Here is a 57671-nt window from a genome sequence, read left to right on the forward strand (position 1 = left end):
CGCTCGAAACCCGTCAGCATTTCCTGATGCCTGAGACTCAAATTCCTGCCCGATCCTCCGGGAACTCTACCCATCTTGTCCGGTTAGGGTGATCTCAAGACCAGAAAAGTGGAGGAAATATCGTGAAAAAATATCTCATTGGAACAGTGTTTGCACTGAGCTTCGCATCTCTTGCCGTTGCACAGGGCACAGGCGGTAGCGGTGGTGGCGCAGCAGGTGGTGCCGGTGGAGCTGCGGGTGGTGCAGGCGCCGCTGATGGCACGAACACCGGCAGTGGCGCCGGGGCTAGTGGCTCAGGTACAAGCGGAACCACGGGCAACACCGGCACGACGAGCGGTGCTGGCGCAGGCCAGACCAATGGTAATACAAATAACAACAACTGCGCCCCGGGCCAGACAGCCCAGGGTACGACGAACAACGGAGCGATGGGCACACCCTGCCCTGCGAATTGAGTGAGCCTTCTGCGATAACTTGTCTTTTCGCCTAAGAGCACGACCGAATGACTGAGATGATGCCGGGGATCCACCCGGCATCGTCTTTTCGTATTGCCGGGTTCACCATGCAGGCTTTGGTACCTACGATAAAAGCGTCGTGGTGCGCTGTCTTAAAAAGATGGTTAATTGCTCATTAACCATGATCGGCTAGGAGTTTATTTTGCCCGGCGATGCAGGCTGGCACTCTCAGCATTGGTCAGCGTATGACACACCGACTGCTTTCGGCCTTGTCCCGCCGCCTAGGCATTTTCACTGCCCTGGCTTCGCTTGCCCTGAACTCTCCGTCTGTCGCCCAGTCCGTCTGGACTGGCAATGCCGACAATGAATTCGGCAACGGCGCAAATTGGACTCCTGACCAGCCGGGTGCAGCCGATAGCGCAGAGGTTACCATCGGCTCACCTCAGGTCACGGACACGCAGGCGATTGATCGCCTGACCATCGACGGCGGAAATCTTACTGTTACCAATATGGGTGTCCTGAACGTAACGAACGGCAGCACGATCACATCGGGCAGTCTCGGCATCAATGCTGATGGCGTTCTCAATTCCAATGTGGAGTTGAACGGTGGCAGTCTCTTTGTTGACGGAACGCTGAATGGCAGGCTTCGGCTTAACAACGGAAACGTATCGGTCAATGGCGCAGCTTCGGGCGCCGAGGTTTCGGCTGGGACAGCGCTGTCCAACAATGGCTCGATCAACGACGTATCCGTGTCCACTGGCGGGACCTTCACGAACAATGGTGGAGGCACGACAGCCACCCTGACCAATGCAGGAACCGCGTCCAACGCGGGGACTATCGGATCTGTTGACAATGCATCCGGCAGTTTCACCAACAATGTGGGCGGAACAGTTACCGGCAAGATCAACGCAACCGGCGGCACGGTAACCAATAATTTTATCGTCACCGATGCCGATGTCGCAGCGGCAGCTTCGTTTTATAACAATAGCGGCGCGACGGCAGGAAATATCCGCAACGGCGGAACCGTGGAAAACGCGGGTACAGTTGCCTCACTCCAAAACGATGCAGGCAACTTCACGAACAATGTGGGGGGCAGAATCACCGGTACGACCACGGTGTCGGGTGGGACCGTAACGAACAATTTCGTGGTTACCGACGCCGATGTCGCCGCGGCGGCCGCTTTAGTCAACAACAGCGGTGCATCGGCAGGCAGTCTGAAAAATTCAGGTACGGTCACCAATGCAGGGACCATCGCCTTACTTCAAAACAACGCCGGAACCTTCACCAACAATGTCGGCGGCAGGATAACCGGCAATACGACGATTGCGGGTGGGACCGTGACGAACAACTTCGTCGTCACCGACGTGGATGTTGCAGCCGCTGCAGCTTTCGTCAACAACAGTGGCGCTGAGGCACGGACGGTCAAGAATTCCGGCACCGCCACCAATTCGGGAAGAGTGGCTTCCCTGGAAAACAGAGGCGGCCTTTTCACGAACAACACGGGTGGTACCGTCGCAGGCACAACGCGGATCACCGGCGGGCAGGTGGTCAACAACGCCTCACTCTCCGATATAGAGATCGAAACAGGCGGCACATTCACCAATAATCGAGGTGCGACTGCCGCGGCTGTCTTGAATTCCGGCACAGCATCGAACGATGGAACCATCGCATCACTGGTCAACGAGAGCGGAACATTCGTCAACACCGGCACGATCAGCGGCACCGCTTCGGTTTCAGGGGGAGAGTTGCAAAACCAGGGTGCCATCAACGGCGCGGTATCCGTCTTTGGTGGTGGACTGCTGAGCGGTAGCGGCGTCGTCCAGGGACTGGCTGTGAACAACGGCGGCGTGCTGGCACCCGGACCGGGTCTCCAGACCCTGACCGTCAACGGAGGCGTGGCGTTCTACGCCGGATCGATCTACCGGGTGGACATTGATGAAGCAGGCGTTTCCGACCGGGTCAACGCATCCGGGGCGATAACCATCAACGGCGGGATCGTCGATATCCGGCGCGCCAGCGACAGCTACGGCCTGTCCACCACATATACCATCCTTACCGGCAGCAACATCTCAGGCGGCTTTGACGAAGTCGTCAGCGATTTCGCCTTTCTGTCGCCTACGCTTGCCTACAACCCCACCACCGTCGACCTTCACCTCGACCGCAACAATGTGCGGTTTCAGGACGTAGCCTTGACGGGAAATGACCGGCGAACTGCCGCGGCTGTGGAAAACCTCGGGACGGCTAGCACCCTTTATCGCGCCATTCTGCCCCTTGATGTCGGCACGGCTGAAAGCGCCTTTGCCCAACTGAATGGAGAGGTGCACGCATCGCTGAAAAGCAGCCTCCTATCGGATAGTAGTCTGGTGCGGGAGGCCATCCTGGACCAAGGCAACGGGCCGATGAGAAAGCAGCCGGAATCTTCGGGCGATGCATCATTCTGGACGACAGGCATGGTGGCGCAAAGTCATTTCAACGGCGACACCAATGCCCGGGGAACCGATGCCACGACAGCGGGAACGCTGGTGGGCGTCGATGTCGCCCTCGGCGACAATTGGCGTGTGGGTGGTGTTGCCGGTTACAGTCACCTTTCGACGCAGCCCGACGCGAGCGTAGATTCCTACCATGCCGGGGTCTATACGGCGGGTGACATTGGGCCGCTCAGCATCCTCGGCGGCGCGGTGCTGACGCGAAACGACGTTTCTACGCACCGCAAGATCGCCTTTGGCACCTTTACCGACGACTTATCCGCCGATTACGCCAGCACGACCACTCAGATTTTCGGTGACCTCGCATTGCGGATGAAAATAGACGATCTCGCCATCCAGCCGTTCGTCAATCTGGCCTATATCAGCCTCGACACAGATGGCTTCACGGAAGATGGAGGAGCGGCAGCTCTATCGATAGCACCGGGCACAAGCGACATGTCGCTTTCAACGGTGGGCATTCGCTGGTCGGCCAATCTGCGGGGTGGCGATATGCCCGTGGTCGCGTCAGGTATGCTGGGCTGGCGTCATGCGGCTGGAGACCTCTCGCCAACCTCTGTCTCGACCTTCGGCGGCGGCTCCCCCTTCGTTCTGGAAGGCGTCACGATGCCGCGCGATGCGATGCTGGTCAAAGCGGGAATAACAGCCGAAATCTCGACATCCGCGCGCCTGAGCCTGACCTACACAGGCGAGTTTGCAAGTGGCTTTCAGTCCAGCGCTGCCTTCGCAAATCTCTCCGTAAATTTCTGACCGAACGTCTCGCTGCGTTGATTGCAGAAAGGTGCTAAGCACTCCTGCGAGTTGACACCGCCCTTTGCCGCGTATCTACACGTGACTGACATGTTTTCCTCATTTGAGGGCAAGGACGACAGACGAGGGCAGCGAGGTGCGAGTTTCCATGAGTTCTGATGACGGCATTCGACTGTTCTCATACGCTGCATTTCATCAGCGACCATCTGCATCGTCGACATGATGTTTTCCTCCAGCATCATTGTCGAACCGCTCGCACACCACCCGCAACATGTCGATGGCTTGGTCAACTTGCTGCATATGGAATGGGGTCATCTCGACAATTGGACGAACCCCTTAAAGCTGCGCCAAACCATCGAGACACGGTTGCAGATCGATGCAGCACCGCTGGCACTTGTCGCGCTTGAAGGAGATCGACTGGCCGGAAGCATAAGCATCAAACGGCACGAACTGCTGCATCATCAGGACAAGGAGTTCTGGATCGGGGATGTGATCGTTGCAGCGGACCAGCGCGGCCGCGGGATCGGTACGCTGATGATACACGCAATGACCTCCAGGGCGGCAGCGCTTTCAATCGCCGATCTTTACCTCTACACGCCCGATCAGGAGGCCTATTACCGGAAGCTTGGCTGGCGCACCATTGGCCAGGATCCCGCAAATGGTGAAGACAATGTCATCATGCACTACGCTGTCTGATTTCGATTACGACGCCACCACGACAATCGTCTTGCTTCCCGGACTTGATGGGACGGGACGCCTTCTGGCGGAATTTTCAAATCTGCTGGCGCGACACGCTCCGGTGTTGACCTTGTCTTACCCAACACAGAACATTTTGGATTATGATGGCCTGCTCGATTTCATTCGCCCCCAGCTTCCACAGGGCGATTATATCGTCGTCGGCGAATCCTTTTCCGGCCCACTCGCGCTGAGACTTGCACAGGAAAATCCTGAAGGCTTGAAGGGCGTGGTTCTGGGAGCGTCTTTCGCTAGGCTGGATATTCCTGCAAAATCTGTTCTAGGCGCTTTTGCGCGCCGCATTTCCCCGCGTCTGCTACCCACGAGCCTGCTCGTACCGTTTTTGATGGGCCGCCACGCCACTGAGGAATGGCGTGACAGGCTCAAGCAGGTTCTCGCTACAGTCTCCGCCGATGTGTTGGGCGCAAGAGCAAAGACTGCACTTGATGTTGATCTTGCAGGACAAGGCACCATAGCCATCGGGCTTCCCGTCCTCTATCTACAAGCGACGGAGGATCGTTTGATACCGAAATCTGCAGCGCAAAGCGTTGCGAAGATTGCGCCTCGCCTCGTCGCGAAAAAAATCGCAGCGCCGCATTTCCTCTTTCAGTTTGCAGCCAGTGACTGTGCAGCCGCCATCCTGAATTTCAAGAAAGCCCTTAGCTCAAGGCAATAGGCAGTGTGTGTTACTGACACGCATCTGCTGCCATAGCCGGTCTCGTGTTTGTCGGGAGAAGGTACAGGGCCGCATATTGCAGCAGCATGATGGTCTTTCCGTCGCGGATGTCACCCGACGTGATCATGGCCAGTGCGTCATCGATAGGTAGTTCCAGCACGGCAATATCTTCGCCTTCGTCCTCGTTACCCCCTCCATTCGATGCGCGGTCACCCGGTTCATATTCTCCGACAAAGAAATGCAACCGCTCGGTCACAGAGCCGGGGCTCATGAACGCATCGAAGATTTGCCTGACATCACGGACACGAAATCCCGTTTCTTCTTCCGTTTCCGCCCGGATGCGCGTCTCCGGGTCGGCATTATCGAGCAGGCCAGCCGGTGCTTCGATCAGCAGATCGTCGTGACCGTTGACGAAAGCCGGGTATCGAAACTGACGCGTCAGAATGACGGTGCGCCTTTTTCGATCATAAAGCAGAATGGTCGCCCCATTTCCGCGATCGTAGGTCTCCCGCGATTGCTGCTGCCAGGTGCCATCGGCACGCTGGAACGAAAAGGCCGTTTTCTTCAGCACATACCAGTCGTTGGAAAGAATTGTGACGTTTTCGACGCGCACCCGCTCGGCAATACTCATGATGAATCCCTGCAAACAACGAGCGCCGCAAAATGACGACGCTCTGGATTTTCGTAAACATTCGTGCAATATCGTGCAGAGTCAAGAATTTTCTTACAAGGGATCAATCCATGCTGACGACAGAACGGAAAGCGCTTATCCAGCAGGTTCTGCGGCGGGACGGTCGCCTGATTGCAAAGACGTTCAGCCATGAACTCGGCGTATCGGAAGACACCATCCGTCGCGATTTGCGAGAGCTTGCAAGCGAAGGCTTGTTACAGCGGGTGCATGGCGGCGCTTTGCCTGCATCACCCGCGACCGCAGATTTCGCGGCACGACAGGTCTCCGGCGTCTCTGCCAAAGCGCGTCTCGGTCGTGTGGCCGCCCGCCTTATCCAGCCGGGCCAGATTGTCTTCATCGATGGCGGAACAACAAATGTCCAGGTTGCGCGTCATCTTCCTCTCGATCTGGAGGCGACTATCGTCACCCATAGTCCCAGCATCGCAGTCGAACTGGCAAATCACCCACTTGTCGATGTTGAACTGATTGGAGGACGTATCCTCAAACATTCGGTTGTGGCAGTTGGAGCTGCAAGTGCCGAAGCGATATCACGCATTCGCGTGGATATGTTCTTCATTGGTGTCACGGGTTTACACCCGGATACGGGGGCAACCACAGGCGACAGCGAGGAGGCTGCAATCAAGCGGCTTGTGGCTGCCCAGTCTGCGGAAACAATCGTGTTGGCAACGGCTGACAAGCTGGGAGCAGCATCGCCTTACAAGATCGTTCCTTTGACGGACATCTCGACACTTGTCACTGAGAACGAAATTTCAGACGACATTCTCAAGCCCTTCACTAGCAACTCGATAACAATCGTCAAAAGCTGAAAGCGCAGCTTCGTACGGCATTCGACGCTCAAAATATTCGACTTCGCTCAGGAACCAACCGAAGATTTTGGCGTTAAAGCGCGGATGAAATAGCCGATAGGGTTTGGCCAGCATTCCATGACAGCACCAAACCTCGCTCTTCATGCCCCTCAAATTCGTTATCGCAGGCTTTATGTGCCGCACGCGCCCTGACTGAAGTCTGGATTGGCTGCGGCTGAACCGCCGAGCCCCACGCAAAAAGGTCAAACGCCACCTTACGGCGAACAGAAAACCCTCCATGGGAATTGCAATGGCTTCAGAAAATACCCCGGTGCCAAATTCAACCGCTCCAGACTCTTCGCTAACCGAAAAAGAAATGGAGGAAGCACGCCGTGCTTATCTCCTGAAACGCTTCTGGCACAGCGCAAGAGGGTATTGGGGCAAAGACGGTGACCGGTTTGCCTGGTTTGTGTCGATCGGACTGCTCGTTCTCATCGGCATCAATGTCTGCTTCCAATATGGGATCAATGTCTGGAATCGTGGTCTTTTCGATGCGATAGAACAGCGACATGCCTCAGATGTCTATTATCTGGCATCCCTGTTTCCGCCTCTGGTTCTGGGCAGCGTCGGGCTCGTTACGGTTCAGGTCTTTGTGCGCATGCTGATCCAGCGGCGCTGGCGCTCCTGGCTGACGAAAGCGTTGATCGGGCGCTGGCTGGCGAACGGTCGCTATTATCAGTTGAACCTCATCGACGGTGACCACAAGAACCCTGAAGCCCGTATTTCCGAAGACATGCGCATCGCGACGGAATCACCAGTCGATTTCACCGCTGGCGTCATATCCGCCTTTGTATCGGCCTCCACTTTCATCGTCGTTCTCTGGACGATTGGTGGCGCTCTGACGTTGCCGATCGCAGGGACTGTCATCACGATCCCGGGCTTCCTTGTCATCGCTGCGGTCATCTACGCTGCGATCACCTCGACTTCGATCGCCGTTATCGGGCGTAACTTCGTGCGGGTATCGGAAGATAAGAACCAAGTTGAAGCGGAGTTCCGCTACACACTGACCCGTGTACGTGAAAATGGTGAAAGTATCGCTCTTTTGGGCGGCGAGGAGGAGGAACGCAGCGACCTCGACAAAACCTTTGCCAATGTCCGGCAACAATGGCGTCTCCTCGCCAATCAGCACATGCGAACCACCCTCGTCTCGCATAGTTCGATGTTGATCGCACCGGTCGTACCGGTTCTGCTCTGTGCTCCGAAATTTCTCGAGGGAAGCATGTCGCTTGGCGAGGTGATGCAGGCAGCGTCGGCCTTCACCATCGTCCAGGGTGCCTTCGGCTGGCTGGTCGACAACTACCCCCGGCTTGCGGACTGGAATGCATGCGCACGCCGCGTCGCGTCCTTGATGACGTCACTTGATGATCTCGAACGCGCCGAGCAAAGCGACGATATCGGGCGGATCAAACGCGGAGACACGCAGGGCTCGACCATGCTCAGCCTCAGCGAACTCTCCGTCTCGCTGGGCGACGGAACAGCGGTGGTGAAAGAGACGCAGGTGGAAATCGAGCCGGGCGAACGGGTTCTCGTCGCCGGCGAATCCGGCTCGGGCAAAAGCACGCTCGTTCGCGCAATCGCAGGACTTTGGCCATGGGGCGAAGGCAGCGTGAATTTTCACCCTGATCACAGGCTGTTCATGTTACCCCAACGACCCTACATTCCGTCGGGCACATTGCGGCGCGCCGTGGCTTACCCCCGCCCCGCCGATAGCTGGTCCGTCGACGATATTAAGATCGCGCTTGAAAAAGTAGGCCTTGGTCAATTGCACGAAAAGATCGAGGACGATGCACCCTGGGACCACACGCTTTCGGGTGGAGAAAAGCAGCGCTTAGCATTTGCGAGACTTCTGCTGCACGATCCGAACATTATCGTACTCGATGAAGCGACGTCGGCGCTGGACGAGAAGACGCAGGATCAGATCATGGAAATGCTGATCGATGAACTTCCCGACGCCACCATCGTCAGCGTGGCGCACCGCGTGGAGCTCGAGGTCTTTCATACACGAAAGATAACACTGGAAAGACGCGACGGCGGCGCGAAACTCGTGAGCGACGTTGGCCTCATTCAGCGCACGCCGAGACGCAAGAAGCTTCTTCGGTTGATCAAAAAATCGCGTTTGCCGCGATAGTCAACGCCCGGCGTCCGCATACGAGGCGTCAAAATGCTCCGAAACGAAAAAGAGGCCCGTTTTACGACGGGCCTCTTTTCAGTTTTAGGATAATCCAGAATTAGAACTGACGGCGGAAACCGGCTGTGATCGCGTGGCTGCTGAAATCAGTGCTCGAGGTCGTGCCATCCGTTGCAGTGAAGTTGAAGTTATCAGCTGCAGTGTAACGATAACCGATATCGAACGTGGTGTTGCTGAACAGGGTGCTGTCACGGAAGAAGGAGATGGTGTCCAGCTTGATACCAACGCCTGCATCGAGGTGGTAGGCGAACTTGGTGTCGTCGTCATCCATGGCGATACCGGACACGCCCTGACGGTGCAGTTCCAGGTTCATCGCGCCAACGCCACCGCCCAAATAAGGCGTAAAGGCAGTGGAGGTGTTGATGTCGAGATAGCCGTTGACGTAGCCCTGGATCGTGCGGGCTTCGCCGAAAGACGACCCGCCGAAACCGAAGCCATTAACAGTATGTTCATCGACGTCTGCGGTACCATAGCCCACTTCCAGTTCCAGACGCGGCGAAACGATGCCGTAGGAGCCGAAGCTGTAACCTGCCCGCAGAGCGCTGTAGAAACCGAGGTCATAGTCGGTGCTGACGCCGTCCGCGCCGGACGCAAAACCTGTGTCGTCAAGAAACGTCAGGCTGCTCAAAGAGCCGAGGTAGAAACCACCTGGATTGGACGCAACGACGGGCTCGCTTGGAGCAACCATGTCGGCAGCCTGTGCAGTGGAGGCCAGTAGCCCTAGCAGGCCAGCAAGCTTGATAACGCGCTTCATCAGAAAACCTTTCAATATCAGCCCCCGCCGATGATTCTGATCTGGCAACATCTTGATGAAACTGTCGAGAGATTTGATCTGGTCACGCCGCTCTGGGCGGAGCGATATGTTTCAGCCGTTGCTAACGCGCAACGTATGACCGCAGTCAGGAGCAATCAAATATTACTTTATAAGATTTTTCTTATTTTCATCCCGGAACACAATCCCCACCCTGCCGTTGACGATGGAGCTTCAACGCATGGAGGAGACATGACATGAGCGTATTCACCAAAATCAAGAATGCGATATTCGGCGGTCCTGCGACGGCGGCACCCGCTTCACCCAGCGCAGCGGAACCGACCCCGGCGCCGGATGATGTGCCCGGGCCTGCGGCAACGACAGCGCCACCGGTTGGCGGCACCGGTCAGGCCGTGCCCAAAACATCAGGTGCTTCGTCTCAGTCGCCGTCCGCACCGTCATCCAGCAACGCGACGCAGCAGGTCGATGTCGCGGCGCAATTGGATGCTGCAGTGAAACGCAGCGGCCAGAAGCTGGACTGGAAGCATTCCATCGTTGACTTGATGAAAGCACTCGGAATGGACGCCAGCCTTGCCGAACGAAAAGAACTCGCACAAGAGCTGGGCTACACAAAAGATCTCAATGGTTCCGCAGAAATGAACACCTGGCTGCACAAGGCCTTGTTGAAAAAGCTGTCCGAGAACGGCGGCAAGGTTCCTACAGAACTTCTGGACTGATTTCTCCAATAGGAAAGGCGGCACTGAGGCCGCCTTTTCAAAGTCTGACTGGTACCTAAAATGAACTGGCGAATCCGCCAGGCACATATTTCCAGTTACTGAGACCGTCTGACCTTGCCTGCGGCATTGGGAAGGCGTGCGAGGTCCGCGACAATCGCTCCCGCTTCGGTCTGGAGAACGTCTTTCGCATTCTTGCGCGCGTTTTCTATAGCGATATTCGCGCTGATGCTCCGCTCATTAGCTTGCAGGCCATCGTCATTCAGGGGCAGGACACCGCTGCCGTCTTCCGCACGTTCCTTGAGCCGTGCTTCGTTCGCCGCCATTTCGTCCCTACGCTCCTTTTCGTTGAGAGAGATGGTGCGCTTTGCGCGCTGTGCCTTCAAATCCTCGACATCCTCGACGAAACGCTGAAAATCACGGTCGTTCTTAACGCGGGCGTCGTGCTCTTTCTGAAGCTGCGGCAATATTTTTGCCATGTCGCCCATCAGCGAATATTTTGCTGGCTTGATCTGCGTCCACGGCAGTGCATTGTCATAGCTGGATTCGCCAAGAAGCTTGGGGTCCAGAATGCCAGGAAGACTGATGTCGGGCGTCACGCCGCGCAGCTGCGTTGTCCCGCCATCAACGCGGAAAAACTGCGCAATCGTCAGCTTTAACTGGCCAAGTCCCGGCGTGTTGCTGCGTGCAACGCGATCCAGATCGACGACAGTCTGTACGGTTCCCTTACCGAAGCTCGGCTCTCCGACAATCACGCCACGGTCGTAATCCTGAATGGCGGCCGCGAAAATCTCCGAAGCCGATGCAGATCCACGATTGATGAGGACACCGAGCGGACCGGTCCAGGCCGGCGCGCTCATATCGTCGCTCTCGACCTTGACGTTGCCTTCCGCGTCCTTCTGCTGAACGACGGGCCCTTTGCCGATGAACAGGCCCGTCAAGTCGATCGCTTCGGACAGGGAGCCACCGCCATTGTCGCGCAGATCGATGAGGACGCCTTCGACGTCATCCTTCTTCAACTCACCCAACAGCTTGGCGACATCACGGCTTGCACTGCGATAATCCTTGTCGCCTTTGCGTCGCCCTTCGAAATCCTCATAGAATGTTGGCAGCGTGATGACGCCGATCTTGGACGTCTTGTCACCATTCTTCACGGACAGAATTGTTTTTTGGGCAGCCTGTTTTTCGAGGCTGACCTTGTCGCGAACCAGGCTGATGATGCGGTGGCTGCCACCGCTTGCGCCGTCCGCAGGCAGGATGTCGAGCCGCACCACTGATCCGGCTTCGCCTCTGATCAGCTGAACGACTTCGTCAAGCCGTGTTCCCACCACTTCCTTGATAGGACCATCCGCGCCCTGCCCCACACCGGTAATGCGATCCCCCACGGCAAGCTTGTTGGAAAGCTGCGCTGGTCCCCCAGCCACAAGTTCACGAATGGTCGTATAACCGTCTCGCTCCTGCAGAACTGCTCCGATACCGACAAGCGAAAGCTTCATCGATATATCGAATTCGGCGGAAGCCTTTGCGCTGAAGTAGTCGGTGTGCGGATCGACCGCCGTCGTGTAGGCGGCCATGAAGGTCTGGAACACGTCGTCGCTCTTGTAAGGATAAACGCGATCCATGATGTTCTTGTAGCGCTTATCCAGCGTTTCGCGGATAGCGGCATCGGCCTGACCTGCCAGCTTGAGGCGAAGCCAGTCGCTCTTCACGCGCTTGCGCCACAACTCGTCGCTCTGCGCCTGCGATTGCGCCCAAGGGGCGTCTTCGCGAGACACCGGATAGTCTTCGTGAGCAGTGAAATCGAAGTCCTGCTTCAGCTCGCTTCGCGCAAACGTCATTCGGTCGACGACGCGGCGCGTATAGGCGTTGAAGATCGAAAACGGGATCTCCAGATCCTCGTTCAGAATCGCATCGTCGATCTTGGTGCTGTCGGCCAAGAAGCGGTCGATATCGCTCTGCATGAACAGCATCCGGTCAGGGTCGAGCGATTTGATGAACTTGTTCATGATATGGGTCGATAGCACGTCATCCAGCGGCACTGTCTTATAGGCGTAACGTTCGAGGAACTGAGCACTGATATTGGCTGCCTGCGCCTGAATTTGCGATGGCTCGAGTGTCGGCGGCGATGCCGGCTGCTGCGCGTAGGCCGACGACGCGATCGACAGAATCAATCCAAAGAAACCGTGCTTTATGCGCATGCGATACCATTCCTCATCATTGTGCGTTTCAAGTCTTACTTCACCACGACGGCAATTACGATAAGAACCTCGGCTCCAAACCCTTATTTTCAGGCAATTGGTCGTGAAGAGACTAGCCTCAGTCATCTGATGTCAAAGTGATGGAATTATGCAACTCCGTCCTCTATTAGACACAACGCACGACAACCAGGGGCTTTCATTTTTCGAAAACGCCCCATCGACACGACCTCCCGGCATGGATCGCCGAGGGCTCAGACTATGGCTCCCGTAGCCAGGCCAATATTCGAAATGAGGATACACCATGAAATCGAGCATCTTTTCCAATCGACGCGCCCTGTTGATCGGCGCTGTCGCCGCCGTGGCGATATTCGCGGTCATTCAGGGTTTTTACACCCTGCGAGGTCCGCAATATGCAGAAGGGCGGCCAGACGCACTGACGGTGCGCCCGATTGTGAAAGATGACGGGGTCAAGAACACGACGATGGCTGTCGTCTTTGGATTGATCGGCGGTCTCTATGTTGCCCGCTTCGTCAACCGACGCTCCGCGAAACCCTGACGAAGTCCTCGCCCACGCAAAAGACATCAGCGTGGGCGAGGTCAGCCCCTTCAGTGTCCTCCCGTAAGACGCCAAGCGACGGACCAAGGCCCCAGTCTCGATGCGTCGCTCTCGCCGTATGTGAAAAGCACATTGCCTTCGCCTGACGTCGTTTCGAGGTCGACCGCCTGAGCCGAGAGATTTGCAAGCAAATCGAGTTTCGAGCCGCCCGCCAACGTCCAGACAATACGCACAGCCTCGCCCTGAGTTTGAAATCGTCCCGCTTCCAGACCCGGTTGACTCAGCAGTGGCACGATAAATTTGTGTCGCAAAGCAATGAGCTTGCGATAGAACCCGATTGTATCGTTTCCGGACCGATCTTCCGACCGGGTCCAATCGAGCTTGGCCGACAGAAACGTCGAACGGGCGGTTGGGTCGGCGACATCGTCGCCATCGAAACCGGGCAGACGCGATAGTTCTTCACGCCGCCCCTTGCGGATTTTTTCGTTCAATTCCTCATCGAATTCGCAGAAAAAGGGAAAAGGCTCCTTTGCTCCCCATTCTTCACCCATGAACAACATCGGTATTTGCGGTGCCAGCAGATAGACCGCAGCGATTGCCTTGATTGGCTCGTCATCGATATGGGACGACATCCGGTCACCAATGGCACGATTGCCGATCTGGTCATGGTTCTGGATGAACGATATGAACGCTGTCGGCGGCAAGTGTCGGCTGGGCTTGCCGCGTTCTTGGTCCCGGTAGGGCATATGCTCACCCTGAAAGACGAAACCCTCCGCCAGTGCCCGAGCGAGATTATCGTCCTTGTCGGTATAGGCCTCATAATATCCAAACGTCTCGCCAGTCGCGGCGACGTGCAGGACGTGGTGAACATCATCGTTCCATTGTGCGGTGAAAAACTCGGGCTTGCCCTGCGCATCCCTCGTCAGAATATCGCTGTCATTGTCCTCGTTTTCGACAATGAGGTGAATATGGCGCGCACCTGCCGCCGCACGTACCCGCCGCGCCAGTTCATGCAGGACATGTTCGTCGCTATCGTCCTTGATTTCGTGGATGGCATCGAGCCGCAAACCATCCAGCCTGAACTGGGTTACCCAAAAGATGGCGTTTTGAATGACGAATTCCCGGATTTGGCTGGATCCTTCGTCGTCGTAATTTATGCCGTTTCCCCAAGGCGATGCGTGGTGCTCGGTAAAAAGCGGTGCGTAAGTCGGTAGGTAATTTCCGTCAGGCCCCAGATGATTGTAAACCACATCAAGGAAAACACAGATACCTCGTTCATGGGCTTCATCGACAAATGCCATCAGGTCTTCCGGTCGCCCGTAGCTGCTTTCCGGCGCGTAAGGCATCACGCCATCATAGCCCCAACCGTAGCTGCCTGGAAAATCGCTGATCGGCATCATCTGAATAGCAGTCACGCCAAGTCGCTGCAGGTGATCAAGCTTCTCGATTGCAGACAGAAAACCGCCTCCATCCGTAAAAGCACCTGGGTGAAGTTCATAGATCACCATCTCTTCCCAAGGGCGACCCGCCCAGTCTCGAGATCTCCATGGATAGAGAGACAGGTCGACAACCTCGCTCGCCCCATGAACATCTTCCGGCTGATAACGGGAGGCCGGATCGGGAATCGCAAGGCCATCCGGCAAGACAAAACGATACCGTGTTCCGTGGCCCGCGCCGGGTATCTCGAACTGAAACCATCCGTCATCCGAGCGACGCATTTCGTGGCGTTCGCCACTCTCGAGATGAAGCACGACAGAGGGCTGGAGTGGCGCCCATAGCCGAAACAAAGTGGCATTTGGGAGGATCAACGGGCCGAAATCAAAATGATCTGACAAGTGGGTACCTTCTGATGGCAATGAAGAGACGCGGTAACATCGCGTCTCTAACTTCGTCACGAGATTATGGTTTCATCCCACTACCGCCGATTGATGTTATTTGCCGTTGCCGTCGATTACGCCAAGATCAGTCGTTGGCAAATTCGGTGGCAGACTGTGATGTCGTGACCATCATATTGTAGTCGTTGACAATCCACTGGAGGTCACCGGCAGCGCTACCTTTTCTGGCGTCGCCTTTGGTCTTTTGCAACTTTTCCTGAAACTCTCTGAGCTTGCTGAGAAGCGATGCTGGGCTGGATTCGAAGACATGGAAGGAATTGGGATGGTCGGATGCATAATCATCCATCTCCCTCACCGCGCCCGCATAATCCTTCAAAATCGCGTCGAACTTCGGCATGTCGACCACCGGCTTATCGGCATCCGGCAGCACATCCACAACGGCCTGCGCCTTCATCATGACGTTGCGGACATGCCAGAGCGCCTTTTTGCCTTGAGCCTTTTCGATAGCGGCGAGCTGCGCCTGATCGATGACGCGCTTTTCCTCCGTTACCAGCGCGTCGGCCTCCTCGCGGGCCTTGACGTACACAGGAGCATATTCGGCGATCTTGGCATGATATTCCTTGCCGCCCTGCATCTTGTCGGATTTGTAATCCAGCCTGTCGTAATATTTGCTTGCCTTGTCGAGAACAGGAGCAAGATTTTCATAGGCCTCGATAAAACGCTGCATGGCGCTGTCGAGCGCTGGCATTTTGGGTTCTGCGGCAATCGCCTGTTGTGCCTGCGCTATCTCATCACGCACGTCGTATGGGGAATACATCCCGTAAATGATGCGTTCCTTGCCGGTTGGGCCCTTTTTCATGTCGACCCAGCTATCATATCGCTCCAGAGAGTCGGACGCCCGGATCGCACGATTGAGCAAGGACACGTAGGCATTCATCTTGCTGACCGCCGCGCCGTCGACGTCTTCATCGCTCGTCTGTGCCAGTGCCTGGAACGTCAGAAGAAGGGAAAGCAACGCTCCCCAGATCAGTTTCGTAAAGAATGTCATCGCGTCTTCCTGTTACGTCACAGGGCCACGCTTGGTCCACATCATCAACCCGCTGTCGACCGCATCGTGCCCTGCGCCCTCTCAGGTTGATTTTTATGACTTTTCAGACGCTGTCCGCAAGCGCGGATGACTTCCCCACACAACCAGTTTTTACCTGCTGTTTGTTGGCAAGAAGGTACTGAACGACCACGCCTACCGCGAGGCGGGTGCCGGGCGCGCCTTTGCCTGACGGTAAGGCTGCGGCGGATTCTTCGCGGAAATGGACTTGTAGATTTCCGCAGTTCGCAGCCCGATTGCGCTCCAGTCGTATTTGGACAAGATCCTCGACCCGTGCTGACGCGGTGCGCGAGTAACCTGATCCTTGTCCATTTCCGACTGAAGACGTTCGGAAAGCGCATGAATATTTCCAAGCGGGAAATAGGATGTCTGTTCCAGAGCGAGACCGAGATTCGCCTCTATATCGCTGGCAAGAACTGGCAAACCATGAGCCATTGCTTCCAGAAGAGCTATGGGCATGCCCTCGTGGCTGGAGGGCAAGACGAAAAGACCGGCATTGGCAAACAGGCTGGCGAGCTTGCGTCCGGACTGAACGCCAGTGAGAACGACACCAGGCGAAGACTTCGCCTTCGCCTCGACCTGTGAAACATAATCACTGCCCAGGTCGCCGCCGCCGACCAATACCAGCTTGGTGTCGCCGAGTTTTGCCCGGTTAAAGGCCTCGATGAGGTCGAGTTGACGCTTCTCTGCAACAAGACGGGCAACCAACAGAACGTAGCGGCCCTTCTTCAAACCAAACTCGCCCAGGACGCTGTCTTCGAGATTTTTGGTATCGACTTTCACACCATTGGGAATGAAGTGAACGGGAGCCTTGAAGTCCTTCTGCATGCGATCTGCGATATGTTTGGCAATGGCAATGCGTGCATGGGAAAAACGCATTCCAGCCCATTCGCCAAGCTGCAAGATTCTCTTTTCCAGAGAGTTCCACTTCTCACGGTCGTAATCATAACCATGATGGGTAAAGACCACGCGCAGCCCAAGGAGTCGCGCAAGCGGAGCGACCAGCGAGGGACCCACCGCATGAATGTGAACGATGTCAGGGTTGAGGAACCGCGCTTTTACAAGAGCCAGCGCCGTATGGAAAATGGCCTCGAGCCGGGTGTTGCGCGGAGCCCAGAGCGGATGCACCGTAATCCCCCGCCACACATAGGGCTTGGTATCCGCTACATAGTTCTTCCGGGCGAAGACATGAACATCAGCACCAAGATCGACCAGATTGGAAACGAGTTGCTCGACATGCGTCTCCACACCGCCCTGCACGTTCGGAATGCCCCGGAGGCCGATCATGCAAATCCGCATGGAATCCAGCATCCGGCTTTCCCCATGCCTTGAGCGGACACTTTCTGCAACTTCCGGTGATGCTTCGGATACTGGCATAGGGACGTGACTCATCGGGCGCTCCTAATTCATATTAGAACATTAGGATATAATAAACTAATTCGGAGCGGTGGCTAGTGGTTTAGTGTAGGGAAACAGCGTGTCTCGCTACATAGTAAACGCCGCAGTTGAACGGGTGAGAAGACACTGATTCCTGATCGTCTTCTGGTAGCTAAAATCTATACCCATGGTTGGCATTTGGCTTCTGTAAAATTTTAGGGATAAGCATTTGGGTCACGGCAGGACTGACCGCAAAACCACAATTCGCTCTTAGGTCACGGGCAAATTATTGCCATTGCAGTAAATGCTAAAATAAACAATTACCTATAGCGTGTCGCTCATCCGATCTCATTGGAACGCGGATGAGTTGAATTATACAGCGCACGGATTTGCACATGCTTCACTCGGTCAGAAACCTTTTTTTCAAAGTCGTAGGCGCGCTCATATTGTTCTGCGTGTGGGCAAAGCATCGCCTCATGGGATACCGCAAACCGAATACCGTTTCTGCGGACGACGAAGAGGCACGGATTGCATATGTGCATGACGTCATGCAGTCATGGCTCAAATTTCTGCCCGCCGATGTTTCAGTCGAAGGTCGATCCGTGCTGGAACTCGGGCCGGGGTCTTCGCTCGCCACGGGCACGCTTCTTCTGTCGCAGGGTGCAAAATCCTACCTCGCTGTCGATGCATTTCCCTTGGCGGCACACGAGACCGAAGCCTTCCGGCAGGAGGTGCTTGCCCGTTTGACGTCTGCATCAGACAGAAGTTCGGCAATGCCTCAGGCATCATCTGCGGGTACAGGTCATGATTTCGATTACCGGGTTGATGCCGGCTTTGACATTCCCGCCATCTGCCGCGGCCAATCATTCGATCTCATTTTCAGTTGCGCTGCCTTCGAGCATTTTGATGCGATAGAAAAGACCATCGATGGTCTCAGCAAGGTTGCGAAATCCGGTTGCGTCAGCCTTCATATCGTTGATCTGCAAACCCATACCAACCTTATTCGCGAGCGAGACCCCAACAATATCTACCGCTTCTCGTCATGGTTTTATCGGATGCTGTGGTTCCCGGGTCAGCCGAACAGAAAAAGACCGTCAGACTACGTGAGGGCATTCGAGCGAAATGGCTGGGTGGATATAAAGGTGATCCCCGCAAAAGAGATCGACGAGAGCCTCCGCCCGAAACTGACCTCAGGTCTTGCGCGCTCGTTCATGCATGACACGGCGGACATGCACATCCTCGATGCCGTCATTATCAGTCGCTATCCTTGAATGTCGACGATTAGAACGTTGCGCCGAGTTGATGGTAGAGTTGCGTGGTTCGCTCGAGATAGGCGCGTTGGGAGAACTCTTGCTGGACCCAGACCCGCCCCGCCTGCCCCATGTCGCTGCGATCTTGCGCAGACAGACCGTCCATTGCGGTCAATACTCTTGCAAGATCGTCAGGGTCTGACGGACGTGCCGTCATGCCCGTGATGTTTTCCTTGATCAACTCTGGAATGCCGCCAATATTCGCACCGATCACCGGTCGGCCAAGTGCATAGGCCTCGAGCAGGCTGACGGGAGCATTCTCGTACCATTCTGATGGCAGAACCAATGCTTTTGCCCCGGCAATGGCCTCATGCAGTTGCGTTCCCGTCAGATACCCCAGGAACTCCACATCTGCGCCGCTCTGCTGTGCAAGAGCCCGCAGAGGAGCTTCCTCGGGCCCGGTTCCGGCAATGTGAAGCCGCTGGCCGGAAAGCGCTGCGGCTCGGATCAGGGTACCAATGCCTTTTTCCGGCGCAAGCCGCCCGGCAAACAGAAAGTAATCACCCTCCGCGACCATGAAAGGCCGGTCGAATATCGCCTGTTCAACGAAATTTGGAATATAGGCAAGCTGGTCTTCCGCCCATCCCCATTCTGCAAGCTTGGCCCCATAAAAACGACTGGGCACGACGATCTTGTCGATATATCGCCTGTAGAGGCCAAGGGCCCGGTGCACCGCTGTCTCGACCATGACCAACCCGCTGAGCGGTATCGACTGCTTCATGCAGCGATTGAGGAGGACATTGTATATTCTGCCCCCTCTGCATTTTTCGCATATTCCCTGTGGAGACAGCATTTTATAGGCGGGACAGGCAAGCTTTAGATCATGCGCGGTGAGAACCGTTGGAATGCCCTTTTGCTTCAAAAGAGGGAATATCGATGGGGAAATGTGGTGATACAGGTTGTGCGCATGCGCGACATCCGGCCTGACGGCGTCGATCAGAGCGTTCAAATGTGTCCGCGCCTTGCGTGAATAGATCACTTCGACACTATGCCCGACTTTCGTCGCCAGACTGCTTTGACGGCCAAACTCAATTTCCGGAACAAAGTAGGGCGACCATTCGGATTGCAGATTATTCGGATGCTGCATTGAAAACGGCACTGCACGCCATCCCGCACGCTCAAACATATCCAACTGGTCGAGAAAGATGGCTTCGGCACCACCTCTGCGGTAGAAATAGTTGTTGATCGCAAGCAAGGTGCCACTCATCGTACCGCTCTCCTATGCATCGAGATGGCGCAGCGCATCCCGCACCGGCAGCACAAGGCAGTTTTTCGCAATCGCGTATTCGACCAGCATCGAAAATGTGTCAGGGCGGCAGCCATAGGACGTGGGTTGATCGCTGACGTCGTGGGTAAAAAAGATTAGCCAGCCGGGGTCAGCGACCACCGCGTCGATCTCTGCTGTCAGGGCTGAAGCATCACTTTCGGGCTGGCGGATTTCCATGCCCCAGAGGTAGGAACGATTGACGGTGCCGCGGTTGATGCGATCTCCGCCCCCACGCGCTGTATCATATCGCTTCGCAAACAAATGCCGGTGCCGCAAAGAAGCGCGATTGTATGGGAAGGCGAAATTGCGCGAGGTCGCGTTCGGCTCGAACGTGTCGAGCAATGCATCGTTTTTGTTCAGATCGTCCTCAAGCTCGATGCCACTCAAGCGATGAACTGCCTCATGCGAAAAGGTGTGGCATCCGATCTCATGTCCGGAAAGAGCAAGATTGCGACAGCCCTGTGCAGAAATCAGCTGCCTGTCAGGCTCGATTTTGCCGAGCAGTCCACCCGCGATGTAGAACGTTCCTCTCACACCGTTTTCTTCAAGAATTCTTGCCCCGGCAGAATGGGCAGTCTCCGGTACATCGTCGAACGTGAAGGAGACGATGGGGCGAGAGCATTGAACGTTCAGCGTCGAGGCGGGGAAGGCACGGACAGCCCGTTCTACAAGACGCTCACGAATGTAACTGAATTTCGACGCGATTTTAGATGGGGATGGCACGGCGATCCTCCCATTGCACGTTTCGGTCCTCCACGAGGCTCATGCGTGATTGCATTTCCAGTCCGAAAATGGAGACCAGCATGAAGAAGCAGATGGGACTACCGCTCTGGAAAAAGATGACCTCGAGGCAGCCAGCATAGATGACATAGAGCCAGACACGCATGAACAATCGCGACAGGTGCGGACTGTTGGGCGATTGCCCAAGCCGCCCTACCGCCCTAAGCGGCACGAAAATCACGAGCGCAATGGTCAGGAGGAAGCCAGGAATACCCGTCGTCAGCAATGCATCCACATAGGCATTATGGCCGTTGAAAGCCTTGACCGCCCAGGTTTCCAACCCCGCCGAACTCTGCGTGATATCGGCGGTCTGCCAGAAACCCTGAAAGCCGTATCCAAGAATGGGGGACTGGGCGATCGCGTCAAAGGCGATCTTCCATATGTCTGTTCTGTTGGTGAATGTCGGATCGACACCCAGGCTGGCAATAAGACCTCGAAAACCCTCCGACAGCGCCGCGCCAAGGGCCAGCAGATTGAAAGCCGCGATGCCACCCACCGCAATCGGCCATCTGCTCCAGCGAAATTTCTCGAAAATCCATTGCAGGATCAGAATTAGGGGCAACATCGCCGTAGACGATTTGCCGCCTGTATGAATGAGGAAGAAGACCGACAGAACAATGATCGCCACTCCGCTTCTTTTCCAGCCGACACTTCGCAGATAAAGCCCGAAGAAGGTCGCCATCAACATAACGGCTGCGGCGAGGTTCTTGTGGGAGTATTGACCCCGCCAGAAGCCCGCATTCATGGGCTCGATCAATTCCGTCGGTTGATGGATCGACAGCATTGGCAAAAAGAGAACGCCGAAATATGCCATTCCGAGTGTGATCGCAGTGCCATAAAGCAAAAGCCTTGAAAACTGCTGCTCGGAACGTGGCAACAACAGAAACATGCCCGCATTGGCGCAGGTCAAGATCGCCAGAATGGTTCTCTTGATCGCATCCATCGGGTAATTGGAAAAAGCGGACGAGATCAAAAACCAGGAAAACAGCGCGATGACGAGAAACTGTGGCCTGCAGATTTGCGACCGCAAAGGATGTGTCATCGCCGAGTAGACTGTCAGCAGCGTCAGAGCCAGAAACGTGATCTGGTTCAGCGCATTCGAGCCACCGGTCGCGTTGGAACCGCCCGCCTCGATCTGAACGAGATCCACGAAGGGGTTGGTCGTGATCCAGAAGAACAGGAACACACCCAAGAAGACGACGGGTCTGACCCTGTCGTGAAATGCGGTTCCGTTCCCCCTGCCCTTCGCGACTGCCTCCATCAGCTCGCCCGCTCAAAGCGCCAATTGTTATCGCGCAGAACCGCGTATAGCCGGATCGCGAGAACGCAGACGATGCCCAGGACCAAGCCGGCCAGAAGGCCGCCTATGGCAAGAAGAAGTGTCGGAGGGGGCCAGCTGCGCTTTTCCGGTGGGAATGGGTCCGTAACGATGCGCAGATTGGAAACACTGATCTGCTGCTGCTCGCTGGTTTCTCCTACCCGTTTGAGGAAGGTATCGTAGAGCGCCGACTTTGCCTGGCTGTTACGCTCCAGTTCCTGCAACTCGACCTGCGCCGTGTCATCTGTCGAAACGCGCTTCTGCGCTTCATCGAGCTGGGTACGCAAGGTCGTGACAGAGTTTTCCGCCTGATCCAGATCCACCTGGATTGCCTGCAGCGACCTTTCTGTTTCCCGCGCCATTTCGGTCCGCAACGTACCGAGCTGGGCGCGCGTGCTGACCAGCTTGGGGTAACGTGCGCCATAGGTCAGCGCCAGTTCTTCATATTGCTGTTTGAGGACGCTGTACTGGGACCGCAGGCTGATAAGCGTCGGCGAGTCCAGCGTATCGGCGGGTACGACGCCATCTGTACCGGGCTGACTCAATCTCCGATACCGGGCCTGAACGTCTGCCAGACGCTGCGAGGCAGCGTTCAGCAGCGTATTCAACTGGGAGACACTCTGAATATTCACTGACCCCGTTCCGCCGAGATTTTGCAGATTATTATCCTGACGGAATTTCACGACCGCACTTGCGGCCTGACTGGCCGCCTCGCGCAACTCTTCAAGACGGTTGGACAGGGCCGCGCTTGCGCTTTTCGCCAGATCGGTTTGTGTTGCCTCCAACTCCTCTCTGAAGGACTGCGCCAGTGTGGACAAAACCTCGACCGAGCGCCCTGCATCGCGTGTCCACAGGCTGATAGAAACCAGATAGGTGCCGCCCTGGCGGGCTACTTTGATACGTTTGGCAAGGTTTCTCATGGCAACGACCGTACCGTCTTCGACCGATACGGGGCGCTGCGGTCTCAACCAGTCGAACAAACCTTCCTGCGTTTCCGCAGCCGAATTGAACTCGGGAACATTCTGAAGATTTTCCTGCTCCACGGTTCTTCGCAGAACATTCCCGGACGTGATCAGCAGCAGTTTGCTGGAAATATCCAGGATTTGCGCATCACTTTGGATGTTGGGCGTCGTCAACTCGTTGGGAACCACCTGCCCCGTAGGCGGTGGCAACAGAATGTCCATGCTGGACGTATAGCGAGGCTTGACGGACAGGGCAAAAGCCACGCCGAGCGCACCACCCAAAAGTGCAAAAACAGCGATATAGAGCACGCCGCGGCGCAACCATTCCAACAGCTTTGCAGCTGAAATCAAGGGATCGGCAGGTGTGGAACCACGCGGATGATCAGTCGCGCGGGGCGACTTTTCCTCGAAAACGGGCCTGGTCCGTTTTTCGGCTCGGTACTCATACATGCGTGACTGAAGCCTCTATATCAATCAAAAGGAAACATATTCAGTATATACGATCTTACTAAATCACATAGCCCGCTGACAAATGGTTTACAGATGGTCCATTTTTGCGGCATGGAGATAAGAACATGATCACCAGCGAAAAAAAGGACAAGCCACGGTTGATGGGAATGCTGCTGTCCTACGGCGCATCCTCTGCGAGCCTATTGATAGCCAATGCTGCTCAGCTCGTCACCTTCGCAATTCTTGCCCGTTCGTTTGGTGCCGAAGAGTTCGGTCGCTACGTCTCCTTCATCGCCATCACCAGCATTGCGGTTCATCTTTGCGGGCTTGGCGCATCGGAATGTCTGGTCCGTCGCGTGCCGCAGGACCCGGACTGCTTTCCCCGAATTTTCGGGCATAACCTTATTCTGACGTTCATAAGCGGTGCGGTTCTGGTCATTCTCGGCACAGCTATCCTGCCGCAGATCATCAGTTTCGGTGGATCACCCGGTAAAAATGTCGTGACGACCTTTCAGCTTCTGCTCACGAATGTGGTTCTGGTCCGCTTGATCATGCTCGGCGAGAGTATTTTTCTGGCGCATTCACGATTTGGTCCCGCCAACGCGTCAGTTGTCGGGTTTGCCGTCATTCGCACCCTGACCGCGATCACAGCCTGTTTCGTTTTTCAGGTAGCAAGTGTCGAGGATTGGGCGACGTGGCAACTCGCCGCCCATCTTTTCACTCTTGCTCTCTATGCCTATTTCGCCTTCCGCATCGGGCGACCTAAATATGTGATCGACAAAGCGGAGATTCGGCTGGGACTTCTGTTTGCGACACCCTTCATCTTTCGTGCCGTGCGCCAGAACGTCGATCTTCTCGTACTGGGCTTCGTTGCGGGCGCTGAGATGGTGGGAAGCTATGGTGTTGCGCGCAGGATAACCGACAGCAGCTACATGGCCATCGACGCGCTGAACCGGCTGGTCTACCCACGGCTTGCAATTGCCAGCAAGCAGGGAATTCACCACGCATTCCGGCTGACCATCCGCCTTCTCGGCGTCGCTACCGCTTTGGGACTGGTTGCGGCCATCATCATTTTCGGCGCAGCATCCTACATGCCGCTTATCTTCGGACCGGAATATGTTTCACTGCCGCATTTCTTGAAAATCATGGCATGGTTGATCGTCTTCATCGCCGTATGGTCGATCGCCGTCGACCTGCTTGGGGCTGCCGGTCAACACTCGTCCCGCGCCTGGGTCCTTAATCTATCCAATGGCATCGGGGCGGTCGTCATCGGGCTGGCAGCCTGGGTCTGGCCACCATACGGCATCTTCATTGCAGCCTATTGGATCGAGCTCAGCATCGTCGTGGCGGCGTGGCTCGTGGTGAGAGCCCACGTCCTGCGCTCCGCAGCATTAAACCGGGAGGTTCAACAATGACATCGGAGCAGACCACCAGGGTAAGACCTGCAGAGCCCGCGGACGTACCGCAGATCGCCGATCTGTTTACCTCCGTGTTCCGACCGCATTCCAAACCGGATAAAGCCGACCTTGAGGCGTGCCTGTCGCAAATGCTCTTTACCCACCCTCGCTATACCGGCGATAACGGCAGCGTCGTTTCCGCAGACGGCGCAGGCACGGTGAAAAGTGCGCTGACGATTCTGCCCATGACCTACAGGATCGGTGAGGACATCGTATCAGCCCGTCTGGCCTGCACCTTCATGGCCGCAAAGGACGCCAACGCGCGCAGCATTGCCGCTTTGATCTTTCAGCTGCGTCCACGGGAAAATCAGATCAGCTTCTCAGACAGCGCAGCCCCCGTCAGCGTGTCTCATCTGAAGGCCATCGGCGGAACGGAACTACCCGTGCAAGGTCTGCGCTGGTACAAGATGTTCAAACCTGTGCCTGCCACCACCGGATATGTCCGCCGCAGACTGTCCGCCCGGTTCCCGCGCTTCCTGGGGGCCGGCTCTCTTCCCCGATACACCGCGCCAGCAGGCACAAGAGCGGCCTCCGGTCACAGCGTTTTCGAAGCTACTCCTACGGACTATGCGGACTATGCCAATCGCTTCCTGTCTGGCTATGCCGTTGCACCTGTCTACTCCGCACAAGAGCTTGGATGGATATTGTCCGCCTCGATCGGCACCGGAAACCGAGGCAGGCTGGTGCTCGCTCAGATACATGATGAAAATGGCGACATATGCGGCGTGTTTTCATTCGTTGGCGTCGTCGGTGGAGAGGCGCAGATTCTCGATCTGCTGTGCGAAGAAGGCGCCGCGGATGCCGTGTTGGATGCCGCGCTGGCGGCACTGGAAGCTGCGGGTTTTGCCTTTGCCTCCGCCCAGTTGCGGCCGGAGATGATCCCTTCCCTGTCGCGCTACAATCGTATCTGGTACCGCCACATCACGGGTGTCGCGGCAACGTGCAAATCTCCTGAATTCAAGGCGGCTATGAAAACCGGACAGGCGTATATCGGCGGGGTCGCCGGAGAAAGCTGGAGCCGCCTCGTCCGGGATTTCTACTGATGTTGAGAGCGGCACCCTGGCGCTCAATTCCGTTCCAGCAGATAATAGGTTGTCGGACCACTGGGTAGATCGTTGGTCAGCGTGACCGGTTCACGGCCGGTCGCCGTTATAAAGGCCGGATAGACGCGACCATCGAGCCCGACAGGCGAAATGCGAAACGCGCCTTCGCGTTCGAAACGAAGAACGGTATTCATGCGTTTCAGCAAAACCGGAAGACGTCCAAAGTCCTCGATCACCCGCTCCTGCGCATCCCGAAATCTCATATCCGTGTTACGCGCATCCGACACCATGATCATAAGCTGCTTTCTGCTGTGTGCCAGAGGCACATCGTCCAGCGACGATATGGCAAAGAGCCCGCGACCGTCGGCCGACTGTACGCTGACCGCACCGAGGTCGGTCGGTGCGGCGATGTGGTCGAAAGCAACTGCCTGCGTCATCGGCGTGCGCAAGGCCAGGTTTTTTGCAGGCGCATTCAAATGCAATTGCGCGGTCTGGCTGACAACATCCCCTTGATCCAGATCCGATGGTTGATGGAAATCAAGAAGGCCCTGCGCTTTCAACGCGGCGACAATGTCCGCGGCGCTTTGCCCGCCTCGTGCGGGCGGGACGACCACAGCATTCGTCTCTGAGGACGACTGAAGTCCGATGGAACCGAGCAGGGCGAGCCGTGTCAGCATCTCGGGCTCCATATCGTTTACCCCGTTCGGCAGGCCGTTGCGGCCATCCACCAAAAAGGGGACCTGGAGCGTGGACGCGAGAGCATCCCCACGCCGAAACACCAGCGCGGCCAATGTCTCACCGGCACGGGCGACAGGATCGAGAGCGATTGCATAGGGCAGCATTTGCTTCTTATGCGGAAAATCTTCGCCATAGGTCAGCACGATGGGCCCATGCGCATGCCTGCACAAAACATCCCAGTTCTGCAAGGCGGCAAAAGCCGGAGCGGCGAGCCCAGCCTCGTAACGGTAAGGGCTCCAGAAAAGATGGTCATATTCGGTAACGAGAAACGGCCGCCCGAACCACCGCGCAGCGGCAATTGTCCTCAGGTAAAGGAGACCATCTTCAATCGAACTGTTAGCCTGAATGCGGCTACCGGGTGCGTAGGATTCGACCCAGTCCTGATATGTGTTCATCGCGACCGCATCCTGAATACTACGGCTAATACCCGTCTGGATCGTCGGCCAATTATTGTAGGGCAGAACCAGTCCGCGAAAACCAAGGTCGCGAAGGGTGCCTGTCATTCGACGTGTGGCGTCCTGCTCCACATCGATGAAAAAGGATTGCAGATCACGCATTCGCTCACTGCGTTCGTTGCGATCCGGCGGCAAGGCAACAGTCCGATCGTCAAGATTGCCTTCCTTGAACCATCCACCCCAATGCCTCGAGAGTTCCGCGTCCGTGCCATATTTCTTGAATAGCCACGCGTTAAAGAGAGGCTTCAGACGTGGCGAAAACACAATCCCGCGCACGCCTTCCTGCATCATGGAATCGAATTCAAGCCCGTTTTCATTGAACGGAACGATGCCTACGAGCGCCGGATCACGGATGGGGGCGATGCCGGTGTAAGGATTGACCTTGGCCAGAAAAACGTCCTGAAATTTCTTCCAGTGAGCAAAATCCGTGTCGTCGATCTGAACGCCGAGCTTCAAGTCGCCCTTGACGTCCCAGCGATCCTCGAAGCCGCCAAGGGCACCGCGCGACGAACTCAATCCGTCGACAATCCAGTAGATGCCATGCCGCTTCAGCGCTGCCATCAGGTAATGGACGCGGTCGAGGACCTCAGGGTCGAAGTCGAAATCCCCAGAACGCCCCGCCATCAGAGCCGCATCGACATAATGGAACCGCGCGATGTTATAGCCGTGCATCTTCAGCTGGAGCGCATAACGTTCCGCTGTATCATGGTCGGGAAAACCACCCGACGCCGGGCTCCATGCCAGCGAGGCACAGAGAAACCGCTCCGGCGTATCTCGACTGCTGGCACGCGACAGATTTCCAGACCGCGTGAGGCCGATCCGCTTCGTTTCATCGATGGGTAGGTTCGGCAAAATGCCCGAGAAATCGAGTGGGCTGCCCGGCTGGACCTCCAGTGACTGCTCGCGAACCACCAGCCACTCTTGCGCCGCCACCGGTTGACAGGCGATGGAGCTGGCAATGAGGCAAGACAGCAAGACGTGTCTCATGGGGATTTCAAAAGTTTGCTTTCAATCCACCCCTCCGGCTTTTTTCGGGCGGAAAAGAAACCCAGAGGCAGCGCCGCAGCGTGGAAAAACCATGCGACAACGGCGTAAATTCCCAATGATACGCTTCTCTGCTTGATGCTCATCAACACGATCGGCAACAACAGCAAAACGAAGAAGAGGGCAAAGCCGATGGGATTGAAAAAGCCGTAAATCAGACACGCCAGAAGTATCGCCCACCACAGGTAAACACCGCACCATAGGCGCACTTCCGACAATTCTCGCGTCAGCGTTCCAAAACGCTGCTGCTCGGTTCCGGCACGCAGGAGCTCTCCCACACCACGAAGATATTTCGAGGACCAGCGGCGCGTCAGCAGGACATAGGAATTGATGCTGTGACCGAAGTGATCAACGAACCGTCTGTCCAGCCTGTAGAGCGTCCAACCGCGCATCCTCAGGCGTTGGCCAAGGTCGAATTCTTCGTAGCCATGAAGATTGCGGTCGGAAAAATAGCCCGCCTCTTCGATGGCCGACCGTCGATAGAGACCACCGCCGTTGAGGCGATCCAGCTGTCCACTTCGGTTTTCCGGAGCGTTTCTCTGAACGCGGCGGGTGAATTCCAGGTTATCGAGATTGACTTCGTTGACATGACCGCTGACACCCGCGACGCGAGGGTTTTGCGCGAGATAGTCGAGAGCCGCGGGCAGAAATTCCGGATCGAGCAGCATGTCGCCATCCATAAGACAGACGACATCGCCACTGCTGTACTGATATCCGAGCTGCGGGCCGATGCCGCAACTGGCTTTGGCAGGTGCCTGTATCTGGGCAATGACAACAGGATAACGGCTGGCGATCTCAACGGTTCGATCACGAGAACCACTGTCTGCAACAATGATTTCGCCATCAAAACCCGATAGGGCGGCAATGACACTTTCTATTGCCGCACCGATGCGTTTTTCTTCGTTCAGTGTTTTGAGAATGACCGATATCTTCAAATCTTCATCCGACAACCGACTGGCACTGATACGAGAATACACGTTCCGACGGGAACGTGTATACGATTTTCCTTAAATTCATAACGCAGAACGGGATTTTTTCAAAGACACGCCTGTGACGTGCGATTTGCGGCAGGTCAGATTTCCTTGAGGCTGCCGCTTCCGTTCACGCTTTCGATCAGTGTCGCGCTGGCCTCGTTGACGCCGATGACGGTGACCTTGATATCGTGCGCTTCGTATCGATCGACCACCTTTTCCAGTGCGGCGACGGCGGTGATGTCCCAGAAGTGGGCCTGTGAAATATCGATGAGGACGGACATACCCGTGGCATCTTCGATGTCGAAAGACTCAACGAAGACATCAGCCGATGCAAAGAAGACCTGCCCCGACACCTTGTAGGTCACACGGCCCAGCGCTTCATCCCGACTGCTTTGCACCTGCAACAGTCTGGCGACCTTGAATGTGAAGAACACGCCGCTCAACAGCACGCCAACCGTCACGCCCAAAGCGAGGTTCGAGCTGAACACCGTCACGACAACCGTGGCCAACATGACGACGCTCGACATTTTCGGGTGTATGACCAGCGTCTTCACCGAAGACCAGTCGAACGTGTCGATGGACACCATGACCATGATGGCAACCAAAGCTGCGACTGGCACCTGCGACACCCACGGCTTCAACAGAACCATCAACACCAGCAGAAAGGCGCCTGCAAACAGGGTAGAAAGCCTGCCACGACCTCCGTACTTCACATTGCTGACCGTCTGGCCGATCATGCCGCAACCGGCAATGCCACCGAAGAGACTGGCAGCGGTGTTGGCGACACCAAGACCGGCGCATTCCCGATTTTTCGAACTGGGCGTGCCAGTCAGATCATCCACCACGCTGGCCGTCATCATGGATTCAAGCAGACCGACCATGGCGATGGCGAGCGCCGGTCCTGCAATAATTCTAAGCGTTTCCAACGTCAGGGGAACGGCGGGCCAGCTGAAGATCGGTAGCGAATCCGGCAATTTGCCGAGGTCGGCAATCGTCATGACGGGAAGCTGCAGTGAGATGGACAGAGCGGTTAAAATCAGAATGCAGATGAGAGGTGAAGGAACCGCCTTCGTTACCATCGGCACGAGATAGATGATGACAAGACCGGCGGCGAGCATGGCATAGGATAGGATGTCGCCATGAAGGATGTGCGGAAGCTGGGCGGCAAAAATGAGAATGGCAAGTGCATTGACGAAACCGGTCCGCACGGATTTCGAAACGAAACGCATCAAGACCCCAAGGCGAAGCAATCCGAATGCGATTTGCAAAAGGCCTGCCAGCAGACCCGCCGCAAAAAGGTAGGGTAAGCCGTGCGCATGGACGAGCGGAGCCGCAACCAGCGCCACGGACCCTGCAGCAGCCGAAATCATGGCGGGACGCCCGCCGGTGAACGCAATCACGATGCCGATAATGAAAGACGCGAACAGCCCCACTTGAGGATCGACGCCCGCGACAAATGAGAACGCGATCACTTCTGGAATGAGCGCAAATGTCGCGACTGCCCCGGCGAGCATTTCCCGGATAGGATTGGCGGACCAATCCCGGCGAATAAATGAAATTTGCATGATGTGATGTCTCGCAAAGCATGCGACGCGCCCGTGTGCGGTCTGAGAAGGCATGCTGTTTTTGCGTTGTCTGGCGGATCGGCGGCCAGAAGAGCCACCCGGAATCTCACCGGGTCCGTGGTGAATGGGCTTTCAATATCGAATTTGTTTGATGATGCAAGCCAAAACAGAAATGAACGCTAGCGTACCGTTCTCGACGCTGACCTTTGGTAAAGTGCTCAAGAACCCTATACTGGCGGAAGAACCACAACGAAACGCCCGGTTTCATTTGCCCGACAGCCGAAATTGCTGGGGCCATATCATATCAAAAAACCAGAGACCGGCATCGGAGGAATGATTTTGTATATCGAAACAACGATCACCAACGATATCGAAGCTGGCATCTTCACCTGGTCGCTGGCGGAGGACCGGATCTATGCCGACACCGCCATCGCCGCATTGTTCGGCCTGAAGCCGGACGACACCATACAGGGACGTCTTCCCCTCAGCCGGTACATTGATCGGGTCCATGCCGACGACAGGCGTGCCCTGACGGCCCTCATTGCCAAAGCTGTCCAAGACGGCCAGCCTCACAGTTCCGAATACCGTGTTCAAAACGCCTCGGACGCGTACGAACACGTCATGACCGTGGGTCGCTGTTTCCGCAATCCTGACGGCACTCCCTCGCTCTTTTCAGGTATCGTTTATCCTGTCTGTTCACTCTCCTGAAGAACGCTGGGCGATGGTACCACCCGGTCGGCACGCCCGAACCATTGCGCCAAGGTCAGAGTGGTGCGATCGTCTGGAGGGCGTCTTATGAATTCTGCCACTTCAGCACGCCAGACGCGGAAGGAAAAACGGAAACACCAGCGCAAATGCGCCCTGAGGTCGCGGTCAGGATGGAACAGGACGCGCCACAGTGCCCTCGGCCTCGCATGCACAACAAATTCCATCAATTTGACCAGCCAGAAAATGGCTTTGGATGACAGATACCGCGAGGCCAGAAGCTGGTTGCGATAATCCCACTTGGCCGGATCTGTCTGGATGACCTTGCGCGCGCCGTTCTCTTCGGCCCAGTCAGACCATCTATGTGGCGTAACATACATCGCATTGACAAGATCGGGATCGTAGAGCGAAACCTGGCGCACGGCCCGTACGTAATCCGAGAACCGTTCTTCCTCGAAACCGACGATATGGCCGAGCATCGACAGAATTCCGTGCTCGCGCAACAGCTCCACGGCCTTCTGATCTTCACGGACGGTCGAGCCTTTTCGAATGGACAGCAACGTCTCTGGGTCGGTTGTTTCGATGCCCATCAGAACGCAGATCATGCCGGCTTTCTTCATCAACCCCAACAGGTCCGCATCGCGCACGATGTCGGTTGCACGGATCGTCGCAAAAAGCCGAACCGGCACATTCTCGTCCGCAAGCGCCTGTAGAAACTCCCGCCACAGACGCTTGGAGGATGTCGGGTTTTCATCGGCCAGATCGACGAAGTTGATTCCGTGATGCCGGTGCAACCATGCAATTTCCGCAGCAACCGCTTTCGGGTCGCGATATCGCCATTTCGACCAGAATTGATACTGCCCACAATAGGAGCAACGATGCGGGCAACCACGGGAAAACTGTACGATGGCGGCGCGGCCGAGCCCGAAACACTGATACAGATCCCAATTCTCGATCAGTTCCCAGCCGACACGCCAGAGATTGAGATCGGAAATGGTGGGTGCGGGCGCATTTTCACGGATGTCGCCCTCGCCCTGCCGGAAGGTGATGCCGTTGACCCCGTTGAGGGGCTTACTATTTTCAACCGCGCGGACAAGATCGAGAATGACGGATTCGCCCTCCCCACGCACGATCAAATCGACATAGGCGTGGCGGGTCAGAATATCGCGGGCATGGTACGTCGGATAAACTCCGCCGTAGACGGTGAGCGCATCGGGGCAAGCCCGACGGGCTGCCTCCAGCGCCACCATCGCAGCCGGATGGGCGGGCGTCGATCCGGAATGACCCGTCATGACGATGTCAGGTCTGTAGCTGGAAACCTGCGCTGCGATTTCGTCGGCTTTCAGGTGATGCCGCTCCGCGTCGAGCAGCTTCACCTCGTGGCCTTCATCAAGAAGCGGCCCACCAATCGACAACAGACCGAATGGTATCTGGTGACCCACGCCACGTGACGTGAGAGAAACATAGGGTGGATTGATCAGGAGAATACGGATTGTTCGACCTCTCGATAACGACCTGCGTTCGATCTATGGGCGGCGCTAATTTGCAACCTTGGACGACGTTCCACATCGCCACAACAACCGTCAAGTGCTAGAATTAATGTGCATTGATGTTGATCTATCGAAACCGCTTCGGACGCGCCCATCACTCAGCGCTGGCGAGAGACCGGGAGACACCGGATTTTTCAAATGAATGATCGAACCACGCCCAGCTGTGCTCGTCATTGCGTTTCATCCGGTACAGAGCCTGATCCGCTGCATGCAACAGCGTCCCCAGATCGCTACCATGGTGCGGATAAAGGCTTGCACCCACCGTTGCCCCAACACTGACCGTTTGACCCTGAACCACAAAGGGCTCAAGGAATGCGTCGGCAATTCTCTGACATATTTTCTCTGCGTCGGCCTGATCTTCGAGATCGGTGAGCAGGATGGCGAACTCGTCTCCTCCCATTCTCACGACCGTATCGTCATAGCGAACGGACTGGCGAAGCCGTTTTGCAACGCTGCGCAAAATCTCATCGCCTGCAGCATGACCGTGGAAATCGTTGATCGGCTTGAAATTGTCGAGATCGATCATCAAAAGCGCCTTCGTTTGACGTTTTGGCGATACCTCGTCCAATCGCGTTTCGGCGTTCCAGCGTTCCTGAAGCATTCGTCGGTTACCGAGCGTGGTCAGAGGGTCTTCATAGGCAATCCGTCTCAGAGCGCTTTCCGCGAGTTTCTGATCGGACAGATTTTCGAAGGTTGCGATACCCAGGCCGAAGTCGTGCAAGACGATCCCGCGATGAAGAACCGGCACCGTCTCGCCATCGGCATGTCTTACCTGCAGTTCGAAAGCCTCTATTTCCGTGACACCGCTTCCGTCAGCGATCCACAACTGTTCCCAGCGTTTACGCGCATCCTCCCGCTCTGCCTGATCGACGTAAGTTTCCTCCATCCAATGGTCGACCGTGGCAAACCGGCCGTTCTCATATCCGAATGTCTTCGTGAAGGCACGATTGACGAAGCGAACGTGCCCTTCCGGCAGCGAGGCCCAGGACAAAGGGATAGGCAGGGCATCGAGAATGACAAGAAGCTCGTCGTCGAACTTCTGCGTGTCGCTGACCATCCGCGCTAAGACATGTTTCATCGTGTCGCCCTCTAGGGTTCAATCCAAGGAATTCGCGAGACTGCAAATCGGTTTGTGCGAGGCTTAACCGGCCAGCAGCACGGCTGGACGTTTGCGATCCACCAACCACTCGAACAATGTGTCACCACGGACGGGGCGCGATAGCCAGTAGCCTTGAATTTCGTCGCATCCCATGGCTTCCAGCAGGTCGGCAGCTTCCTTTGTCTCCACACCCTCGGCAACAACGCGGTATCCAAGGCTGTGTGAAAGATCGACCATGGAGCGAACCAGAACTCTTTCGCGATTTCCGTTTTCCATGTCTGCGACGAAAGAGCGGTCGATCTTGACGATATCTGCGGGTAACTTCTGGAGATAGGCAAGGCTGCTATAGCCGGTGCCGAAATCGTCAATGGCCAGTTGCACACCCGACGCCTTCAATTGATTGAGCAGGCCGAACGCGCCATCGGTTTCTTTCATCATCACGGTTTCGGTCAGTTCCAGCTCGATCTGGTCTGGCTCGACACCGGACGCCGACAATTTTGTCATCAAGCGTTCGAAAAAGTCCTGCTCTTCCAGGTTGAGCGCGGAAAGATTGATGGACAGCTTGAAGCGATGGCCCTGGCTGCCCCACTTTGCAAGGTGCAGAAGAGCCTCACCGATGACCCAGTCCGTCAGGTCCCGCGCAAATGATGAGGCTTCCACGACGGGGATGAATTCGGCTGGAGACAGAGGGCCAAGCACTGGATGATCCCATCGCAGCAAGGCTTCCGCACTGCAGATCTCACCGGTCGCAACATCAAGACGAGGCTGAAAGACCAGTGAAAACTGATCCGGGGCAGCCAGCGCAGACCGAAAATCCTGGAGAATCATGAAATTGCGTCTGTGGCGCAAATCCATGGCAGGCGAGAACATGCCGATCTTTGTCGGGCTTTCACGGGCATCCTGAACCGCGCTTTGCAGCGAGCGCAAAACATCTTCCGCTGCCATTGCCTGCTGGTCGTAAGCCACCATCCCGATGGACGGCATCATTGAAATATGGGTTTCGCTGTTGCTTTCGATCTCGCGCAGCATGTTTGCCAAAGCCGCAAGGTAGTCTTCAGAATCGACGCCTTCAGGAGCAAAGAAAGCGAACTGCGTCGGACCGACGTGATAGGCGGTTCCATCCGGTCCGACATGCTCGCTCAGCAAGCGCGATACGGCCTGGATCATGTTATCCAGATAAGAAGGTCCGAGCACCCGCGACAATCGCTCGAACTGTTCCGTCTGGACGAGGTCCAACTGGCTGATGATACGCTGACCGTCATTGCGAAGCGATGCGTCCGAAAGGTCGTTAAGCAATTGAAAGCGATTAGGAAGGCCGCTCGATGGTTCGATGCGTCCCAGCGCGTGGGTGAGTTCGATCTGGTCCATGACCATAGCGGCAAGATCACAAAGGGTGGCCATCTCACCTTCGGTGATGTCGCGAGGCTCGGTACCCAGAACGCACAGCGCACCGAGACCGAAGCCGTCTGCCGTCAACAGAGGCGCACCCGCATAGAAACGGATGCCAGCGTTGCCAAGCGTGCTGTCGATGTAGCAGTCATCCTGCTGAAAATCACGGATGACGAAGGGCACGCGGCTTTCGGCGACGTTTGCACAGGGTGCCTTCTCACGCGGTATCTCGTTGTGATCGACGCCAACCTTCGATTTGAACCATTGCCGATGGGTGTCGGTGAGCGAAACCGCAGCTATGGGCAGCCCGAATATGCTGGCAGCGAGACGCGTGATGCGATCGAAATTTTCACTGGGAAGCGTATCGAGCAGCCGTAACTTTTTGAGGCTGGAGAGGCGTGCGATTTCGTTCTGCATTGCAAAATTCCGTGGCAGCGCGCATGCGCAATCAAGCGCATTTGCGACACCCAAGTGAGGATCGTTTCATTTTCAATGCATCTTTGTCGACGGCATCTGGGCCAGCATGGCTGGCGCTAAGTCGGACAAGGGTGGGGCATCATGCCCAATAATAATCTTGGTCTATGGTTCTACGCGATAATAATTGAATCACTTACAAATCGTTCCGGGCAAGTTCCGGATATGGTTAGAGAAGGGTAACGGAGTTTAAGGAAGAATGAATACTCTAAACCGCCCCTGCCACGGGGCAGGAGCGGTTTAGAGACGCTTGGACTCAGGCGACGTCTGGCAAACTGCCGATCAGCTTGTCCAGCGTCATAGGATAATTGCGAAGACGTACGCCGGTAGCGTTGTAGATCGCGTTGGCTATGGCCGCGGAGACACCGCAAAGACCAAGCTCGCCAACGCCTTTGGCCTTCATGGGCGATGACATGGGATCGGTTTCATCGAGAAACACGACGTCCTGATGGGGAATATCGGCGTGAACCGGAACCTCATATCCCGCGAGATCGTGATTGACGAAGAAGCCGCGTTTCGTGTCGACAGCGAGCTCCTCGGTCAGTGCACCGCCTGCGCCCATGGTCATTGCACCAATAACCTGACTGCGCGCAGTGATGGGATTGAGAATGCGCCCAGCCGCGCACACTGCCAGCATTCTGCGGATACGCGTTTCACCGGTTGCCACATCGACACCGACTTCGACGAAATGCGCTCCGAAGGTGGACTGCTGGTGGGTTTTGGTGAGGTCACCCCACTCCATCTTGTCTTCACCGACGAGGCCTTCGTCGCCAGCGGCCTCTGCCAGTGGTACGGAACGGTTCCCCGATTTGACCACACCATCTTCGAACACCGCGTCTTCCGAGTTGAAGCCCAGTTTTTGAGCAATGGCATCCCGAAGCTTGACGCAGGCGGCATAAACACCTGAGGTCGAAGAGTTCGCTCCGAACTGGCCGCCCGAACCTGCCGATATCGGAAAGCGTGAATCGCCAAGCTGCACGGCCACTTTGTCGACACTCACACCCATCATTTCGGCGGCGGTCTGCGCAATGATCGTGTAACTGCCCGTGCCGATGTCCGTCATGTCGGTTTCGACGGTAATGATGCCGTCTTTACCAAGCTTCACGCGGGCAGCGGAAGGCAGAACCAGGTTATCACGAAACGCTGCAGCGACGCCCATCCCGATCAGCCAGTTGCCCTGTCGTTGCGATGCGACCTTGGGGCGATCAGCCCAACCGAAACGTTCGGAGCCGAGCTTGAGACATCCAATGAGATCGCGATGAGAAAACGGCCTGTCTGGATTTTCGGGATCGACCTGGGTGTCGTTGATGATGCGGAATGCGATCGGGTCCAAACCGAGTTTCTCCGCAACTTCATCAATCGCTATTTCCAGCGCCATCAGGCCCGGCGCTTCTCCAGGCGCGCGCATGGCATTGCCCTCAGGCAGATCGAGTGTTGCCAGCCGCATGGCCGTCATCCGGTTGGCGCCCGCATAAAGCAATCGAGACTGGTTGACCGCCGTCTCCGGCGCGCCATCGGGAAGATTGCCGGACCAACTCTCATGTGCAATCGCGGTGATCTTCCCGTCCCGACCCGCGCCGATACGAATGCGCTGGATGGTCGCCGGTCGGTGCGTGGTGTTGTTGGCCATTATCGGGCGCGGAAGAGTGACCTTGACCGGCTTTCCAACGTCCTTGGCGGCAAAAGCGGCCAGTACGGCGTCGGCTCTCAAGAACAGCTTCCCACCGAACCCGCCGCCGATGAAAGGGGACATGAGATGGATTTTATCCTTGTCGACACCCAAAGTCGTCGCAAGGTCCGAACGCCACCAGTCGATCATCTGGCTGGACGTCCAGACAGTCACCTCGTCGCCATTCCAGGCCGCGATGGACGCGTGAGGCTCCATCATCGCATGCGACTGGTCCGGGGTCGTATAAATCTGGTCGAGCGTCACATCGGCAGCATCGAACGCCGTTGCGAAATCGCCGACAGATGTGTCAGGCTTTTGCGATTCATCCGGCTTCTTGGCGTTTGCCTTTTCAGCGCTGAGGTCGAAGACGCCCTTTTCTTCTGCGTAATCGACTTTGACGAGTGACGCCGCCGCACGCGCCTGCTCGAATGTTGCTGCAACCACCACGGCGATCGCCTGGTGGTAATGTTCTATGACATCGCCCCCGAACAGGCTTGCGGTGTTGTATTCGCCCTTCTCCCGCTTGCCCACGTCAAGGGTGGTCACGACGCTGAGGACACCCGGGGCCCGCTTGGCGGCAGAAGTATCGATAGATTTGATGCGGCCTTTCGAGATCGCAGATGCGACCGGGTAACCGTAAACATAGGAAATGTCCGGGTCGTGCCACTCATAGGCATATTTTGCGCCGCCGGTGGTCTTTAATTCCCCATCGATGCGTCGGATGGGCTGACCCACGACTTTAAGACGGTCGATCGGATTGGTCGTTGCTGGCTTGTCGAACTTCATGGCTTCAACCCTTTGCTTCGGACAGGACGGCACCGAGCGTGCGCTCGACGAGATCGACCTTGAAACGGTTATGGTCTGTGGGACGGGCATCGGCCAGTAGTGCCTGCGCCGCGCTTCGCGCGCCTTTGGGCAGTTCGGCGTCTGCCTGTTCCACGCGCCATGGTTTATGCGCAACCCCGCCGACAGCAACACGCCCGGTGCCATCTTTCTGGATGACGGCGCCGACTGAAATCAGCGCAAAGGCATACGAGGCACGGTCGCGGACCTTGCGATAGATATGGGTTCCGCCAGCCGGTGGCGGCAACAGAACTGACGTGATGAACTCGCCTTTTTCGAGGGACGTCTCGATGTGCGGCGTGTCTCCCGGCAAGCGATAAAAATCGGCAATCGGAATGGAGCGACGTGTCCCGTCGCTCTTCACCGTCTCGACAGTTGCATCGAGTGCACGCATCGCAATTGCCATATCGCTTGGGTGTGTAGCGATGCAGGCATCACTGACACCAATCACGGCATGCTGACGGCTGTAGCCGCCAATGGCGGAACAGCCGCTGCCGGGCTGGCGTTTGTTGCACGGCTGGTTGGTGTCATAGAAATACGGACAGCGCGTTCTCTGCAGCAAATTGCCCGCAGTCGTCGCCTTGTTGCGCAACTGCCCAGATGCACCGGCGACCAGTGCTCTTGAGAGAAGTCCGTAATCACGGCGAACGATGGTGTCAGACGCAAGGTCGGTGTTCCTGACAAGGGCTCCAATGCGCAAGCTGCCATCCGGTGTCTGCTCGATCTTATCCAGACCGAGGCCGTTCACATCGATGAGGTGTGTCGGAGTTTCGATCTCAAGCTTCATGAGATCGAGAAGATTCGTTCCGCCGGCGATGAACTTCGCGTCGCTATTGGATGCCGCTGCCTTGGCGGCGGCCTCTATCGAAGAGGCGCGTTCGTAGGTGAAGGCCTTCATGCGGATATCCCTCCCACTTCAGAAATCGCGTCGAGAATGTTTGAGTAGGCTCCGCATCGACAGATATTGCCGCTCATACGTTCACGCACTTCGCTCGTCGTCAGTGGCGCTGCTGCAGTCAGATCGGCCGTGACGTGGCTCGGAATATTGGCTTTGATCTCTTCAAGAACTGCAACCGACGAACATATTTGTCCGGGCGTGCAGTATCCGCATTGAAAACCATCATGCTTGACGAAAGCCGCCTGCATCGGATGCAGATTACCCGGCTGACCCAACCCTTCAATGGTCGTGACATCTTCCCCGTCATGCATGACCGCCAGTGTCAAACAGGAGTTGATCCGTTTGCCGTCGACAAGAACAGTGCAAGCGCCACACTGCCCATGATCACAGCCCTTTTTCGTTCCTGTAAGATGAAGATGCTCACGCAAAGCATCGAGCAACGTCGTTCTATTATCGATGTCGAGATCGTGTTTCTCACCATTTACGGTGAGTGCGACTTTTGATGTATGTTCCATTGGGCTCCCCGGAGATCGCGCCACCGCGCTTCCGGCGACGCCCGTGGCCGCGACGGTCGCGGCCGATGAGATAAGTAAATTCCTTCGTGAAAGTTCCAGAAAGTGATGATCCCGCATGGTGAGTTTCCCTCTAGTTTGCTGAAGACATGAGGGGTGAACTGGCGCGGAGAGGTTTCGTTCGGTTCCGTGCCGCACACATCTAAGTCAACGCAAGCAGATGTCGCCTAGACCTTCGACATCGGGAACCGATCTGCCACGACTTGGTTGAGTCCCATCAAGATTTTGGGAGAGGCAGATGGCAGGTCAGCGTGCCCAGTGGAAGGGGTTCATCAAGTTCGGCGAGGTCTCAGCAGGCGTCGCGCTCTATACGGCAGCCTCGACGTCCGAGCGCATCACCTTCAACGTCATAAATGCCGCAACTGGAAACCGGGTCAACCGCGTCTTCATCGACAGTGAAACGGAGGAAACCGTCGAGAAAGACGATCAGACCAAAGGCTTCGAGGTCGATGACGGGCAGTACATCGTAATCGATCCAGACGAAGTTGCGGCAACGATACCCGATAGCGACAAAACGCTGGAGATCGAGGCGTTCATTTCTTGCTCGGATGTTGATGACGTCTATTTCGACAAGCCTTACTATCTTGCCCCTGACAAAATGGGATCCGATGCTTTTGCAGCACTTCGCGATGGAATGCAGAAATCCAAGGTCGTGGCCATCGCACGCACGGTGCTGTTCCGACGCATGCGGACCGTGTTGATAAGACCGCATGGTAAGGGCCTTATCGCCACAACCCTCAATTATGATTACGAAGTCCGATCCTCCAAAAAAGCCTTTGCACACATGCCAAAGATCAAGGTCGAAGGTGAAATGCTTGATCTTGCCAAGCACATTATATCGACCAAGAAGGGTGAGTTCGATCCTGCGGCATTCGAAGACCGATACGAAGCTGCACTCGCAGATCTCGTTAAGGCAAAAGCCGAGGGTAAGACGCTTCCGAAGCAAAAGAAGGTGAAGGTGTCCAAGCCGAACGATCTTCTGGCCGCACTTCGCGAAAGCGCTGGAATGAGCAACGGTGCCAAGGGTAAGCAGAAGCGGACTGCCGCAAACGCCAATTCGGGTAGCGACAAACGCAAGACACGCGCGGCGAGCCCGTCAAAATCAGCGCGTCAGCGCAAAGCAGGCTGAAGGAGATAGGGCTTGGCAACGCGTCCGCACTGGAAAGGCTACCTGAAACTCTCCCTCGTCACATGCCGGGTCAGCATGACACCGGCCACGAGCGAAAGCGAAAAGGTCAGGTTTCATACACTCAACAAGGACACCGGAAACAGGGTCGTGTCTCAATACATAGACTCCGTGACGGGAAAACCCGTCAAAGAAGACGATGAGGCAAAAGGCTACGCTCGCGGCGAGAACGATTACGTCATCCTGACCGATGACGATCTCGACGCTGTCGCGCTCGACACCGTCAAAACAATCGATATCGAGAAATTCGTTCCTTTTGACAGCATCGAATGGATTTATCTGGAAAAACCTCACTATCTCATTCCCGATGATACGGTCGGAAACGAAGCCTTCGCCGTTATTCGTGAAGCGATGAAGGGCGAAAAGGTCGTGGGCGTTTCGAAGCTTGTCATGGGGCGACGTGAGCGGGCTATCATTCTGGAGCCGCGCGACGAAGGAATCGTGGTCTGGTCGTTGCGTTTCGGAGACGAAGTTCGCCCCGAAGAGAATTATTTTGACGAGATCGATGACGATGCTGACCCAGATCTCATCCCGATGGTCCAGAAATTGATCAAAAAGAAGATGGCGCGCTGGTCACCGGATATGGTGAGTGATCCGATCCAGGAGAGCCTGCTGAAACTGATCGCCCGCAAGAAAAAGACGGCTGGACCGAAAAAGGGTGTGAAAGGCAAGAATGCCAAGCAGGAGCCTGCGTCGAATGTCATCGACATCATGGATGCCCTGCGCAAATCTGTGTCCAAGGAAATGAAATCACGGAAATTAAATTAGGGATCGGTGTCGAGGCAAATCGCCTCGCCGCCTTTAGACATTTGCAGAGAAATAGATGCTACTTCGACTTTGCGAGCCGCTTCATTGCTTGATCCAGCGAGCGATAACCATCGTCGTAGTCGCGCCAAGCGTCGCTTGTCTTCAAAAGCCCAGGGGCAGATCGTATAGTAAACCGTGTGGGGTCCAGATCTGATTTCACCTGCGTCCAGTTCAGTGGCATCGAAACCGTCGCGCCCGGCCTTGCCCGAGGCGAAAGTGGCGCAACGGCGGTCGCCATGCGGTCATTGCGCAGATAGTCGAGGAAAATCCGGCCTTCTCTCTGTTTCTTAGCCATTTTGATGAGATAGAGATCAGGGCTATCGAGCGCCATCTTTTCACACACATCATGCGCAAAAGCCTTGGCGGCGTCCCAGTCGAGCGTCTTGCTTTTAGACGCTGTAAGAGGGGTAACGACATGAAGCCCTTTTCCGCCCGTGGTTTTGCAAAAGCTCACAAGACCGAGTTCTTCTAGGCGGTCACGGATTTCACGCGCCGCTTCGACAACGGCCGAAAATTCGACACCCGGTCCGGGATCGAGATCGAAGACCAAGCGGCCCGGCGCTTCCGGGTGTCCGGGCTGGCAATTCCATGGATGAAGCTCGACGCCGCCCAATTGTGCAATTGCGGCAAGCCCTTCCACACGGTCGATCTGAAGATAAGGCTTCTTATCTCCAGAAACGGTCACCAGTTCGAGCAGATTAGACACGCCAGACATGGCATGCCTTTGGAAGAACTGTTCACCATCAATGCCATCAGGCGTACGAATGATCGAGCATGGGCGACCGCTGATATGGTCGATCAACCAAGGGCCTACCGTCTCATAATATTGAGCGAGGTCAACTTTTGTCACCGGCCGGCCATCCCCTGCGTCAGGCCAAAGCGACTTATCCGGGCTTGAAATCATCACACCCATGACCTCGACCTTTCCACCTTTTCGGGACCGCTTTGACGAAGATTTGGCTGCGTCTGGATCAGGCACCTCCAGTTTCTCCGGGGATGAAGGCGTCTCAGCTTCCACATCCTCGGCGGGTTTATCCTCCCGCAGGCCTTTGAAGGAAGCCTGGCGAACCTGGCCATCCGCTGTCCAGCCAGCAAACTGGATTTCGGCGACCAGTTCGGGCTTGAGCCAAACGATATCCGGCGATTTTTTGGGCGCTCCGATGCCTGTGAAGGGCGACTTCGACGTTTCCAGCTCTTTCAACTTCGGCAGCAGTTTATCGACCACTTTCGCGCCATAACCCGTGCCGACACGCCCCACATAAACGAAGTGTTTCCCGCGGTTGACGCCAACCAGCAGCGAACGAAATTTACCGGTGTTGAGCGCGTAGGCACCGATCACCACTTCGTGCCCTGCCCGACATTTTGATTTCGCCCATGATTCGCCGCGACCGGATTTATACGGGGCATCCGCCTGTTTGGAGACAATCCCTTCCAATGAGAGACGGCAGGCCGATTTCAGCACGGCATCGCCGCCCGTCTCGAAGTGTTCGACAAACCGAAGAAGAGGGTCGCTTTCGACGCTCGATAGCAAGGCCTGCAACTTCTCTTTGCGCTCCAAGAGCGGCAGCTCTCGCAAGTCTCCTTCATCGGAAAACAACAGATCGAAACCGAAGTAGACGAGATCATCCGTCTTGCCTTCAGAAAGCGCCGCTTGCAGCGCCGCAAAATCGGGCGCGCCGTTCTCATCGAGCGCGCAAATCTCGCCGTCTATGATGCAATCTGGAAGAGCGGATGCCGAAGCTGCGATCGCCGGCCATCTATCGGTCCAGTCCAGGCCCTTGCGGGTTTTCAATGAGACATTGCCGTTTTCGACCCGCATCTGAATACGATATCCATCGAACTTTATTTCATGTATCCAGCCCTGACTCGCGGGCGGGCGATCAAGGATCACGCACAGCTGCGGTGAGACGAAATCGGGTAAAGACGACGATGAACGCTTTGCGGAACCGTTTTTTGTCGATTTTCGAGACGGCTTATCGTCTTCCTTTCGCTGTTCGGCAGCAAGGCCCTTACTGCTGTCCCAAACGGCGTCCGCATCCAAGGCCCCGCCCGTGAGCATGAAGGGCTTAGGCTTCTTTCCATTGCCCGCCGCGATGGCGTCCATCGTGCGTCCAGACGCCACAGATTTGGTGTTTTCGTCCAAAATCGCAGCACCGTTTTCTTCGACCGAAAAGTCGTCCTTATGTTTGATCAGCAGCCAGTTGGTTCGTTTTCCACCATCCCTATCCTTGCGCATCCGCACCAGAACGAAGCTGCCATGCAGGCGGTCACCATCCAGTGTGAATTTGAGATCGCCCTTGGCAAGAGCCTCCTGAGGAGACAGATCGCCTTCCGGCTGCCAATAGCCCCTGTCCCACAGCATGACGGTGCCGCCGCCATACTGGCCTTTTGGAATTGTTCCCTCGAAGTCGCCGTAATCGAGAGGGTGATCCTCGACCTCAACAGCAAGGCGTTTGTCTTGAGGGTCAAGGGATGGTCCCCTCGTGACCGCCCAGGATTTGAACACACCGTCAAGCTCGAGGCGAAGGTCGTAATGGAGGCGTGTGGCATCGTGCTTCTGAATGACGAAGCGGCCTCGGTTCGATGGCTTGATCTCAGCCTCGCCACTCGGCTCCGCAGTCCGCTTGAAATCCCGCTTCGAACGATATTGAGAAAGATTGTCAGCCATTGATCGCGAAGTCCTTCGACACCCGGAAAACGATATCATGCCTGCCGTTGGCAGAATCAGCGACCGGATACGCGGATTGCACCTGCATCGCCAAGACTGCGGTGTACGGAATCCACCTGATCGGCGGCGATGTCGGCTGAAACTTCGATTTCACCTTCCAGCGCAGCATCCTCTCGCGCGCCGTCTTCATGGGAAGCATCGCCGCCCGATGGTCGGGACCCCGCTGTGTTTTCAGCGGTTGCGGATTGAACGAAGATGTCAGGTCTGGAGATGCCGTGTTGCTGAACGAGGTGTTCAATTGCAAGGTCAGCCGCCGCTCTTGTTTCGAAAGTCGCCCGAATGGTTGTCGTGCTGTCGTCTGCCATGTCTGTGTTTCCTTTTCGTTGAAGAAATGCTGGATCGAAGCATTTCAGGTGAACGGAAAACCGGAGGCGCAGGCAGAAGTTCCACTGCAGGCCTGATGATATCTCCACCCGGCCCGGGCACGCATCGTCTTTGTAAGCTGGATCGCCCCGGCACTTCGTGTTATCCGGCTGGGCATCAGCCATCAGAGGATAAACGACCTTGAGCGAAATGACCGTAGCCGAAGCCACCGATAAGATTTACGCATCGCTTCAGGCCGACAACGACGATATCGATACACATATTGCCGCTCTTAAGCAGGCCTTAGCGCGCGAAGGTTTGAAACAAGCGACGTTCGATCCATCGAAGCTTGCGCACAACAACCGCTCCGGTCGTAAACTGATGCAGGCCTATTTCCGTCAGCGGGGCGTGATCGTGACGTTCGCAGCGTGATGGATGCCCGTGTGGCCAGAGCAAACGGTCTGGTTGCACGTCATTCTTCTGTCATAAGCCTCCCCTAGCCTCGATATTTTCAATTCGAGGTTTAGTGACGAAGCAGCAAATGCTTTCTGGAGGAATGACATGGTTCGAAAAACAACCGGGCAAGCCAAGACCACCAGCATTACCGAAAACGACCTGCGCCAGCATATTCGCGCAAAAGGTGCGGATTACCTGAAGGACCCCAACATAACGTCGGTCGGCATCGGCTTGAAAAATGGCGATGGTCCGATCTGCATTCAGTTTACCGTTGGCAGAAAGGGCGAGTCTGCCCTTGAGTCCTTGGCAACGAAAAGAGTTCCGGAGACGATAGACGTCAACGGAACCGCAGTGCCGACTGACGTCATCGAGCGGTCCTACAGCCCATCCTTCAAGATCGTAGCGCCCGAACAGATCGATATGCGCAAACAACGTATCGATCCGATAAGACCCGGCGTCAGCGTTTCCCACATTGCCGAAACCGCCGGAACCATTGGCCTTATCGTCTTCGACCGCGCAACTGGTACACCCTGCATCCTGTCCAACTGGCACGTCCTGAACGGAAACGAGGGCCGCATCGGTGATCCGATCGTCCAACCCGGACCTTACGACGACAACAATGTCTCGAGCAACGGCGTGGGAGAGTTGCTACGAAGCCATTTGGGGGCGGCGGGAGATTGTGCGCTGGCCCGCATCCGTTTCCGTGACTACGATCGTTCGGTCTATGGCCTCAATGTGGTGCCCAAGCGCATGGCGCAGGTATCTTTGGGTGACAAGGTCATCAAATCCGGGCGAACGACAGCCAATACGCGTGGCATCGTGCGTCGCATCGACGTCATGGCCAAGATCGACTACGGCGCTCCAGCCGGTGAGCAGGCGATTGGCGGTTTCGAAATCGGCCCGGACAAGGATGCGTTGCCGAGCGATGGCGAAATCAGCAAAGGCGGAGATTCCGGCGCAGCCTGGCTCATCTTTGAAAAGGGCAAAGCAACCGATATCTTCGCCGGCCTGCACTTTGCCGGCGAGAGTGATGCCGTTGCCGACGAGCATGCGCTGGCATGCTATCCGGCATCGGTACAAAAGAAACTGGATTTCGTCTTCGAACCTGATGTCGCCACTCTGTCGACCGTTTCAGGTATGGAAAGCGTCGTTCCGCGCAATGGATATGATGCAAACTTTCTTGGTCTTTCCCTTCCCGTTCCAACACTGTCGACGGGACTGAAGCGCGATGCGGTGAATTTCGAGCGCGGCCAAACCATTCCCTACACCCATTTTTCGGTTTGCCTCAGCGCCAAGCGAAGAATGGCCCGGTACGTTGCCTGGAACATCGACGGTACACGGATGGTGGTTCTGCCGCGCAAGGGTTTTTCTCTCGATCCGCGGATCGACGCCAAATATCAACTCGGCAACGATTTTTACGTCGACAACCGCATCGATCGCGGCCACATCGCCCGCCGCGCAGACCTTTGCTGGGGGCCGGTGGATGAAGCGAAACAGGCCAATAGCGACTCCTTCTATTTCACCAACATCGCGCCCCAACACGAGCGTTACAACCAGTCCTCGCGCAAGGGCCTCTGGGGCGAGCTGGAAAATCTTGTTTTCGAGCAGGCTGATCTGCAGGACATCAAACTTTCGGTACAGGCCGGTCCAATCTTTGGTGAAGACGACATCGTCTATCGTGGCGCGACGATCCCTCGGGCTTTCTGGAAGATCATCGGCTATGTCGGAACCGACGGAAAACTACGGTGCGCTGCCTTCATCCTGTCTCAGGAAAACCTCCTGAACGATCTGGAATCTCTCGATCTGGACCCATTCCGTCTTTACCAGGTTTCGTTGAAAGAGCTTGCAGTGAAGACGGCGCTTGATTTCGGCGCCATAGAAGAGAGCGATTTGCTTCTGCGTCCCGAACTGATTGCTAAAACGGCTAGCCGCGAGGCATTGATCGCGTCACAAACGACGATGAAGGAAATTCGGCTACCCGGCGATCTCGTGCTTTGAGCAGGACGGTACGACACTTGTACACCTGACCCGCCATTGTGGGTCAGGTCCGGTTTTGCTGTCTCACTTAGTGACAAAGTGTCTTGCGGCTTCGCTGAGCCGTCTAACGACGATACTGCTCGTCGGTGACATGCTCCATCCAGTCGACGACTTTCCCATTTTCGCTTTCCTGAATGGCGATGTGGGTCATGGCAGTGGTGGGGGAGGCACCGTGCCAATGCTTTTCGCCAGGTTCGAACCATACGATATCACCCGGTCTTATTTCTTCGACAGGACCACCCTCACGCTGAGCGAGGCCCAAGCCTGCGGTTACGATCAGCGTCTGGCCTCGGGGATGCGTGTGCCATGCGGTTCTGGCACCCGGCTCGAACGTGACCTGCCCTGCTGCGGCACGCCTGGCTTCATTGGGAGTAAAAAGCGGATCGATGCGAACCGTTCCCGTGAACCAGTCCGATGGTCCCTTTGTTGATGGCTGCGAGCCGTTTCTGCTGATGTCCATAGCCTCGTCCTTCTTGTTTCCCTTCAGATGACTGAAATCCCTTTCAAAAGCCAGACGAGTGCCAAACACCTGGGGGTGCCCGACACTCGTCATGATCAAAAGGCGGCTGTCACAGCCCTTCCAGCACCTTGTCTAGCGTGATCGGCAGGTCGCGAATGCGAATACCTGTCGCATTGTACACGGCATTGGCAACGGCTGCTCCAACCCCCGTAATTCCGATCTCGCCGATGCCACGCGCACCCATGGGCGCTTGCGGGTCCGGTTTGTTGAGACAGAGAATATCGATGGCCGGAACATCCATCTGGACCGGTACGTGGTAATCCGCCAGCGATGCGTTGACCACGCGGCCGGTCCGCTCGTCGAAATTGGTCTCCTCCGTCAGGGCAAGACCGATGCCCATGATGATACCGCCCTTGAACTGGCTCGTTGCCGTCTTCTCGTTGAGAATTTGCCCGGCATCGAAAGAGCCGAGGAAACGCGATACGCGGATTTCGCCGGTGATCGCACTCACCTTTACCTCACAGAACTGCGCACCATAGGAGTGCATCGAAAAGGCCTGCATTTCTGCGGGTTCAGATGCGTCTGCCTCACAGATCAGCTCGTCGCGCCCTGCCCTGCGCAGAATGGACTGGTAGCTTTCGAAACGGCCGGCATCGCTCACATGCGCAAGGCCACCGTCTCTTGGTTCGACGTCGTCGAGCGACAGCCCTGCCAGCGGCGAGTCATTACCGGCAAGCTTGATCAGTTCCTCCACGAAGACTTCGGTTGCCGCAATAACCGCGCCGCCAATCGATGCCGTTTGAGTAGAGCCACCGGCAATCACGCCACGCGGCAGACTACTATCACCATATTCGAACGTGACATGGTCGACCGGAATCCCAAGGCGCGCTGCAATATGCTGAACCTGAACCGTTGCGGTTCCCATTCCCATGTCGTGCACGGCTGTCGACACCGTGACATGACCGTCTGCTGTCAGCCTGATCCGCGCGGCCCCGCCCGGAAAGCGATGATAGGGGTAGGTCGCTGTGGCGCAACCCATGCCGATAAACCATTCGCCTTCACGACGCTGACGTGGCTTTTGGTTGCGATGCTGCCAGCCGAACCGCTTTGCCCCTTCCTCATACGCCTCCACCAGATAGCGGGATGAAAAAGGCTTGCCGGTCGTCGGGTCCGTTTCAGGCTCTATGCGGCGACGAAGCTCGACGGGGTCCATGGCCATCTTGTCCGCCAGTTCATCGAGTGCACATTCTAGAGCGAACGTGCCGACCGATTCACCCGGCGCACGCATGAATGTGTTGACCAGCATATCCATGTCGGCCACATTCTGCGAGGTAAGGATGGTCTTGGCTGCATACATGTGGCGGGCCGGAAAGGTGAATTGCTCCGGGCAGGAATTGTGTGGCGTCATCGCCGCCGTACCCGTGTGGATCAAGGCATCCAGCGTACCATCCGCAGAAGCGCCCAGAGCCACCCGCTGTTCGGTGATCGTGCGTCCGCCAATGATGCGAAAGACGCCTTCGCGCGACAGCATGATCCGCACCGGCCTACCGGACAGTTTCGAGGCCGCACAGGCGAGAATCTGATGATCCCAGAGACATTTCCCACCGAAGCCTCCACCGACATAGGGCGAGGTTACGCGGACATTGCCGGTTTCGAGGCCGAAAATGTCGGCAAGTTGCCCAGCTGTCAGGTCCAGAAGCTGGCTGGCATCATGCACACGCAACTCTTCGCCGTTCCAGGCAACCGTCGCCGCATGAAGCTCGATGGCATTGTGGTTATGGCGCGGGGTGCGATAGGTGACGTCGACCTGAAACTCGGCTGCTTTAAGCGCAGCTTCGGCATCACCAATCTCTACCACTGGCGGCTGGCCCAGAATATTGTCGAGCTGCCGTGGTTTCTTCTTCGCGTCATCGAAGGACGTCACTGCCGGAAGTAACGCATAGCTGGCTTTGACGAGAGACGCGGCATAATCGGCCTGCTCCTGCGTGTCCGCAAGAACCACAGCAATAGGCTGGCCATTCCAGTGGATTTCGTCGTTCTGCATCACCGGAAGATCGCTTGCACCGGCGGCTGTCGCTGAAGACATCATCAGCGATGGTGCCTTCATCCGCGGCGCATTCTGGTAGGTCATGACAAGCGTCACCCCTGGGGCGGCTTTGGCCGCGTCCACATCGAGCGAGGTAATGCGTCCGCGCGCAATGCTGCTGAAGGCAAGCGCAGCATAACTCATATTTTCAAAAGAGAACTCGGCGGCGAACCGCGACCGGCCCTGTACCTTCATCGGCCCATCGATGCGAGACAAAGGTTGACCGAGCGCGCCGTGCTTGCGAAGCAGCGGATCTGTCGTCACGGCGGGCTGCCAGCGACCCGACTTTCTTGTTTCTGTTACGCTTTGGGTTTCGGCGCTCATGCGTTTTCTCCCTTCAATTGATCGAGAACTGCGACGATCGTTCGTTTCGCGAGTTCAATCTTGAATGCATTGTCACGAAGGCCGACAGCATCTGCCAGCTCGGCCTCCGCTGCCGCCCGGAAATTTTCCGCATCTGCACCACGGCCCCTCAGCAAGGCTTCGGCTTTCACGGCCCGCCACGGTTTATGGGCAACACCGCCCAATGCCAGCCTTACGTCGCGCACCTGACCTGCCTCGTCGATATCGAGAGCTGCAGCGACGGATATGAGAGCAAAGGCGTAGCTGGCACGATCCCTGACCTTGCGGTAGGTCGAGCGGCCTGCAAAGGCGAGAGATGGTATCTCGACGGCGGTGATCAGTTCATCCGGCTGCAACTCCGTTTCCACCTGCGGCTGATCTCCTGGCAGTCGGTGCAGATCGCGCAACAGAATGGTTCGGGCACCAGCAGGGCCCTGCAAATGCACGATCGCGTCAAGCGCAACCAGCGCAACGCACATGTCGGAAGGGTGGGTCGCGACACAGGCCTCAGATGCTCCAAGAATGGAGTGATAACGATTGAACCCTTCGATCGCGTCACAGCCTGCACCGGCTTGGCGCTTATTACAGTGGGCGGCATTGTCGTAAAAATACCGACAGCGGGTGCGTTGCAGGATGTTGCCACCAACCGTTGCCACATTGCGGATTTGCGCACTCGCGCCTGCGAGGATGGACCGCGACAGCATCGGGAATTCGGATCGCACAACGGGATGGGCCGCCAGCGCCGTGTTTTTGGCGGCAGCACCTATCATCAGGCTGCCATCGGCACGCTGTTCGACGGTGCCGGAAAGATGCGATATATCGACCAGCGTTTCCGGTTGCTCTACGGTTTCGCGCATGAGGTCGACAAGATTGGTGCCGCCGCCCAGATATTTCGACGCAGTTCCTGACACCTTCAGATTGATTGCAGATGCAGCGTCGGATGCCTGCTGATATGAGAAGATATTCATGCTCTCGCCCTCTCTTGTGCCAATGCTGCCGATTGTCCCGCCAATGTTTCGGAAATTGCCTCAACGATGCCGTTGTAGGCACCGCATCGACAGAGATTGCCGCTCATACGCTCGCGGATTTCCGTTTCGCTTGCCGTGATGTCAGCTGCGGAAAGGTCAGCCGTGACGGCGCTGGGAATGTTGCGCTGGAGTTCGCTTGCCATGCCGATGGCGGAACAGAGTTGACCGGGTGTGCAGTAGCCGCACTGAAAACCATCATGCTCTATGAAGGCCTGCTGCAACGGATGGAGATTGCCATTCACGGCCAATCCTTCGACCGTTGTAATGCTGCGCCCCTGATACTGGACCGCCAGTGCAAGACAGGAATTGATGCGCTCGCCGTCGACCAGCACCGTACAGGCACCACAGGCGCCCTGGTCGCATCCTTTCTTGGTGCCTGTCATGCCGAGATGGTTCCGCATGAGATCAAGCAACGAAGTGCGGATATCCACCTCGGCCTCGATAGCTTCTCCGTTGATGGTAAAATGCATATGACATCTCCCTTGGATAAACGCATTGAATGTGATGAGCGGGCGACGGCGCCCACGGGAATACCTGTCCTTCAGAAGAACATGCCTGCCTGCTTGAGCCGCGAAAAAGGTTGCGGCTATGATTGATGTATGGCGCTAGTGTCGCGGTAACGCAGCCTGACGGCATGCCGCGATTTCAGCGATAACCGATAAGGCAAGCGACTGTGCATCTCTGGCCCTGCCGAAAAGACCGATCGGAGCCTTGATCTGTCCGACCACCTCGTTGGAATGCCCTTCCTGCTGCAGACGCTGAACGCGCCGTTCGTGGGTCCGAGCGCTGCCAAGCGCACCGATATAAAAGGGCTGCGCACCGAGCGCTGCCGTCAATAGCGCCATTTCCTGATCCAGATCGTGTTGGAGCAAAACGACCGCTGTGTTTTCATCGATGACGGACGCATCGAAGCTACGATCTTCTAGCGAGTGGAGGATCACATCGTAACCGGCAGCCTTGGCAACTTTACTGGTCATCTCGACTTCGAGCTCCCTGCCCGACAGCACGATGCGAACCGCAGGGCGGTAGAGTGTCTTGAAAACCTCGTCATCCCACCCCGTCGCCGTGCCGACTGCGCCGAATGAAAGCGCTTCTTTGGCGGGACAGTAGGACAGGGATGCATTTTGCCGTGCATTCACAGAGCCAACGACCGAGGACAACGGCGTCACGTTACGCAGAATGTGGATTGCCACGGTGATCCCGCCACCGCAGGGAAGCACGATGTCAAAGAAGGGCGACCCCTCCCCCAACATGACGAAGCGATCGTGACCGGCGGAAATGGCTTGCAATGCTTCTGCCGCTACGGCCGCCTCAGTGCAGCCACCCGATACGTAGCCGCAGTAGGAACCGTTATCGGCCACAGCCATATGTGCGCCCAGCGGCCTCGACGAACCGCCTCGGATTTCGACGAGCGTACAAAGGGCAAGTTTGAAACCTTTGTCGACCGCATCGATGGCAAACTGGAAAATTTCGATGGGATTATCCGTCGAAAACGCTTTTTTAGGGACGGGAAGCTCATCCGCTCCATGAGACCCGACGCGTTCTTTGGGCAAAGTCATGTCTTTCGATGCCGTCATGACAAGTTCCTGCTTATGAGCTAAAGTGAAAACAAGAACCGCATCGCTGCCGGTTGGTTCCAGATGACAACCTCGGTCGCTTGGTCCATTGATTTCGGCATGACATCCACTCCCCGCTTGTTTAAGGAATAGAGGGCGCCGTGAATAAACGGAGGCGCCTCCGTTTAACTTAGCGACTGACGTTTATTCGTCAAGTCTTTTATGTGGAGTCCAATTCAGTGCCGAAGGACGGTCAACCGACGCCCCCAGCCGAGCCAAGATTGCGCGCCGATGCACGCCGCAATCGCGATAGGCTGATCGAGGTTGCCGCCACGGCTTTTGCTGAACAGGGAGCTGAAGCATCGCTCGAGGAGATCGCCCGCCGCGCCTCTGTCGGCATCGGCACGCTCTACAGGCATTTTCCGACCCGCGAAAATCTGGTGGAAGTCGTCTATCGGCGCGAGCTGGAGTTGCTGGCCAAAGCGGCGACGGATCTCATGGCCGAGAGCGCTCCCGATGTCGCCCTGGAAGAATGGATGAACCGTTTCGTCAGCTATCTGGCCGCGAAACGCGGGATGGCCAGTAGCCTCAAACTGTTGTTCACATCCAACTCCTCTCTTTTTGCCGAGGGCGCGACACAGCTCCAGAACACGTTCGGCCTGCTGATCGCCAACGCAGCTGCGGCGGGCGCAATCAAAGACGATATTGAGCCGACCGATGTCCTGAATGCGCTCTTCGGCATCTATTCCATCCCCGACCAACCCGACTGGCGCGACAGGGCTCACCGGATTGTTCGTCTCATCATGGATGGATTGCGCATCCGAAACTAGGTAGCCTCCCTTCCGCATTTCCACCGTGAGATGGGAATTAACCTCGCATGGAAAGGGCAAAGCGTCACGACAGCGTCTTTCCGCACCATTCTCCGATACAAAATCTTGCCGAGGTGACGCACTCGGTCCATATAGGCTTCATGAGTGATTCTAAGATATTCGTTGGGCTCAAATCGACGCGCAAGAAGAGTGCGGCGTCCAAGGGCGAGGCAACAGGGCCAAAGTGCCATTGGGACGGCTGTGACAAGGTGGGTACGCATCGCGCACCCGTCGGTCCTAGCGCAGAAGGTTTGTATCTGCTGTTCTGTCTCGAACATGTAAAAGAGTACAACAAGGGGTACAGCTTCACCTCTGCGCCATCAGACGCCACCGTTGCGCGTTATCAAAAGGAAGCCGTGCTCGGAAGCCGCAAGACGATTGGCAGCAGGATCAACCAGTCGACCGAGATGCCGCTTCCGCTGACTATGCGCTCCGGCTCTGCAAAAGCGCTCAATGCGCGAAAGAGCGCTGCCCAGCGCGAGGCGCAGAAGGCAGAGCTTCAGAAGCGTAAACTGAAAGTGCTCGAGGCAAAGGCGTTCGAAACCCTTGGTCTTGACCATGATGCAACACCGGAAGAGATCAGGAGCCAGTACAAGAACCGGCTCAAGATGCATCACCCCGATGTCAACCAGGGCGATCGCAACTCAGAGGATCAGCTGCGAGCATCCATCGAGGCCTATAAGATTCTCAAGCTGAACGGGTTCTGCTGAGCCGGCAGAGCCCTCACGCGTTCGCGTTATGGAATCGTTTCGACTTGAAGCTGACCGGCTTGACCGATCGTTCCGGCTTGCCGAAGAGATATCCCTGAGCCTGAGTACAGCCCTCGTCGACAACCATGCGGTACTGGCTATCGGTTTCGATACCTTCGGCAGTCACCGGCAAATCCAGGCTGCGGCCCAAACCGATAATAGCGCGCACGATGGTGTGGGCATTTTCATCCTGCTTCATGGCGGCAATGAAACTGCGGTCGATCTTGATCTTGTCGAAGGGGAAGCTCCGCAGATTGCTGAGCGAAGAATAGCCCGTTCCGAAATCGTCCATCACGATCGTCACGCCCAAGCGCTTCAATTGCCTCATGGTGGAAAGAGTGATGGCGCGGTCTTTCAGAAGCGCCGCCTCCGTCATCTCGAGCTCCAGCCGCGACGGCGCAAGGCCGGTTTTCTCCAGCGTTGAGCATATGGTGTAGGCAAGGTTGGCCAGAGAGAACTGCACCGGCGAAATATTGACCGCAACCTTTATATGCGGCTCCCAGCGCACGGCCGTGGAGCATGCTTCCTGCAATATCCACTCGCCCAGCGCGATGATGATGCCACTTTCTTCCGCGATTGGAATGAAGACGTCAGGCGGCACCGTGCCGCGTGTTGGATGCTGCCAGCGCACCAGAGCCTCATAACCCGCGACCGCCCCGTTCTCGACAGAGTGTACTGGCTGGTAGAGGAGTTCGAGTTCGTTACGGCTGATGGCTTGACGCAGATCGGACTCCAGCCGCCGCCGTTCCTTTGTCTCCTGATCCATGGCCAGGTCGTAGAATGCAATAATACCACGGCCATTGATCTTGGCCCTGTAAAGAGCCAGATCGGCTGCATGCATCAATGTCTCGCTGTCCTCTCCATTGGCCGGAAACGCCGCGATACCGATGGTTACCCCCACGGCGGTGGGGTCACTGATGCAGTTCATCTCCCTTCGGAATGTCTCCAGAATACGATCGCCCAGATCGCGGGCTTCGTCGCTCGTCGTGCCGAATGCTGTCAGGATGACGAACTCATCCCCACCCAGTCTCGCAACAAGATCACCCGCGCGGGCGGTTTGCTGCAGCATGCGTGCCACATCCTTGAGAACCCGATCTCCCTCGGCATGCCCGAATAAATCGTTGACCGCCTTGAACCGATCCAGATCAAGCGCCAGCAGTGCGAATTGGTCTTTGGGTTGAGCAATGGAGATGTGGTTATTGAGCCGCTCCTGGAACATCGTGCGGTTGGCAAGACCCGTCAGCACGTCGTGACGAGCAAGATATTCCACCTCTCGCTGTGCGCGGCGCTTTTCGGTCAGGTCCCGTACCGCCATGACTTCGCAGGGACGACCACGATACTCTATGGTTCTGACCGCCAACTCGAAAGTTCGTGAACGATCGCCTCGGTTGGGTACAGCTTCAACGGCAGCAGTTCGCGGCAGATGCGCGGGAATGCCATCATCGGCATGCATGAGTTCGTCGGCATTGATCCCGATGAGAGACGCTTCGCTTGCTCCGAACAGTCCGGCAAACCGGCTGTTGACCTCAACGATGCGCCCTTCCTGAACGACGGCCAGTCCATCCAGTGTTGCTCCGACAAGTCCTTTCAGGTCGACGAGATAGCGGTCGATCAGAGCCGCAATGCCGGTAGCGAGGAGCACAAAGAAAGTGACGCCACTAATCGCCACCATCAAAATCATGCGGTCCGCGCCATCGATCTGTGGACCGGCAATGCTTGGGTCGGGAACGAGAATGGTTGAGGAAATACCCGTGAAATGCAGTGTCAGCACGCCCAGAATGGCTGCGCCAGCGGAAAGCGTCACGCGCTTATGGCCACGAAAGCGTCGGAAACACAGGAATGACAGGCAAAACAGCATGACGGTGACACCGGTACCGACCAGGATAGGCAACAGCCGATATTCAATCGTCGCCGCGACCTGCATTCCTGCCATGCCAATGAAATGCATGGCGGCAACGGCGAGTGTTATCGCGCAGCCCGATAGCAGAATGGCACCGGTCTTTTGCCACAAAAACTGAAGGCTCAGCCAGAAACCAAAGACAGCGACGATGGCGGACAAGGCGGTGAAGGGAAAATCAAAGCCGATGGGAAAGCTACCCTGATAGGCGAGCATGGCGATGAAATGGGTGGCCCAGACACTTAGTCCCGAGGCAAAGGCTGCGACCAGAACCCAGTAGGGCCGGCGCTTTAACGGACTTTCATCAGCGCGCAGCAGAAGATGGTAAAAGGAGAGCATTCCGAGCAATGCGATGACGGCGGCCAGAAAAACGATCCGGCGGTCATGCTGTAACGCAACACATTCAAGTACGGCGAACACTGCGATCTATCCCCAATAATGTGCAACTATCTATGTTTATTAGTACAGTTAAATTTAGAAATTACTAATCCAAATTGTAGTGGATAGCCTCAACGCAAAGAAACTCGCTAAAGGCGAGTTTCAATGTAGTACAACTTATTTGACGAACGGTTACGTCAGATTTCGGGGCACCCGCGCTCGTTGGCGAAAGTGATGGTATCTGGACCGCGACGGGTAAATCCTTCGACAATCACGCGGCGCGGCGTAACCCGGACGATTTCGGGATCGCGCAGGCCAGATGCGCGAGCGGCTGCACGGGCTTCGCGTTCACCGCAACCACGGCGAGGCGGGCCACGGCGGTCCATATCGCGATCACGATCGCGAATCACAGGACGAACGCCATCGCGGCCGATTCTCAATTCCATGTCCTGCGCAGACACAGAACCTGTCATGGCAAAACCCGAAAAGGCCATAGTAACGGCAAGACCAGCAATCTGAATGACCTTGAACATATTTCCTCCTGGGTGCCTATGGTGGCACACGTCAATCTTCACGAGATCATAACGCAGATGTGAGGAGCTTGTTCCTTGGCCGGACAAGGAGAAACGCCCGGCGGCGAAGCCGGGCGCGAGTCTTTACGCCGCAGCGTCTGCTGAAAACGCAGACTGTATCAGTGTCTTGGTGTAATCTGCCTGGGGATTACTAAAGATGCCGTCGGTTTCACCCTCCTCCACGATCTTCCCATCTTTCATGACGATGACATAGTCTGAGATGGCCTTGATGACTGAAAGGTCATGGCTGATGAAGATGTAGGAAAGCCCATGCGTCTT

The 57671-nt window shown here is 56.3% G+C and carries 47 protein-coding genes, 1 pseudogene and 1 other annotated feature (2 of these 49 running past the window's edge); of the genes and pseudogenes, 19 read left to right on the forward strand and 29 right to left on the reverse strand.

What is annotated here, in order from left to right; translation table 11 throughout:
• The 5 genes from ASF29_RS13190 to ASF29_RS13210 form a co-directional block, all read left to right on the forward strand.
• On the forward strand, nt 1–27 hold the 3' end of the coding sequence (locus ASF29_RS13190) for a hydroxyacid dehydrogenase (protein ID WP_062451134.1). The gene continues 1002 nt to the left of window position 1, outside the view; only the last 27 of its 1029 coding nucleotides appear in the window; the start codon falls outside the window, past its left edge; its stop codon occupies nt 25–27.
• A gap of 95 nt (nt 28–122) precedes the next feature.
• Nucleotides 123–452: a hypothetical protein gene (locus ASF29_RS13195; protein WP_062451135.1), complete on the forward strand. Its 330-nt coding sequence runs from the start codon at nt 123–125 to the stop codon at nt 450–452.
• A gap of 245 nt (nt 453–697) precedes the next feature.
• Nucleotides 698–3685, forward strand: a complete 2988-nt coding sequence (locus ASF29_RS13200; protein WP_062451294.1) for an autotransporter domain-containing protein — start codon at nt 698–700, stop codon at nt 3683–3685.
• A gap of 219 nt (nt 3686–3904) precedes the next feature.
• A complete protein-coding gene (locus ASF29_RS13205) occupies nt 3905–4381 on the forward strand; it encodes a GNAT family N-acetyltransferase (protein WP_062451136.1) in 477 nt (158 codons plus the stop codon).
• Nucleotides 4356–5096 carry an alpha/beta fold hydrolase gene (locus ASF29_RS13210; protein WP_062451137.1) on the forward strand — a complete coding sequence of 247 codons (741 nt, stop codon included), beginning with the start codon at nt 4356–4358 and terminating at the stop codon, nt 5094–5096. The genes ASF29_RS13205 and ASF29_RS13210 overlap by 26 nt, the downstream gene beginning before the upstream one ends.
• Nucleotides 5097–5106: 10 nt before the next feature.
• Here ASF29_RS13210 and ASF29_RS13215 read toward each other — a convergent pair whose 3' ends face one another.
• Nucleotides 5107–5727, reverse strand: coding sequence for an NUDIX domain-containing protein (locus tag ASF29_RS13215; protein WP_062451295.1), 621 nt, complete (start codon nt 5725–5727; stop codon nt 5107–5109).
• A 110-nt stretch (nt 5728–5837) separates the two neighbouring features.
• Here ASF29_RS13215 and ASF29_RS13220 point away from each other — a divergent pair, with 110 nt between their 5' ends.
• Complete coding sequence (locus ASF29_RS13220) at nt 5838–6593, forward strand: DeoR/GlpR family DNA-binding transcription regulator (protein WP_062451138.1); 756 nt, start codon at nt 5838–5840, stop codon at nt 6591–6593.
• A 328-nt stretch (nt 6594–6921) separates the two neighbouring features.
• Nucleotides 6922–8760: pseudogene (locus ASF29_RS13225) on the forward strand (ABC transporter ATP-binding protein/permease); the annotation flags it as partial.
• 100 nt (nt 8761–8860) lie between these two features.
• Here ASF29_RS13225 and ASF29_RS13230 read toward each other — a convergent pair.
• Nucleotides 8861–9574 carry an outer membrane beta-barrel protein gene (locus ASF29_RS13230; protein WP_156462665.1) on the reverse strand — a complete coding sequence of 238 codons (714 nt, stop codon included), beginning with the start codon at nt 9572–9574 and terminating at the stop codon, nt 8861–8863.
• A 254-nt stretch (nt 9575–9828) separates the two neighbouring features.
• On the opposite strand from ASF29_RS13230, the gene ASF29_RS13235 reads away from it, so the two are divergent.
• Entirely contained in the window at nt 9829–10308 is a 480-nt protein-coding gene (locus ASF29_RS13235) for a DUF3597 domain-containing protein (RefSeq protein WP_062451141.1), read from the forward strand.
• Nucleotides 10309–10403: 95 nt separating this feature from the next.
• On the opposite strand, the gene ASF29_RS13240 is transcribed toward ASF29_RS13235, so the two are convergent.
• The gene (locus ASF29_RS13240; protein ID WP_062451142.1) at nt 10404–12503 is read right to left on the reverse strand and encodes a carboxy terminal-processing peptidase; all 2100 of its coding nucleotides are present in this window, start codon (nt 12501–12503) and stop codon (nt 10404–10406) included.
• A gap of 301 nt (nt 12504–12804) precedes the next feature.
• Here ASF29_RS13240 and ASF29_RS13245 point away from each other — a divergent pair, with 301 nt between their 5' ends.
• Nucleotides 12805–13059 carry a hypothetical protein gene (locus ASF29_RS13245; protein WP_062451143.1) on the forward strand — a complete coding sequence of 85 codons (255 nt, stop codon included), beginning with the start codon at nt 12805–12807 and terminating at the stop codon, nt 13057–13059.
• A gap of 50 nt (nt 13060–13109) precedes the next feature.
• Here ASF29_RS13245 and treZ read toward each other — a convergent pair whose 3' ends face one another.
• The 3 genes from treZ to ASF29_RS13260 all read right to left on the reverse strand — a co-directional run bounded on the left by treZ (nt 13110) and on the right by ASF29_RS13260 (nt 17310).
• Nucleotides 13110–14894, reverse strand: coding sequence for a malto-oligosyltrehalose trehalohydrolase (treZ, locus tag ASF29_RS13250; RefSeq protein WP_062451144.1), 1785 nt, complete (start codon nt 14892–14894; stop codon nt 13110–13112).
• A gap of 127 nt (nt 14895–15021) precedes the next feature.
• Nucleotides 15022–15942 carry a YiiG family protein gene (locus ASF29_RS13255; protein ID WP_062451145.1) on the reverse strand — a complete coding sequence of 307 codons (921 nt, stop codon included), beginning with the start codon at nt 15940–15942 and terminating at the stop codon, nt 15022–15024.
• Between the two features lie 192 nt (nt 15943–16134).
• A complete protein-coding gene (locus ASF29_RS13260; RefSeq protein ID WP_244473553.1) occupies nt 16135–17310 on the reverse strand; it encodes a glycosyltransferase family 4 protein in 1176 nt (391 codons plus the stop codon).
• Nucleotides 17311–17852: 542 nt separating this feature from the next.
• On the opposite strand from ASF29_RS13260, the gene ASF29_RS13265 reads away from it, so the two are divergent.
• Nucleotides 17853–18647: a methyltransferase domain-containing protein gene (locus tag ASF29_RS13265; protein ID WP_156462666.1), complete on the forward strand. Its 795-nt coding sequence runs from the start codon at nt 17853–17855 to the stop codon at nt 18645–18647.
• Nucleotides 18648–18657: 10 nt separating this feature from the next.
• On the opposite strand, the gene ASF29_RS13270 is transcribed toward ASF29_RS13265, so the two are convergent.
• Genes ASF29_RS13270 through ASF29_RS13285 form a run of 4 tightly spaced genes read right to left on the reverse strand, consistent with a single transcriptional unit; the run spans nt 18658 to nt 23463 of the window.
• On the reverse strand, nt 18658–19893 hold the full coding sequence (locus tag ASF29_RS13270; RefSeq protein ID WP_062451147.1) for a glycosyltransferase family 4 protein: 1236 nt from the start codon (nt 19891–19893) through the stop codon (nt 18658–18660).
• A gap of 12 nt (nt 19894–19905) precedes the next feature.
• On the reverse strand, nt 19906–20676 hold the full coding sequence (locus ASF29_RS13275) for a polysaccharide deacetylase family protein (protein ID WP_162237904.1): 771 nt from the start codon (nt 20674–20676) through the stop codon (nt 19906–19908).
• Nucleotides 20660–21994, reverse strand: coding sequence for an O-antigen ligase (locus ASF29_RS13280; protein ID WP_062451148.1), 1335 nt, complete (start codon nt 21992–21994; stop codon nt 20660–20662). The genes ASF29_RS13275 and ASF29_RS13280 overlap by 17 nt, the downstream gene beginning before the upstream one ends.
• Nucleotides 21994–23463 (reverse strand): GumC family protein, encoded by a 1470-nt coding sequence (locus ASF29_RS13285; RefSeq protein WP_062451149.1) that lies wholly within the window; start codon nt 23461–23463, stop codon nt 21994–21996. The genes ASF29_RS13280 and ASF29_RS13285 overlap by 1 nt, the downstream gene beginning before the upstream one ends.
• A 125-nt stretch (nt 23464–23588) precedes the next feature.
• Here ASF29_RS13285 and ASF29_RS13290 point away from each other — a divergent pair, with 125 nt between their 5' ends.
• Complete coding sequence (locus ASF29_RS13290; RefSeq protein WP_156462668.1) at nt 23589–24878, forward strand: lipopolysaccharide biosynthesis protein; 1290 nt, start codon at nt 23589–23591, stop codon at nt 24876–24878.
• Nucleotides 24875–25963, forward strand: a complete 1089-nt coding sequence (locus ASF29_RS13295) for a hypothetical protein (protein ID WP_062451150.1) — start codon at nt 24875–24877, stop codon at nt 25961–25963. Before ASF29_RS13290 ends, ASF29_RS13295 begins: the two co-directional genes overlap by 4 nt.
• A 23-nt stretch (nt 25964–25986) precedes the next feature.
• Here the strand turns inward: ASF29_RS13295 and ASF29_RS13300 are convergent, their stop codons facing one another.
• The 3 genes from ASF29_RS13300 to ASF29_RS13310 form a co-directional block, all read right to left on the reverse strand.
• The gene (locus tag ASF29_RS13300; protein ID WP_062451151.1) at nt 25987–28143 is read right to left on the reverse strand and encodes a hypothetical protein; all 2157 of its coding nucleotides are present in this window, start codon (nt 28141–28143) and stop codon (nt 25987–25989) included.
• Complete coding sequence (locus tag ASF29_RS13305) at nt 28140–29135, reverse strand: glycosyltransferase (RefSeq protein ID WP_062451298.1); 996 nt, start codon at nt 29133–29135, stop codon at nt 28140–28142. Before ASF29_RS13305 ends, ASF29_RS13300 begins: the two co-directional genes overlap by 4 nt.
• Nucleotides 29136–29272: 137 nt before the next feature.
• On the reverse strand, nt 29273–30739 hold the full coding sequence (locus ASF29_RS13310) for a SulP family inorganic anion transporter (RefSeq protein ID WP_062451299.1): 1467 nt from the start codon (nt 30737–30739) through the stop codon (nt 29273–29275).
• Nucleotides 30740–30803: 64 nt separating this feature from the next.
• Nucleotides 30804–30859: a sequence feature (sul1 is cis-regulatory element that is thought to sense ions involved in sulfur or methionine metabolism; They are found in Alphaproteobacteria), on the reverse strand.
• Nucleotides 30860–31078: 219 nt separating this feature from the next.
• Between ASF29_RS13310 and ASF29_RS13315 the strand changes: the two genes are divergently transcribed.
• Nucleotides 31079–31447 (forward strand): PAS domain-containing protein, encoded by a 369-nt coding sequence (locus tag ASF29_RS13315; protein ID WP_162237905.1) that lies wholly within the window; start codon nt 31079–31081, stop codon nt 31445–31447.
• Here the strand turns inward: ASF29_RS13315 and ASF29_RS13320 are convergent.
• The 6 genes from ASF29_RS13320 to paoA all read right to left on the reverse strand — a co-directional run bounded on the left by ASF29_RS13320 (nt 31423) and on the right by paoA (nt 39998).
• The gene (locus ASF29_RS13320; RefSeq protein WP_062451153.1) at nt 31423–32886 is read right to left on the reverse strand and encodes a radical SAM protein; all 1464 of its coding nucleotides are present in this window, start codon (nt 32884–32886) and stop codon (nt 31423–31425) included. The two genes, ASF29_RS13315 and ASF29_RS13320, sit on opposite strands and share 25 nt — an antisense overlap.
• Before the next feature lie 202 nt (nt 32887–33088).
• A complete protein-coding gene (locus ASF29_RS13325; protein ID WP_082453499.1) occupies nt 33089–34072 on the reverse strand; it encodes a sensor domain-containing diguanylate cyclase in 984 nt (327 codons plus the stop codon).
• A 63-nt stretch (nt 34073–34135) separates the two neighbouring features.
• A complete protein-coding gene (locus ASF29_RS13330; RefSeq protein WP_062451300.1) occupies nt 34136–35899 on the reverse strand; it encodes a sensor domain-containing phosphodiesterase in 1764 nt (587 codons plus the stop codon).
• Between the two features lie 313 nt (nt 35900–36212).
• Nucleotides 36213–38411: an aldehyde oxidoreductase molybdenum-binding subunit PaoC gene (paoC, locus tag ASF29_RS13335; RefSeq protein WP_062451155.1), complete on the reverse strand. Its 2199-nt coding sequence runs from the start codon at nt 38409–38411 to the stop codon at nt 36213–36215.
• A 4-nt stretch (nt 38412–38415) separates the two neighbouring features.
• Complete coding sequence (locus ASF29_RS13340; RefSeq protein ID WP_062451156.1) at nt 38416–39366, reverse strand: xanthine dehydrogenase family protein subunit M; 951 nt, start codon at nt 39364–39366, stop codon at nt 38416–38418.
• Nucleotides 39363–39998, reverse strand: a complete 636-nt coding sequence (paoA, locus tag ASF29_RS24025; protein ID WP_082453500.1) for an aldehyde dehydrogenase iron-sulfur subunit PaoA — start codon at nt 39996–39998, stop codon at nt 39363–39365. The genes ASF29_RS13340 and paoA overlap by 4 nt, the downstream gene beginning before the upstream one ends.
• A 178-nt stretch (nt 39999–40176) precedes the next feature.
• Between paoA and ASF29_RS13350 the strand changes: the two genes are divergently transcribed.
• Complete coding sequence (locus ASF29_RS13350) at nt 40177–41067, forward strand: Ku protein (protein WP_062451158.1); 891 nt, start codon at nt 40177–40179, stop codon at nt 41065–41067.
• A 12-nt stretch (nt 41068–41079) separates the two neighbouring features.
• A complete protein-coding gene (locus ASF29_RS13355) occupies nt 41080–41892 on the forward strand; it encodes a Ku protein (protein ID WP_062451159.1) in 813 nt (270 codons plus the stop codon).
• A 58-nt stretch (nt 41893–41950) separates the two neighbouring features.
• Here ASF29_RS13355 and ligD read toward each other — a convergent pair whose 3' ends face one another.
• Together ligD and ASF29_RS13365 are read right to left on the reverse strand one after the other, a co-directional pair.
• A complete protein-coding gene (gene ligD / locus ASF29_RS13360; protein ID WP_062451160.1) occupies nt 41951–44599 on the reverse strand; it encodes a DNA ligase D in 2649 nt (882 codons plus the stop codon).
• A gap of 56 nt (nt 44600–44655) precedes the next feature.
• Nucleotides 44656–44964, reverse strand: coding sequence for a hypothetical protein (locus tag ASF29_RS13365; protein ID WP_062451301.1), 309 nt, complete (start codon nt 44962–44964; stop codon nt 44656–44658).
• Nucleotides 44965–45163: 199 nt separating this feature from the next.
• Here ASF29_RS13365 and ASF29_RS13370 point away from each other — a divergent pair, with 199 nt between their 5' ends.
• Both ASF29_RS13370 and ASF29_RS13375 read left to right on the forward strand, forming a co-directional pair.
• Complete coding sequence (locus ASF29_RS13370; RefSeq protein ID WP_156462669.1) at nt 45164–45394, forward strand: hypothetical protein; 231 nt, start codon at nt 45164–45166, stop codon at nt 45392–45394.
• A 129-nt stretch (nt 45395–45523) separates the two neighbouring features.
• Nucleotides 45524–47416: a DNA/RNA non-specific endonuclease gene (locus ASF29_RS13375; RefSeq protein WP_062451162.1), complete on the forward strand. Its 1893-nt coding sequence runs from the start codon at nt 45524–45526 to the stop codon at nt 47414–47416.
• Nucleotides 47417–47519: 103 nt separating this feature from the next.
• Here the strand turns inward: ASF29_RS13375 and ASF29_RS13380 are convergent, their stop codons facing one another.
• The 5 genes from ASF29_RS13380 to ASF29_RS13400 all read right to left on the reverse strand — a co-directional run bounded on the left by ASF29_RS13380 (nt 47520) and on the right by ASF29_RS13400 (nt 52930).
• A complete protein-coding gene (locus ASF29_RS13380; protein ID WP_062451302.1) occupies nt 47520–47915 on the reverse strand; it encodes a cupin domain-containing protein in 396 nt (131 codons plus the stop codon).
• Nucleotides 47916–48024: 109 nt separating this feature from the next.
• Entirely contained in the window at nt 48025–50325 is a 2301-nt protein-coding gene (locus tag ASF29_RS13385) for a xanthine dehydrogenase family protein molybdopterin-binding subunit (RefSeq protein WP_062451163.1), read from the reverse strand.
• Nucleotides 50322–51311 carry a xanthine dehydrogenase family protein subunit M gene (locus ASF29_RS13390; protein ID WP_062451164.1) on the reverse strand — a complete coding sequence of 330 codons (990 nt, stop codon included), beginning with the start codon at nt 51309–51311 and terminating at the stop codon, nt 50322–50324. The genes ASF29_RS13385 and ASF29_RS13390 overlap by 4 nt, the downstream gene beginning before the upstream one ends.
• Nucleotides 51308–51841: a 2Fe-2S iron-sulfur cluster-binding protein gene (locus ASF29_RS13395; RefSeq protein ID WP_062451165.1), complete on the reverse strand. Its 534-nt coding sequence runs from the start codon at nt 51839–51841 to the stop codon at nt 51308–51310. Before ASF29_RS13395 ends, ASF29_RS13390 begins: the two co-directional genes overlap by 4 nt.
• Nucleotides 51842–51976: 135 nt before the next feature.
• The gene (locus tag ASF29_RS13400) at nt 51977–52930 is read right to left on the reverse strand and encodes an XdhC family protein (protein WP_062451303.1); all 954 of its coding nucleotides are present in this window, start codon (nt 52928–52930) and stop codon (nt 51977–51979) included.
• Between the two features lie 236 nt (nt 52931–53166).
• On the opposite strand from ASF29_RS13400, the gene ASF29_RS13405 reads away from it, so the two are divergent.
• Both ASF29_RS13405 and ASF29_RS13410 read left to right on the forward strand, forming a co-directional pair.
• The gene (locus tag ASF29_RS13405; protein WP_244473554.1) at nt 53167–53757 is read left to right on the forward strand and encodes a TetR/AcrR family transcriptional regulator; all 591 of its coding nucleotides are present in this window, start codon (nt 53167–53169) and stop codon (nt 53755–53757) included.
• 140 nt (nt 53758–53897) lie between these two features.
• The gene (locus ASF29_RS13410; protein ID WP_062451304.1) at nt 53898–54506 is read left to right on the forward strand and encodes a J domain-containing protein; all 609 of its coding nucleotides are present in this window, start codon (nt 53898–53900) and stop codon (nt 54504–54506) included.
• Nucleotides 54507–54519: 13 nt separating this feature from the next.
• Here the strand turns inward: ASF29_RS13410 and ASF29_RS13415 are convergent, their stop codons facing one another.
• The 3 genes from ASF29_RS13415 to ASF29_RS13425 all read right to left on the reverse strand — a co-directional run.
• Nucleotides 54520–56862, reverse strand: coding sequence for an EAL domain-containing protein (locus ASF29_RS13415; RefSeq protein WP_062451167.1), 2343 nt, complete (start codon nt 56860–56862; stop codon nt 54520–54522).
• A 155-nt stretch (nt 56863–57017) separates the two neighbouring features.
• A complete protein-coding gene (locus tag ASF29_RS13420; protein WP_062451168.1) occupies nt 57018–57353 on the reverse strand; it encodes a hypothetical protein in 336 nt (111 codons plus the stop codon).
• A 123-nt stretch (nt 57354–57476) separates the two neighbouring features.
• Nucleotides 57477–57671: the 3' portion of an ABC transporter ATP-binding protein gene (locus ASF29_RS13425; protein WP_062451169.1), read on the reverse strand. The gene runs 1416 nt beyond the window's last position; 195 of the gene's 1611 nt are visible here — the last part of the coding sequence; its start codon lies off the right edge, out of view — the gene reads right to left on this strand; it ends in the stop codon at nt 57477–57479.

Source organism: Rhizobium sp. Leaf262, assembly GCF_001422245.1.
Classification (GTDB): Bacteria; Pseudomonadota; Alphaproteobacteria; order Rhizobiales; family Rhizobiaceae; genus Agrobacterium.

Bases quoted from the DNA above. Each gene is read 5' to 3' on its own strand.
- ASF29_RS13200 (WP_062451294.1), top strand. From the start codon at position 698: ATGACACACCGACTGCTTTCGGCCTTGTCCCGCCGCCTAGGCATTTTC.
- ASF29_RS13205 (WP_062451136.1), top strand. From the start codon at position 3,905: ATGATGTTTTCCTCCAGCATCATTGTCGAACCGCTCGCACACCACCCG.
- ASF29_RS13210 (WP_062451137.1), top strand. From the start codon at position 4,356: ATGTCATCATGCACTACGCTGTCTGATTTCGATTACGACGCCACCACG.
- ASF29_RS13215 (WP_062451295.1), bottom strand. From the start codon at position 5,727: ATGAGTATTGCCGAGCGGGTGCGCGTCGAAAACGTCACAATTCTTTCC.
- ASF29_RS13220 (WP_062451138.1), top strand. From the start codon at position 5,838: ATGCTGACGACAGAACGGAAAGCGCTTATCCAGCAGGTTCTGCGGCGG.
- ASF29_RS13230 (WP_156462665.1), bottom strand. From the start codon at position 9,574: ATGAAGCGCGTTATCAAGCTTGCTGGCCTGCTAGGGCTACTGGCCTCC.
- ASF29_RS13235 (WP_062451141.1), top strand. From the start codon at position 9,829: ATGAGCGTATTCACCAAAATCAAGAATGCGATATTCGGCGGTCCTGCG.
- ASF29_RS13240 (WP_062451142.1), bottom strand. From the start codon at position 12,503: ATGCGCATAAAGCACGGTTTCTTTGGATTGATTCTGTCGATCGCGTCG.
- ASF29_RS13245 (WP_062451143.1), top strand. From the start codon at position 12,805: ATGAAATCGAGCATCTTTTCCAATCGACGCGCCCTGTTGATCGGCGCT.
- ASF29_RS13255 (WP_062451145.1), bottom strand. From the start codon at position 15,942: ATGACATTCTTTACGAAACTGATCTGGGGAGCGTTGCTTTCCCTTCTT.
- ASF29_RS13260 (WP_244473553.1), bottom strand. From the start codon at position 17,310: ATGCTGGATTCCATGCGGATTTGCATGATCGGCCTCCGGGGCATTCCG.
- ASF29_RS13265 (WP_156462666.1), top strand. From the start codon at position 17,853: ATGGGATACCGCAAACCGAATACCGTTTCTGCGGACGACGAAGAGGCA.
- ASF29_RS13270 (WP_062451147.1), bottom strand. From the start codon at position 19,893: ATGAGTGGCACCTTGCTTGCGATCAACAACTATTTCTACCGCAGAGGT.
- ASF29_RS13280 (WP_062451148.1), bottom strand. From the start codon at position 21,994: ATGGAGGCAGTCGCGAAGGGCAGGGGGAACGGAACCGCATTTCACGAC.
- ASF29_RS13285 (WP_062451149.1), bottom strand. From the start codon at position 23,463: ATGTATGAGTACCGAGCCGAAAAACGGACCAGGCCCGTTTTCGAGGAA.
- ASF29_RS13290 (WP_156462668.1), top strand. From the start codon at position 23,589: ATGATCACCAGCGAAAAAAAGGACAAGCCACGGTTGATGGGAATGCTG.
- ASF29_RS13295 (WP_062451150.1), top strand. From the start codon at position 24,875: ATGACATCGGAGCAGACCACCAGGGTAAGACCTGCAGAGCCCGCGGAC.
- ASF29_RS13300 (WP_062451151.1), bottom strand. From the start codon at position 28,143: ATGAGACACGTCTTGCTGTCTTGCCTCATTGCCAGCTCCATCGCCTGT.
- ASF29_RS13310 (WP_062451299.1), bottom strand. From the start codon at position 30,739: ATGCAAATTTCATTTATTCGCCGGGATTGGTCCGCCAATCCTATCCGG.
- ASF29_RS13325 (WP_082453499.1), bottom strand. From the start codon at position 34,072: ATGAAACATGTCTTAGCGCGGATGGTCAGCGACACGCAGAAGTTCGAC.
- ASF29_RS13330 (WP_062451300.1), bottom strand. From the start codon at position 35,899: ATGCAGAACGAAATCGCACGCCTCTCCAGCCTCAAAAAGTTACGGCTG.
- paoC (WP_062451155.1), bottom strand. From the start codon at position 38,411: ATGAAGTTCGACAAGCCAGCAACGACCAATCCGATCGACCGTCTTAAA.
- ASF29_RS13340 (WP_062451156.1), bottom strand. From the start codon at position 39,366: ATGAAGGCCTTCACCTACGAACGCGCCTCTTCGATAGAGGCCGCCGCC.
- paoA (WP_082453500.1), bottom strand. From the start codon at position 39,998: ATGCGGGATCATCACTTTCTGGAACTTTCACGAAGGAATTTACTTATC.
- ASF29_RS13350 (WP_062451158.1), top strand. From the start codon at position 40,177: ATGGCAGGTCAGCGTGCCCAGTGGAAGGGGTTCATCAAGTTCGGCGAG.
- ligD (WP_062451160.1), bottom strand. From the start codon at position 44,599: ATGGCTGACAATCTTTCTCAATATCGTTCGAAGCGGGATTTCAAGCGG.
- ASF29_RS13365 (WP_062451301.1), bottom strand. From the start codon at position 44,964: ATGGCAGACGACAGCACGACAACCATTCGGGCGACTTTCGAAACAAGA.
- ASF29_RS13375 (WP_062451162.1), top strand. From the start codon at position 45,524: ATGGTTCGAAAAACAACCGGGCAAGCCAAGACCACCAGCATTACCGAA.
- ASF29_RS13380 (WP_062451302.1), bottom strand. From the start codon at position 47,915: ATGGACATCAGCAGAAACGGCTCGCAGCCATCAACAAAGGGACCATCG.
- ASF29_RS13385 (WP_062451163.1), bottom strand. From the start codon at position 50,325: ATGAGCGCCGAAACCCAAAGCGTAACAGAAACAAGAAAGTCGGGTCGC.
- ASF29_RS13390 (WP_062451164.1), bottom strand. From the start codon at position 51,311: ATGAATATCTTCTCATATCAGCAGGCATCCGACGCTGCATCTGCAATC.
- ASF29_RS13395 (WP_062451165.1), bottom strand. From the start codon at position 51,841: ATGCATTTTACCATCAACGGAGAAGCTATCGAGGCCGAGGTGGATATC.
- ASF29_RS13400 (WP_062451303.1), bottom strand. From the start codon at position 52,930: ATGACTTTGCCCAAAGAACGCGTCGGGTCTCATGGAGCGGATGAGCTT.
- ASF29_RS13410 (WP_062451304.1), top strand. From the start codon at position 53,898: ATGAGTGATTCTAAGATATTCGTTGGGCTCAAATCGACGCGCAAGAAG.
- ASF29_RS13420 (WP_062451168.1), bottom strand. From the start codon at position 57,353: ATGTTCAAGGTCATTCAGATTGCTGGTCTTGCCGTTACTATGGCCTTT.